This window comes from Caballeronia sp. NCF2 (assembly GCF_023631205.1).
Lineage (GTDB): Bacteria > Pseudomonadota > Gammaproteobacteria > Burkholderiales > Burkholderiaceae > Caballeronia > Caballeronia zhejiangensis.
The window spans coordinates 57672-107974 of the sequence record NZ_JALQDN010000048.1; the positions used below are offsets into that span (position 1 = coordinate 57672).

General features: G+C 63.6%; 49 protein-coding genes (1 of these 49 only partly in view). 35 read left to right on the forward strand and 14 right to left on the reverse strand.

Annotated features, from left to right (window positions below; translation table 11 throughout):
* A protein-coding gene (locus NCS02_RS15775; RefSeq protein ID WP_250519883.1) for an acetyl/propionyl/methylcrotonyl-CoA carboxylase subunit alpha crosses the window boundary here: on the forward strand, positions 1-1188 show its 3' portion. It extends 816 nt beyond the left edge of the window; the window shows 1188 of its 2004 coding nt (coding positions 817-2004); its start codon lies off the left edge, out of view; the stop codon is at positions 1186-1188.
* On the opposite strand, the gene NCS02_RS15780 is transcribed toward NCS02_RS15775, so the two are convergent.
* Positions 1178-1672 (reverse strand): OmpA family protein, encoded by a 495-nt coding sequence (locus tag NCS02_RS15780; RefSeq protein WP_250519884.1) that lies wholly within the window; start codon positions 1670-1672, stop codon positions 1178-1180. The two genes, NCS02_RS15775 and NCS02_RS15780, sit on opposite strands and share 11 nt — an antisense overlap.
* A 174-nt stretch (positions 1673-1846) precedes the next feature.
* Here NCS02_RS15780 and NCS02_RS15785 point away from each other — a divergent pair, with 174 nt between their 5' ends.
* On the forward strand, positions 1847-2935 hold the full coding sequence (locus NCS02_RS15785; RefSeq protein WP_033536337.1) for an AI-2E family transporter: 1089 nt from the start codon (positions 1847-1849) through the stop codon (positions 2933-2935).
* Between the two features lie 48 nt (positions 2936-2983).
* Here the strand turns inward: NCS02_RS15785 and NCS02_RS15790 are convergent, their stop codons facing one another.
* From NCS02_RS15790 to pcaH, 3 genes are all read right to left on the reverse strand, one after another.
* A complete protein-coding gene (locus tag NCS02_RS15790) occupies positions 2984-3289 on the reverse strand; it encodes a DUF2288 domain-containing protein (protein WP_008353766.1) in 306 nt (101 codons plus the stop codon).
* A gap of 87 nt (positions 3290-3376) precedes the next feature.
* The gene (gene pcaG, locus NCS02_RS15795; RefSeq protein WP_008353765.1) at positions 3377-3985 is read right to left on the reverse strand and encodes a protocatechuate 3,4-dioxygenase subunit alpha; all 609 of its coding nucleotides are present in this window, start codon (positions 3983-3985) and stop codon (positions 3377-3379) included.
* A gap of 6 nt (positions 3986-3991) precedes the next feature.
* Positions 3992-4693 (reverse strand): protocatechuate 3,4-dioxygenase subunit beta, encoded by a 702-nt coding sequence (gene pcaH, locus NCS02_RS15800; RefSeq protein ID WP_250502862.1) that lies wholly within the window; start codon positions 4691-4693, stop codon positions 3992-3994.
* A 115-nt stretch (positions 4694-4808) separates the two neighbouring features.
* Here pcaH and pcaQ point away from each other — a divergent pair, with 115 nt between their 5' ends.
* Both pcaQ and NCS02_RS15810 read left to right on the forward strand, forming a co-directional pair.
* On the forward strand, positions 4809-5747 hold the full coding sequence (pcaQ, locus tag NCS02_RS15805; RefSeq protein WP_034471860.1) for a pca operon transcription factor PcaQ: 939 nt from the start codon (positions 4809-4811) through the stop codon (positions 5745-5747).
* Between the two features lie 53 nt (positions 5748-5800).
* A complete protein-coding gene (locus NCS02_RS15810; RefSeq protein ID WP_235366236.1) occupies positions 5801-6319 on the forward strand; it encodes a response regulator transcription factor in 519 nt (172 codons plus the stop codon).
* A 7-nt stretch (positions 6320-6326) separates the two neighbouring features.
* Here NCS02_RS15810 and NCS02_RS15815 read toward each other — a convergent pair whose 3' ends face one another.
* Positions 6327-7040 (reverse strand): lysophospholipid acyltransferase family protein, encoded by a 714-nt coding sequence (locus NCS02_RS15815; RefSeq protein WP_008353761.1) that lies wholly within the window; start codon positions 7038-7040, stop codon positions 6327-6329.
* A gap of 153 nt (positions 7041-7193) precedes the next feature.
* Here NCS02_RS15815 and pip point away from each other — a divergent pair, with 153 nt between their 5' ends.
* Complete coding sequence (gene pip / locus NCS02_RS15820; RefSeq protein WP_008353760.1) at positions 7194-8183, forward strand: prolyl aminopeptidase; 990 nt, start codon at positions 7194-7196, stop codon at positions 8181-8183.
* 12 nt (positions 8184-8195) lie between these two features.
* Here pip and NCS02_RS15825 read toward each other — a convergent pair whose 3' ends face one another.
* Positions 8196-9416: an EAL domain-containing protein gene (locus NCS02_RS15825; RefSeq protein ID WP_144403698.1), complete on the reverse strand. Its 1221-nt coding sequence runs from the start codon at positions 9414-9416 to the stop codon at positions 8196-8198.
* Between the two features lie 325 nt (positions 9417-9741).
* On the opposite strand from NCS02_RS15825, the gene NCS02_RS15830 reads away from it, so the two are divergent.
* From NCS02_RS15830 to NCS02_RS15840, 3 genes are all read left to right on the forward strand, one after another.
* Entirely contained in the window at positions 9742-10164 is a 423-nt protein-coding gene (locus NCS02_RS15830; protein WP_008353757.1) for a hypothetical protein, read from the forward strand.
* Positions 10165-10718: 554 nt separating this feature from the next.
* Positions 10719-11495, forward strand: coding sequence for an N-acyl amino acid synthase FeeM domain-containing protein (locus NCS02_RS15835; RefSeq protein ID WP_175979147.1), 777 nt, complete (start codon positions 10719-10721; stop codon positions 11493-11495).
* 154 nt (positions 11496-11649) lie between these two features.
* Positions 11650-14619: a putative bifunctional diguanylate cyclase/phosphodiesterase gene (locus tag NCS02_RS15840; protein WP_008353755.1), complete on the forward strand. Its 2970-nt coding sequence runs from the start codon at positions 11650-11652 to the stop codon at positions 14617-14619.
* A gap of 10 nt (positions 14620-14629) precedes the next feature.
* Here the strand turns inward: NCS02_RS15840 and NCS02_RS15845 are convergent, their stop codons facing one another.
* Entirely contained in the window at positions 14630-14839 is a 210-nt protein-coding gene (locus NCS02_RS15845; RefSeq protein ID WP_008353754.1) for a hypothetical protein, read from the reverse strand.
* A 172-nt stretch (positions 14840-15011) separates the two neighbouring features.
* Between NCS02_RS15845 and NCS02_RS15850 the strand changes: the two genes are divergently transcribed.
* Complete coding sequence (locus NCS02_RS15850; RefSeq protein WP_175979148.1) at positions 15012-16235, forward strand: ROK family transcriptional regulator; 1224 nt, start codon at positions 15012-15014, stop codon at positions 16233-16235.
* A 1-nt stretch (position 16236) separates the two neighbouring features.
* On the opposite strand, the gene NCS02_RS15855 is transcribed toward NCS02_RS15850, so the two are convergent.
* Positions 16237-16860: a LysE family translocator gene (locus NCS02_RS15855; protein WP_008353752.1), complete on the reverse strand. Its 624-nt coding sequence runs from the start codon at positions 16858-16860 to the stop codon at positions 16237-16239.
* Between the two features lie 129 nt (positions 16861-16989).
* Between NCS02_RS15855 and NCS02_RS15860 the strand changes: the two genes are divergently transcribed.
* The 3 genes from NCS02_RS15860 (at position 16990) to hutI (ending at position 20503) form a co-directional block, all read left to right on the forward strand.
* The gene (locus NCS02_RS15860; protein ID WP_008353751.1) at positions 16990-17454 is read left to right on the forward strand and encodes an Lrp/AsnC family transcriptional regulator; all 465 of its coding nucleotides are present in this window, start codon (positions 16990-16992) and stop codon (positions 17452-17454) included.
* Positions 17455-17609: 155 nt separating this feature from the next.
* Positions 17610-19286 carry a urocanate hydratase gene (hutU, locus tag NCS02_RS15865; protein WP_250502864.1) on the forward strand — a complete coding sequence of 559 codons (1677 nt, stop codon included), beginning with the start codon at positions 17610-17612 and terminating at the stop codon, positions 19284-19286.
* Positions 19283-20503 (forward strand): imidazolonepropionase, encoded by a 1221-nt coding sequence (gene hutI, locus NCS02_RS15870; RefSeq protein WP_250502865.1) that lies wholly within the window; start codon positions 19283-19285, stop codon positions 20501-20503. Before hutU ends, hutI begins: the two co-directional genes overlap by 4 nt.
* A gap of 65 nt (positions 20504-20568) precedes the next feature.
* Here the strand turns inward: hutI and NCS02_RS15875 are convergent, their stop codons facing one another.
* Entirely contained in the window at positions 20569-20820 is a 252-nt protein-coding gene (locus tag NCS02_RS15875) for a GlsB/YeaQ/YmgE family stress response membrane protein (protein ID WP_008353746.1), read from the reverse strand.
* A 204-nt stretch (positions 20821-21024) separates the two neighbouring features.
* Between NCS02_RS15875 and NCS02_RS15880 the strand changes: the two genes are divergently transcribed.
* Entirely contained in the window at positions 21025-21513 is a 489-nt protein-coding gene (locus NCS02_RS15880; RefSeq protein WP_175979152.1) for a hypothetical protein, read from the forward strand.
* Between the two features lie 97 nt (positions 21514-21610).
* Here NCS02_RS15880 and NCS02_RS15885 read toward each other — a convergent pair whose 3' ends face one another.
* Together NCS02_RS15885 and NCS02_RS15890 are read right to left on the reverse strand one after the other, a co-directional pair.
* Positions 21611-23425, reverse strand: a complete 1815-nt coding sequence (locus tag NCS02_RS15885) for an OmpA family protein (protein WP_250519885.1) — start codon at positions 23423-23425, stop codon at positions 21611-21613.
* Positions 23426-23565: 140 nt separating this feature from the next.
* On the reverse strand, positions 23566-23802 hold the full coding sequence (locus tag NCS02_RS15890; protein WP_008353743.1) for a hypothetical protein: 237 nt from the start codon (positions 23800-23802) through the stop codon (positions 23566-23568).
* A gap of 150 nt (positions 23803-23952) precedes the next feature.
* Between NCS02_RS15890 and NCS02_RS15895 the strand changes: the two genes are divergently transcribed.
* On the forward strand, positions 23953-24249 hold the full coding sequence (locus NCS02_RS15895; protein ID WP_008353742.1) for a YciI-like protein: 297 nt from the start codon (positions 23953-23955) through the stop codon (positions 24247-24249).
* A 13-nt stretch (positions 24250-24262) separates the two neighbouring features.
* Here NCS02_RS15895 and NCS02_RS15900 read toward each other — a convergent pair whose 3' ends face one another.
* Complete coding sequence (locus NCS02_RS15900) at positions 24263-25255, reverse strand: LysR family transcriptional regulator (protein ID WP_033536340.1); 993 nt, start codon at positions 25253-25255, stop codon at positions 24263-24265.
* 187 nt (positions 25256-25442) lie between these two features.
* A complete protein-coding gene (locus NCS02_RS15905) occupies positions 25443-26708 on the reverse strand; it encodes a mechanosensitive ion channel family protein (protein WP_250502868.1) in 1266 nt (421 codons plus the stop codon).
* Between the two features lie 218 nt (positions 26709-26926).
* Here NCS02_RS15905 and NCS02_RS15910 point away from each other — a divergent pair, with 218 nt between their 5' ends.
* The 17 genes from NCS02_RS15910 (at position 26927) to NCS02_RS15990 (ending at position 43199) form a co-directional block, all read left to right on the forward strand.
* Positions 26927-27901: a MurR/RpiR family transcriptional regulator gene (locus NCS02_RS15910; protein ID WP_250502869.1), complete on the forward strand. Its 975-nt coding sequence runs from the start codon at positions 26927-26929 to the stop codon at positions 27899-27901.
* Positions 27898-28872 carry an isoaspartyl peptidase/L-asparaginase family protein gene (locus NCS02_RS15915; protein WP_250502870.1) on the forward strand — a complete coding sequence of 325 codons (975 nt, stop codon included), beginning with the start codon at positions 27898-27900 and terminating at the stop codon, positions 28870-28872. Before NCS02_RS15910 ends, NCS02_RS15915 begins: the two co-directional genes overlap by 4 nt.
* Entirely contained in the window at positions 28869-30761 is a 1893-nt protein-coding gene (locus NCS02_RS15920; RefSeq protein WP_250502871.1) for a dipeptide ABC transporter ATP-binding protein, read from the forward strand. The genes NCS02_RS15915 and NCS02_RS15920 overlap by 4 nt, the downstream gene beginning before the upstream one ends.
* Before the next feature lie 49 nt (positions 30762-30810).
* The gene (gsiB, locus tag NCS02_RS15925) at positions 30811-32361 is read left to right on the forward strand and encodes a glutathione ABC transporter substrate-binding protein GsiB (RefSeq protein ID WP_008353735.1); all 1551 of its coding nucleotides are present in this window, start codon (positions 30811-30813) and stop codon (positions 32359-32361) included.
* A gap of 46 nt (positions 32362-32407) precedes the next feature.
* Positions 32408-33328 (forward strand): glutathione ABC transporter permease GsiC, encoded by a 921-nt coding sequence (gene gsiC / locus NCS02_RS15930; RefSeq protein ID WP_250523227.1) that lies wholly within the window; start codon positions 32408-32410, stop codon positions 33326-33328.
* A 7-nt stretch (positions 33329-33335) separates the two neighbouring features.
* Positions 33336-34226: a glutathione ABC transporter permease GsiD gene (gsiD, locus tag NCS02_RS15935; RefSeq protein ID WP_175979156.1), complete on the forward strand. Its 891-nt coding sequence runs from the start codon at positions 33336-33338 to the stop codon at positions 34224-34226.
* Positions 34223-35233 (forward strand): DmpA family aminopeptidase, encoded by a 1011-nt coding sequence (locus NCS02_RS15940; RefSeq protein ID WP_250502872.1) that lies wholly within the window; start codon positions 34223-34225, stop codon positions 35231-35233. Before gsiD ends, NCS02_RS15940 begins: the two co-directional genes overlap by 4 nt.
* Positions 35230-36048, forward strand: coding sequence for a M55 family metallopeptidase (locus tag NCS02_RS15945; protein WP_250435600.1), 819 nt, complete (start codon positions 35230-35232; stop codon positions 36046-36048). Before NCS02_RS15940 ends, NCS02_RS15945 begins: the two co-directional genes overlap by 4 nt.
* Positions 36049-36105: 57 nt before the next feature.
* Positions 36106-36354, forward strand: coding sequence for a hypothetical protein (locus tag NCS02_RS15950; RefSeq protein ID WP_033536342.1), 249 nt, complete (start codon positions 36106-36108; stop codon positions 36352-36354).
* Between the two features lie 33 nt (positions 36355-36387).
* Positions 36388-36765, forward strand: a complete 378-nt coding sequence (gene crcB, locus NCS02_RS15955; protein ID WP_008353729.1) for a fluoride efflux transporter CrcB — start codon at positions 36388-36390, stop codon at positions 36763-36765.
* A 168-nt stretch (positions 36766-36933) separates the two neighbouring features.
* Complete coding sequence (locus NCS02_RS15960) at positions 36934-37413, forward strand: GNAT family N-acetyltransferase (protein WP_008353727.1); 480 nt, start codon at positions 36934-36936, stop codon at positions 37411-37413.
* 122 nt (positions 37414-37535) lie between these two features.
* Complete coding sequence (hutH, locus tag NCS02_RS15965) at positions 37536-39065, forward strand: histidine ammonia-lyase (RefSeq protein ID WP_008353726.1); 1530 nt, start codon at positions 37536-37538, stop codon at positions 39063-39065.
* The gene (hutC, locus tag NCS02_RS15970) at positions 39062-39757 is read left to right on the forward strand and encodes a histidine utilization transcriptional repressor HutC (RefSeq protein WP_008353725.1); all 696 of its coding nucleotides are present in this window, start codon (positions 39062-39064) and stop codon (positions 39755-39757) included. Before hutH ends, hutC begins: the two co-directional genes overlap by 4 nt.
* Before the next feature lie 2 nt (positions 39758-39759).
* Positions 39760-40332 carry a HutD/Ves family protein gene (locus NCS02_RS15975; protein WP_250502873.1) on the forward strand — a complete coding sequence of 191 codons (573 nt, stop codon included), beginning with the start codon at positions 39760-39762 and terminating at the stop codon, positions 40330-40332.
* A gap of 31 nt (positions 40333-40363) precedes the next feature.
* Entirely contained in the window at positions 40364-41743 is a 1380-nt protein-coding gene (locus tag NCS02_RS15980; protein WP_175979160.1) for a formimidoylglutamate deiminase, read from the forward strand.
* 8 nt (positions 41744-41751) lie between these two features.
* On the forward strand, positions 41752-42558 hold the full coding sequence (hutG, locus tag NCS02_RS15985) for an N-formylglutamate deformylase (protein ID WP_250502874.1): 807 nt from the start codon (positions 41752-41754) through the stop codon (positions 42556-42558).
* A 317-nt stretch (positions 42559-42875) separates the two neighbouring features.
* Entirely contained in the window at positions 42876-43199 is a 324-nt protein-coding gene (locus NCS02_RS15990) for a DUF4148 domain-containing protein (RefSeq protein WP_033536343.1), read from the forward strand.
* Positions 43200-43405: 206 nt separating this feature from the next.
* Here the strand turns inward: NCS02_RS15990 and NCS02_RS15995 are convergent, their stop codons facing one another.
* On the reverse strand, positions 43406-44128 hold the full coding sequence (locus NCS02_RS15995) for a TetR/AcrR family transcriptional regulator (RefSeq protein ID WP_250440483.1): 723 nt from the start codon (positions 44126-44128) through the stop codon (positions 43406-43408).
* A gap of 381 nt (positions 44129-44509) precedes the next feature.
* Between NCS02_RS15995 and NCS02_RS16000 the strand changes: the two genes are divergently transcribed.
* The 4 genes from NCS02_RS16000 to NCS02_RS16015 all read left to right on the forward strand — a co-directional run bounded on the left by NCS02_RS16000 (position 44510) and on the right by NCS02_RS16015 (position 50081).
* The gene (locus tag NCS02_RS16000; protein ID WP_008353719.1) at positions 44510-45790 is read left to right on the forward strand and encodes a Zn-dependent hydrolase; all 1281 of its coding nucleotides are present in this window, start codon (positions 44510-44512) and stop codon (positions 45788-45790) included.
* An 87-nt stretch (positions 45791-45877) separates the two neighbouring features.
* The gene (locus NCS02_RS16005; protein WP_250502875.1) at positions 45878-47212 is read left to right on the forward strand and encodes an NAD(P)-dependent oxidoreductase; all 1335 of its coding nucleotides are present in this window, start codon (positions 45878-45880) and stop codon (positions 47210-47212) included.
* 21 nt (positions 47213-47233) lie between these two features.
* Complete coding sequence (preA, locus tag NCS02_RS16010; protein WP_250519886.1) at positions 47234-48520, forward strand: NAD-dependent dihydropyrimidine dehydrogenase subunit PreA; 1287 nt, start codon at positions 47234-47236, stop codon at positions 48518-48520.
* Positions 48521-48593: 73 nt separating this feature from the next.
* Complete coding sequence (locus NCS02_RS16015) at positions 48594-50081, forward strand: NCS1 family nucleobase:cation symporter-1 (protein WP_175979164.1); 1488 nt, start codon at positions 48594-48596, stop codon at positions 50079-50081.
* Positions 50082-50303 lie beyond the last annotated feature (222 nt).

The window sequence follows — 50303 nt, forward strand, 5'->3', positions numbered from 1 at the left end:
ACGGTCGAATTCATCATGACGCAGGACGGCCAGTTCTACTTCATGGAGATGAACACGCGCCTGCAGGTCGAGCATCCGGTGACAGAGATGGTCACGGGCCTCGATCTCGTCGAGTGGCAACTGCGCGTGGCGGCGGGCGAGCCGCTGCCGTTGAAGCAAAACGAGCTGAAGGTGCATGGCCACGCGATCGAGGCGCGCATCTACGCGGAGAATCCGTCGCGCGGCTTTCTGCCGTCGACGGGCACGCTCAAGCACGTGCGCATGCCGCACGCGGTTGAGTTTTCGATCGATGGCGACGTGCGCGTCGATAGCGGCGTGCGTCAGGGCGATGCCATCACGCCGTTCTACGATCCGATGATCGCGAAGCTGATCGTGCATGGGCGCGACCGTCGCGACGCGCTCGCCCGCATGGCGCGCGCGCTGGCGGAATGCGAGATCGTCGGCTTGTCGACGAACGTCGAGTTCCTGCAGCGCATCGTGAAGAGCGAGCCGTTCGCGTCGGCTGATCTCGATACGGGCCTGATCGAGCGTCATCACGATGCGCTCTTCGCGCCGACGCACGTCTCGCGCAAGAAGGGGCTCGCGCTCGCATGCGCCGCGCTGCTCACGCGCGAGGGCGGCGAGGCGCACGGACATTCGCCGTGGGATGCGCTGTCGCACTGGCGCATGGCGGGCGGCTACAGCCAGGATTTGAACTGGCGCGCGCTCGATACCGACGAAACGCTCAAGGTCGTGTTCACGAAGAACGGCGAGAAGCGCCTGCGTCTCGACGATGCCAGCGCGCGCTTCGACTGGTCGCATAGCGGCGAGACATCGTTCGCGGTGCAACTCGACGATGCGCTGATCAAAGGCCATGTCTTCACCGACGGCGACGTCTTCCACGTCTTCCACGAAGGCGCGGCGTTCCAGTTCGAATGGCAGAACCTGATGGCGCACGCGGGCGATGCCGAGCACGAAGGCCGTCTCACCGCGCCGATGCCCGGCAAGGTGATCGCGGTGCTCGTGGAAACGGGCGCATCCGTGACGAAGGGCGCGCCGCTGATGGTGATGGAAGCGATGAAGATGGAGCACACGATCGTGGCTCCGGCGACGGGCAAGATCGGCGAGATTCTGTTCGAGGTCGGCGATCAGGTCGCCGACGGCTCGCAATTGCTCGTGCTGGAAGTCGAGCAGGCCGCTAGCGCTTGACCTTGGCGGGCGCGCCGAGCAGCGTCTCTTCGCTCTCGGCGCGCACGAGAATTTCCACGCGGCGATTCAGTGCGCGCCCTTCACGGGTGTCGTTCGTCGCGATGGGCCGCAGATACGCCATGCCCTTCGTCGTGATGCGTTCGGCGGGCACGCCGCGCGCCGCCGACAGTGCGCGGTTATAGGCGAGCGAGCCTTCGTTGTCGGTATGGCCTTCGATCAGCACGGGCCGCATGCTGCGCTTCAACACTTGCGCCGCGCGATCGAGCATCGGCGAATCGCTGCGGCGAAGCGTCGATTCATCGGTATCGAAGAGCGGCGTGTTCGGCAAGCGCATCTCCACGCCTCCCTTGACCGGCAACATCGTGATGCCGTATTGCGCGTTCAACCGGTCTTCCTTCGACCGATTGAGCCCGCTTGAACATCCGGCGAGCAGCGCGAGCGACACACATGCGCCCACCGTTGCGCGCGAAGCCATTGCCTTCATTGCATAGTCCTGCATCGAAATCGAGTCTCGATTATAGGGAGCGCGAAAGGTGCCTTCTGTAAATAACGTTGCCTGACTGCGCGCATCGAGTGGAATGATTCGTGCGTGATTACAATGCTGGCGAGCTTTCATGTTTCGCCGGTCATCGATCTCACGAACAGAGCCTCATCATCCATGCCGATCCAGCCGCGCAACGACCCGACCCCGGACTCATCCGAGCGCACGCGAAAGATGCAGCGCACCGCTTCCGCCGCGCTCTATGCCGTGCTCGTTCTGGTCGCGCTCTATACGGCGCGTACCTTCATTCCGGCGGTCGTCTGGGCGAGCGTGATCGCGATTGCGCTGTGGCCGGCTTTCGGCTGGCTCGAACGCCGGCCCATGTTCAGACGGCATCACAACGTGCTTGCTGTCGGGCTGACCGCGGCCATCGGCCTGCTTTTCGTCGTGCCGTTTTTCATCGTCGCGGCGCAGACGGTGAGCGAAGCGCGCGACATGCTCCACTGGTTCCACGAAGTGCTGCGCACCGGCCTTCCGATGCCCGCGTTCATCGAGCATCTGCCGATGGGTTCGCAACAAGTCGCGCGCTGGTGGCAGGAGAATCTCGCGACGCCGCTCGAAGCATCGCCCGCAGTGAAGAACCTGCATAGCGCGACGGTCGTCGCGATGACGCGGCACTTCGGCGGGCGCGTCGTGCATGGTTTCGTCATCTTCGGCTTCATGCTGATGACGCTCTTCTTCGTGTTTCTGGCGGGTTCGAAGCTCGGCGAGCAACTGCTCGCGGGTTCGCGCCGCGCGTTCGGCCCGGATGGCGCCGCGATCGTTCGCCGGATGGCCGAATCGGTGCGCAGCACGGTCGTGGGGCTCGTGGTCGTCGGCTTGGGGGAGGGCGCGCTGCTCGGCGTCGCCTATGCGGTGACGGGCGTGCCGCATGCGACGCTGCTGGGCATGCTGACGGCCGTCGCGGCGATGCTGCCGTTCTGCGCGCCGATCGTCTTTCTCGGCTCGGCGCTATGGCTGCTCGCGCAAGGCTCGACCATCGCGGCGGCGTGCGTCGCCGTGTTCGGGCTGATCGTGGTGTTCGTGGCGGAGCACTTCGTGCGGCCGGTGCTGATCGGCGGATCGGCGCGGCTGCCGTTTCTGCTCGTGCTGTTCGGCATTCTCGGCGGCGCGGAGACGTTCGGGCTGATCGGCCTTTTCATCGGCCCGGCGCTGATGACGATTCTCGTCGTGCTGTGGACGGATTACGTCGACAACCGCAGTTAGCGCTTCAGCGCTTACTGCGGTGTCGCGAGGCAGCGCGACTGCATCCGTTCACCCGCGTTCCTGGACGCACACCCACGGCGACAGCACCACCGCCCACAATTGCGGATCGCGCGCGGCGACATCGGCGGCGGTCTCGGCCTGCATGCGTTCGACGAGTCCCGCCGAAAGCCATTGCGTGACCTGCTGCTTGTCGTCGTTGGCGATGGCTTCCGCGACGCTTACGAGATCGAGATCGCCCTTCACCCAGATGAGCTTGCCTTGCGCGAAAAAGCGCTCAAGCTCGGACCAGCCGATCTGGGCGGTTTCGGCGAGAAGCTTGACGTAGAGCGGGCTGGGCGTGGGAGCGTCGGACATGGAAAGAGTGCGGAGAAAAACGAAAGGCGTCCGACACTATAGCGCAGTGCCGGACGCCCTCGTTTCAAACGACTGCTGCGAGAAACTTTACAGATCGAAGAAAACCGTTTCGTTCGGGCCGCGCAGATGGATGTCGAAGCGATAGATCGTGCCCGACGAACCCGGCTTGGCCGACGCGCCCGCTTCGCGCTTCGCGACCAGCGTATGACGGCGCTCCGCCGGCACGCTCTGCAGCACGGTGTCCTTCGCGTTGGCTTCGGTTTCGTCCTCGAAGTAGATGCGCGTGTAGGTGTGCAGCAGCATGCCGCGCATCAGCACGATGACATCGAGGTGCGGCGCGGAATCGTCGGCGGTTGCGCCCGGCTTCACCGTATCGAAGATGAAGCGCAGCTTCGGATCCGTGCCCGTGCCGCAGCGCGCGAAACCGCGAAAGCCCGACTCCCGCGCTTCCTGCGCGCTCTGCACGTAGCGGCCGTTCGCATCGGCTTGGGCGATTTCGATCAGCGCGTCGTTGACGGGCTTGCCTTCCGCGTCGAACACGTTGCCGACGACGGCGATATGCTCGCCCGGCACTTCACGATCCGCCGCCGATGCGGTGAAGAGGCTCTTCAGATCGAAGTTGTACTGCTCGGGAACGAGGCCGTAAGCGAAGTACGGTCCGACGGTCTGCGAAGGGGTCTGTTTCAGCGTGGTCATGTTCGGTTACTCCGTCGGCGTTTGGTCCGGGCCGCGCAGCACGATGTCGAATTCGTAGCCGAGCGCGTAGTTTTCCTGCGTCGTGTCCATCGAAAAGGCCGAAACCAGACGCTTGCGAGCGTGCTCGGGAATGCCTTGGTAGATCGGATCGAGATCGAGCAGCGGATCGCCGGGGAAATACATCTGCGTGACGAGGCGCGAGCCGAAATATTCGCCGAAGAGCGAGAAGTGGATGTGCTGCGGACGCCACGCGTTCGGGTGGTTGCCCCACGGATACGCGCCCGGCTTGATCGTCATGAAGCGATAGCGGCCTTCGTCGTCGGTCAGGCAGCGGCCCGCGCCGAGGAAGTTCGGATCGAGCGGCGCATCGTGCTGGTCCGCCTTGTGCACGTAGCGGCCGGCGGCGTTCGCCTGCCACACTTCCACGAGCGTGTTGCGCACCGGACGGCCGCCTTCGTCGAGCACACGGCCCGTCACGATGATCCGCTCGCCGAGCGGTTCGCCGTTTTTCGCGGCGTTACGGGTGAGGTCGTTGTCGAGCACGCCCAAGTCTTCAGCACCGTAGACCGGCACGCGGCGGTTGCGCAGATTTTCCTTCAGCGGAATGAGCGGCAAACCGGGGCTGCGCAGGACCGACGACCGGTAACCCGGCGACAGATACGCGGGATGGGATTCCCAGTCACGCGGTGTGAGGATGGGGGAGGTCATGTCGACTGTCTCCTGTATTTGTGGAAGTTGAATAGGATGTTTCTGACGGCTACTTTATAGAACGACACAAGTTATGGAAAATGATGTTTCGTGCCATCTTGCATAACGGATCGTCATGGATACCGATTTCACCAACACCCGCGTCAAGTTCCGGCATCTCCAGTGTTTTCTGGCCGTCACGCAACTCGGCAGCGTGCAGCGCGCCGCCGATAGTCTGTCGATCACGCAGCCCGCCGTTTCCAAAACGATCGGCGAGCTCGAATCCATTCTAGGCGTGCGGCTGTTCGAGCGTGGGCGGCGCGGCGCGGTGCCTACGCGCGAGGGCCGGCTCTTCGCGCCGCACGCGAGCGCGTGCGTGGCGTCGCTGCGCGAGGGCGTCGACATGCTTCTGCGGGAACGTGGCGACGTGCCGGGATCCATTTCGATAGGCGTTCTGCCGACGGTCGCGCCGGTGCTGCTTTCGCCCGCGCTGACATCGTTCCGGCAGCAGTGGCCGGCGGTGTCGCTGTCCGTCTGGACCGATTCCAACGCGCTCTTGCTGGAAAAGCTGAAGGCGGGCGACGTCGATCTCGTCGTCGGACGCTTGTCCGAGCCGGAAGCGATGCACGGGCTGTCCTTCGAGCAGATTTATCGCGAGCCGCTCGCGGTGGTCGTGCGCCGCGAGCATCCGCTGACGCTCGAAACGCCGCTCACGCCCGCGCTGCTCGCGCGCTTCGTGATCGTCGTGCCGCCTTTCGGCACGCTGATCCGTCAATCGGCGGAAAGCGTGCTGACGGCGTTCGGCGCGCACGCGCTGACGGCGCTCGTCGAAACGTTGTCGGTGTCGCTTGGGCGCGCGCTCGCGATGAACAACGACGCCGTGTGGTTCGTGCCGGCCGGCGCGGTCGAGCAGGACATCGGCCTCGGACTGCTCGCCGCGCTGCCGATGCCCTTCGCGGGCACCGACGAGCCCATCGGCCTGATCCGCCGCAACGACGCCGCGCGCACGCCGGTGGAAGAGGCGCTCGTCGACGCACTGCGCGACGCCGGCCGCTCGCGCGCCGGGAGCAAATGACCGCCGACGCCGGGCGGCGCGCAAGTTGCTGAAGCAGCATTTACCGCGCAGATTTGGCGCGAAAGAAATACTATGACAAAAAGCTGCAGATAAGCGGTGACGGCAACCATCGGCCTTGGCGGCAGTCACTACCGATGTTGCCGGCAGCCTTTGTCCTGCACCTCCCGCCGCACAAACGCGCCGCACTCGAACAAGTTCGCAAGATGAAGACTGTACTGCTCGTCGACGACGACCCCGCCACCATCGAAGCCTGGACCCTCTCTATGCAAGGCGAGGATTGCAATGTCTTATGCGCGTTCGACGGCAACAAGGCGTTGTCGATACTCGGCGAACAGAGCGTGGACATCGTCGTATCGGACTGGATGATGCCGGGCTTGGGCGGCGCGCTGCTCTGCCAGACGATGAAGAACGACGCGTCGCTCGCGCACATTCCTTTCCTGATGATTTCGGGGCATCCGAACCCGCCGGCGTTCGTCAGCTACGACGGCTATTTGCGCAAGCCCGTCGACGTGGGGACGCTGATCGCCGCGGTGAACCGCTTGTGCGCCGCAAAGAAACGTCCGCCGTATTGAGCGCCGTCTAGCGCAACACGGCGAGCGCATCGTCCATTTGCGACTGCGCGAGGCGGTTCAATTCCTGCGGAATCTGGCAGTCGAGCGGCAGGCAGGGCGTGACGATCACGCGGATATGCCCGCCGCGATCCGGCCACCCTTTCGCCGGCCAGACCTTGCCCGCGTCGTGGACGACAGGTACGACCGGCACCTTCGTCGCGCACGCGAGACGCACGCCGCCCGACGCCAGCTTGAGCGGCGCATCGTGCGCGACGCGCGTGCCTTCCGGAAAGATCACGACGGAATCGCCCTTTTTGAGCCGCGCGGCGCATTCGCGCGTCACGGCCGTATGCGCCTGACGGATCGAGCCGCGGTCGAGGCTCACCATGTCGAGCCCGCGCAGCACCCAGCCGAAAAACGGAATGTTCATGAGTTCGTGCTTGAACACGAAGCTGATGCGTCGCGGAAAGAGCGCCATGAACGAAAGCGTTTCCCACGTCGATTCGTGACGCGACAGGATGATGCACGGCCCGTCGGGCAGATGCTCCAGACCTTCGATCGAGCACGTCACGCCGGTGATGACGCGCATCATCACGACCATCGCGCGGCACCAGAGCTTCGCGAGCCGGTAACGTCCGTTGCGGCCGACGAACGGAAAGAGCGGCAGGATCAGAATCGACCAGACGATGCCGCTGCCCAGCAGATAGGTTGCAAAGAGCCACTTGACGAGGGTGCGTCGCATCGGGATTCGTGAATGACTGTGGGATGAACGGCGGGAATCCGCAAGCATAGCGTATCGGGTGAAACGCCCCGGATCGGCGTTTCGCGTCATGCGGCGTCATCGAAGCGATGCAACAATGGACCCCGACGAAACACACAGCAAGGAAACAGCGCAATGGAAAATCAGACGCCGGTGCAGTTCGACGAAGGCATGCTCGACGTGGGCGACGGTCATTCGATCTACTGGCGCGCGCAGGGCCCGCGCGACGCGCCGGTGATGCTCGTCGTGCACGGCGGCCCCGGCGGCGCGATGAACGTCAAATGGGCCGAGGTGCTGGAGCAGGACAAATGGCGCGTCGTGTTCTTCGATCAGCGCGGCTGCGGCAAGTCCACGCCGTTCGGCAAGCTGGAAGCGAACGGCATCGATGCGCTCGTCGGCGATATGGAAAAGCTGCGCGTCGCGTTACAGATCGAGCAATGGGCGATTTTCGGCGGCTCGTGGGGCACGACGCTCGGGCTCGCGTATGGCGTCGCGCATCCCGAGCGCTGCACGGGCTTTCTGCTGCGCGGCATCTTTCTCGCGCGGCGCGAGGACATCGACTGGTTTCTATGGGACGTGCGGCGCGTGTTTCCGGAAGCGCATCGCGCGTTCCTCGATGCCATCGAGGCGGCGTGCGGCCAGCGTCCCGCGAACGGGCAGGACATTTTGCGGATGACCGAAGCGCCGCTCGCGCGCTTCGACGAAGCCGGCACGCGGCTCGCGCGCGCGTGGACGCAGTACGAGACGACGCTTTCCGTCGTCAACAAGCCCGAGAAGGAACCGGCCGAGGAAGAGAAACGTCCGAGCGCGGAAGCGAACGCGGCGGCGATCTCGATGGCGTTGCTCGAACGGCACTACATGGCGAACGAGCTGCCGCCGATCCCGCTCTTGCCGCTCATCGCGCGGATTGCGCATCTGCCTTGCCGGATCGTGCATGGCCGCTTCGATATGGTGTGTCCGGCCGATCAGGCGCTCGACCTCGCGGCTCACTGGCCGGGCGCGGAACTGACCGTCGTGAATGCGGCGGGACACTGGACTTTCGAGCCCGGCAATGTCGCGGCGCTGCGCGCGGGCGCGGCGGCGCTGGCCGATGCGATCGCGCGGACGAAGCGCGCGACCGCCTGAGACGCTGAAGAGTCAGAGAATCGCGGGCGCCGCTTCGCTCAGGCGACGCCAGTCGAGATCGACGCCGATCACGACCGGTTTGGCGTTGCGCTGCGTCGCGATCGTCAGCGTCACACATAGCGACGTGCCCGTCACCGAGAGATACGGCGTGCTCGCGACGACCTGCTGCGGCTTCGCGTGGGCATCGACGAAATACGGACGATTGTCCCAGCGGCCCGTCGACGGATCGGCGATCGGCGCGAACCGCGCGGTCGGCGATCTCGCGGCCGCGCCCGCCAGGCCGGGCATGAACTCGCGGCCGCCCTGATCGAGGAAAAAGCAACTCAGCGTGCACGGCTGCGCGAGCAGGTCGGCGCAAGAGGCTTCGGCCGTCGCGCCCGACGCGAAACGCCGCGCCGCCTGCGTGAGTCCCGCGCGATAGGGCAGCAGAAGCAGATCGCCCGCGAGGCGCTCGGTGCGGCGCATCTGCGCGAGCGTGTCGAACACGTCTTCGAAAAGCGGCGTGACCGCGCCGCGCTCGGCGAGCCGCACCGACGGCATGCCGAGCAGATAGCCCTGGACGAAATCGACGTTCGAGCGCGCCGCCAGCATCAGATCCTTGTGCGTCTCGATGCCTTCGGCGACCACGAACATGCCCGACTCGTGCAGCAGATCGACGAGCTTCGGCAGCAACGCGTCGCGCATGTGAGCGCTTTTCGCCCGCACGAGACTGCGATCGAGCTTGACGATGTCCGGCCGCAGCGTCAGCAGCCGGTCGATGTTGGAATGCCCCGCACCGAAATCGTCGACCGCGACGAGAAAGCCTTGCGCGCGAAAGGAACGCGTCGCGCGCGCGATTTCCGCGACGTCCGTGCCGCCGGATTCGAGCACTTCGATCACCAGTTGCTCGGGCGCGAGACCGGATGCGCGCGTGGCCGCCGCGAGCCGCGCGGCATAGCCGGGATCGGTGAAGGTCGCCGGATTGATGTTGACGAAGAGCCAGTGCGCGGCGGGCAGCATCGGCGCCGCGTTGCGCAGATGCGTGAGATGGCTCATGCGGTCGAGCTCGGTCAGCTTGCCCGCGACGATCGCGCGCGCGAAGAGATCGAACGGTCCGACTAGCGCGCGGTCTTCGGCTTCGCCGCGCAACAGCGCCTCGTAGCCCACCTCGCGCTGGTGCGGCAGGCTGTAGATCGGTTGCAGATGCGTGCGCAGCGTGATGCCGTCGACGATCTCCGTATGTCCGGTCAGCACGTTCAGGGACGCTGTCGCGGCGGCCGCACGGCGGTGCCCGGAGACGGCATGCGGGAAGCGAGCGCCGGCGGACGAACGCACAAAGGAGCAGTCAGGTCGATGAACGGCACGGCAGTCACGCGTTTCGGTGGGGATGAGCGCAATATCGGCTGGTCGCGTGCAAACTTGAGCGCGATCCGTCCATGCGTCGAGCGGGCTTTGTCGTCTCCGGTTTGCCGCCGACGCCCGCGCGACCTATCTTTGTTGGTGCGATGCTACGATCCGCGTGCAACTTAAGCCGGGCCGTGCCCGTCGAAAGTCGCAACGAACCCCTTGAGAGAGATAGATGGCGCAACAGAAAACCAACCCCAAACTCGAGCAGGCGCTGACGCGCGGCGATCTCGCGATCCGCCAGGCCAACTCGGGCCGCGCCACCGCGGTGCTGCGCGCGCTCGGCAAGATGATCGTCGAGGCGTCGGCGACGATCGGCGTCGAGGCGCACGTCGTCATCCACGACGGCGACAAGATCTACGATCCGGCCGACGGCGTCTGGCCGCAGCAATTGCTCGTGTCGCTCGACGGTCCGGTCGAGGATAACGATCCGGACGAAATCCGCACCATCACGCTGCTCGCCGACACGCCCGCGACGATTTTCCGCTGCGAGTGGCAACGCGCCGACGGCAATATCGGGCGGCAGGAAGGCCGTCCGCTCGCGATGGTCGCGTTCATTACCGACGTGGATATCCCCTGGCTAGACGAAGAGGACTGATTTTTTAATTCGCTTCAGCGCGTTTCATACTGCCGACACGATTATGTCGTGATAGAGCGGGCGTCCTTTCGGAAGGACGCCCGCTTTTTTTCGTCCTCCCCGACCGCCTTTCGGCAATCCCAAACTTTGCATTTTTTTGGTTTCGCAGAATCTGCGAAGAAAAATGTAAGCAAACGTTACCGAACCCCTTTTATTAAATGTTTTCCAGCGTTTACGCGATGCTCCGCGACTGTTCGCCGAACGCTATTCTCCTGAATGCCTCTCGCGTCGGCCGGTGGCTGCTTACCCTCGCTCTTTCACCCTCATCGGGCGCGCATATACCTTTCTGGCATATGCATATTTCGGTTTGCGGCTGCGGCCGACGATTGGCTTTTTCGCCGATTAGAAGCTTTCTTCCACTGAATTAGCCCAAAAGTTGCTGAGAAACAGCGGCAAGCGCGCACCCCCTTTTTCGACTTCGTGAGAGGCTCGACCCGCCCGTGTAAGGAACCCTCCAATAAACGTCCTCAACACGCGGCACCTTTCCAATCGCCAAGAAAAAATGGGGTTTACAAATGGAACGTCTGAACCTTGCCAACAATGCCGCCGCTAACCAGACCGAATCGGCGGTACGCCCGACTCTCACGGTCGTCCCCGCGCTTCAGAAAACGGAGCGCATGCCGTTTACTATCCGTATCGTCGAAGACGATGGCGGACTGCAGAAAGCCGTGAGCATCAGACGTTCGGCCTACGGGCGGCATCTGCCCGAATTCGCCGAAAAGATGACGATCGAGCCGTCGGACCGCGATCGCGGCACGGCGGTGCTTCTCGCGGAATCGAAACTCGACGGCGCACCGCTCGGGACGATGCGTATTCAGACCAATGCGTACGGCCCGCTCGCCGTCGAGCAGTCGGTGCGTCTGCCGGATCATCTGGCGACGAGCCGCCTCGCGGAAGCGACGCGTCTCGGCGTCGCGGGCGGCATGGTGGGGCGGGTGGTGAAAGTGGCGCTGTGCAAGGCGCTCTGGATGTTCTGCGAACTGCACGGGATCGACTACATGGTGATCACGGCGCGCACGCCGCTGGATCGGGAGTATGAGGCGATGCTCTTCAAGGATGTTTTCGGCGTCAACGAATTCCTGCCGATGTCGCATGTCGGCGGGCTGCCGCATCGCGTGCTCGCGAAGGACGTCGCAGCCGCGCGCCAGCGCTGGGAAGAAGCCCGTCATCCGCTCTTCAATTACATGGTGAACACGCATCACCCGGACATCGATTTGCATTCTGTAGATTTATCTTTTGACTGGGAACCGGTACGATGCCCAGACGCTCCGTTGATGGCTTACGGCAGGTAAAAGAAACGGACGATCGTATTTAGGACGGTAATAGCGAATAACCGGACCAAGAGCGGTCCGGTTGGCCAAAAGCGGCGGCGCGCGGGGCTTCGGCCTCCGCCGCTGTCTGCGCCGGCGCATTTCGCGCTGGGCGCAAACGGGGGTTTTTCCAAGAATGGCGTCGGTTATTCCAGCTTCCTTATCGAGATTCAGACGCACGGGCTCGTGGATCGACGACGCGCTGTACGCGGTCGCCGTTTACGCCGTGCCTTTTCTGATTTTGCTCGGTACGATCGCCACGCTCTATTTCCTTCCGCGTCAATACGAAACGCGCGGCGCGGTTCCGCTCCAACTGCGCGTCGTCGCCGATAAAGCCGCGATCATGAATCCCGGCGACGCGCTCGTGGCGCTTCGAGGCGTCACGCCGGTATCGCGCTACAGCACGCGTCTTTCGGAAAAGCCGGTCTGGTTCAGTTTCACCACGCCAAGCATGAGCGCGCATTCATCGACGGTCGTCGAATTGCCGTCGCGTCACGCGCAAACGCTTGCCTGCTGGAACGCGGACACGCTTGCGCCGCTCGGCGAGGCGAGCCGCGAATCCGTCAGCGGCCAGATGCGCGCGGTTAAAGCCGGTTTCTCGATTCACGTCGGGCGATTGAAAGAACCGGAAAACATTCTCTGCCGGGGCACATTTTCCGGACCCGCGCAAATCAACGCATTTACATGGGAATGGCAAGGCCTCCGTAATTCGGCGCTCGATTTTCAGGAAAGCTCCGGATTGATCGCCGGCGGTTTGCTGACGCTCGCGGTATTCGTCTTCGTGACGGCGCTCATCAATCACGAATGGACCTATGTGATTTTCGCGGTATGGCTCGTCGGCAATCTGCGCCTCTGCGCAAATGCGATGGGCTGGGACATGCAATGGCTCGGCCGCGTATTGCCGACCGAATACATTCAGCCATTGCGGCAAATCACCTTCGCGGCCTATTACCTGTTGACGGCCGCGCTCTTTCAACAGCTTTTCCGGCGCGAGTTGCGCGTGGTCGGTTATCGCTGGCTGCTGCGCGTCATTCAGTACGTCGGCATTGTGCTGCTCGCCGCCGCGATCGCGTTGCCGTATGAGCTTTTCATTCCGACGCTCTGGGTCATCGCTGGTTTCGGCATTTGCGTGCTGTTGTTCTTCCTCGCGCGGCTCGTGTGGATGGCGCGTTCGCGCACCGTGCTGTGGTATGTCGCGTCGCTCGCGATCGTGCTTTTCTCCACGTTCTCGGAAGTGCTCGGCGCGGCCTTCGGGCTGAAGGTGCTCGTCGGCGGCGTCAATACGGTGATGGCCGCGCTGTCGTCGAGCATGATGGCGGCGTTCGCGATCGCCGAGCAGATGCGCGCGGAACGCGATTTCCGCCGCCAGGCGCAGATGGAACTGCGCAACACCTACGAAGTCACGCCGATCGGCCTCTTCACGCTCGATTCCGACGGTCACTTCGTGCGCGCCAATCCGGCGTTGCGCGCGATGCTCGATCTGCAAAAGGCCGACTACAAGGTGCGGCACTGGAACGACTACTTCGAAGCCGGCGCGTGGGGCGCGCTGCAGGCGCTCGCGTCGAAGGGCAGCGACGGCGAACTCGAAATGGGCGGCTCGCCCGAACGCGGCACCGCCGAGCGCCGCTATCTGTTGAAGGCAATCCGCTCGAACGGCTGGATCGAAGGCTCGCTGCAGGACACGACCGAACGGTCGAAGGCCGTCGAGCGCCTGCGCTTTCTCGCCGAGCACGATTCGCTGACGGGCTCGCTCAACCGGCGCGGCGTCGAGAAGGCGATTGCCGCGCAAAGCGAAGAGACGCTGCCGTGGGCACTGGCCTATGTCGATCTCGACCGCTTCAAGCTCGTCAACGATCTCTTCGGCCATCGCAGCGGCGACGAAGTGCTGCGCCAGGTCGCGGCCCGCACGCGCGCGCACTTCGCGCGCAGTTATCCGGTCGGACGCATCGGCGGCGACGAGTTCGTCTGCGTGATGCACGACACGTCGATCGAAGACGCCATCGCGCAATGCCGCGAACTCATCTCCATTTTGTCGGATGCGCCGTATCAGGTCGGCAATCGCGCGTTTCAGGTGAAGGCGTCGATCGGTCTCGTCGAATGCTCGCAGGGCGTGCGCGTGCAGGACGCGCTTTCACACGCGGATCGCGCGTGCCGGGAAGCGAAAAAGGTCGCGCACACGCATCTCGTCACGTACCGCAAGGGCGCGGCGGCGTTCGAGGAGCGCGCGGAGGAACTGAAGCTCGTCGAGACGCTCGGGCGCAATCGCCTGCCGCCGGGACTTTTCCTCGTGATGCAGCCGATCATGTCGCTCACCAAGCCGACCGAATCGCTCAACTTCGAAGTGCTGCTGCGCATGCGCGCGCCCGATGGCGCAACGCTGCCTGCAGGCAAGGTGATCGTCGCGGCGGAGGAATCGGGCAACATTGCGGCGATCGATCGCTGGGTCATCTCGACGCTGCTGGACTGGATCGAAGCGCATCGGCATCAGCTCGGCAACACGCAGTTCATTTGCGTGAATCTTTCAGGCGGTTCGCTGAACGACGAACAGTTCATGGAGGATATCTTCGCGCTCTTCGCGCGGCATCAGTCGATCGTGCATTACCTGTGCCTCGAAATCACGGAAAGCGTCGCGCTGCACGATCTGGAGAACACGCAGCGTTTCATCGCGCGCGTGCACGACATGGGCGGCAAGATCGCGCTCGACGACTTCGGCGCCGGCTACACGTCGTTCAAATATCTGAAGGCGCTATCCGCCGATGCGCTCAAGATCGACGGCGAATTCGTGCGCTCGATGTGCGCGCATCCGGCCGATATCGCCATCGTCGAGGCGATCGTCGCGCTGGCGCGCAATCTCGGCATGCGCAGCGTCGCGGAGTGGGTCGAGGACATCGATACCTTGCGCGCGCTGCAGGAGATCGGCGTGGACTATGTGCAGGGTTTCCTCGTCGCGCGGCCGCAGGACAGCTCGGCGATTCTCGCGGCGAGCTCGGCTGCGAGCTTCGTCAAGGATCCGGAAGTCATCGGTTTCGTCGAAAGCCTGTCGGAGCCGGTGCAGGCGACCGTCTTCGACTACGAATGGCACGCGCGCGCCTCGGGCACGCACTGAGCGGCGCGCGTCAAGCCGTCTTCATCTCGTTCAAAATCTTCGCCGCCGCGATGGGAATGCGCGTGTCTTCCCATTGCGCGAGCCATTGAATCTCCTTGCGCGTGAAATAGCCGGGATGGTTGCGCAGCGCGAACTGCAAAGAATCGACGATGTGATCGCGAATGATTTGCGGCGCGTTTTCGTCGTTGACGATCGCGTGAAGGGCTTCCAGGGTGCTCATGTTTTCGATAAGACGAGGTTGATCGGCGATGACGCTCTCCCGAACATAACCGACTAAAAATCCGGAAAAAATTCGGCGCGGATGTTTAAATAAAAGGACTCGAATTAATCCAGCGGGGACAAACACATGAATCGCTCAGGGCGCGCACGCTCGCGCCACGAGGCACGCGCCGATGTCTGAGCGGCCCGCGCACAAAGCTTCAATGCACTCCATCGGCTCGAATCAACTGGGCATGCGCCAGTTCAACGAGCGCATCGTCTTGCAGGCAATCCGCCTGCATGGCGCGCTGCCGAAGGCCGATGTCGCGCGCATGACGCGCCTGTCGATGCAGACGGTTTCGCTGATCGTCGATCATCTGATCGAAGACGGCCTGCTCGCTAAAGAGCCGCGTTCGCGCGTGCGCGGGCGCATCGGGCAACCGTCGGTGCCGATTTCGCTGCGCGCGGACGGCGCGTTTTCCATCGGCGTGAAAGTGGGGCGGCGCAGCCTCGACGTGCTGTCGATGGACTTCGCCGGCAACGTGCGCACGCGCGAAACGCTGGAGTATCCGTATCCGGATCCGCATACGCTGTTTCCCGCGCTGGAAGAGCGGCTCGCGCGCGTCACCGCCGCGCTCGGCGACGACGCGCGCAAGATCGCGGGCATCGGTGTCGCGGCGCCGTTGTGGATCGGCGGCTGGCGCGATTTCTTCGACACGCCGCCCGACGCGCTCGCGGCGTGGGACGACATCGACATCCGCGCGCGCATCGAAGCGATGACCGCGCTGCCGGTCGAATTCGCGAAGGACACGACCGCCGCGTGCGCCGCCGAACTCGTGATGGGCCAGGGGCGCGGGCTGCGCGATTTCCTGTATGTGTTCATCGGGACGTTCATCGGCGGCGGGCTTGTCATCGATGGCCGATTGCACGCGGGACCGGGCGGGAATGCGGGCGCGATCGGATCGCTGCCGCTCGTCGGCGGAGGCAAAGGCAAGCGCGCCGGGCAGTTGCTCAACACGGCGTCGGTGTACGTGCTGGAAAAGGCGCTCGCCGCGGCGGGCGCGCCGGCCGCCGCGGCGCACGATGAGCGCGCGTGGTCGCCGGAGTGGCGCGCGCTGTCGGAAGCGTGGATGCGCGAGACGTGTCCCGCGATCGCGACGGGCATCGCGTCGTCGGCTGCATTGCTCGATCTCGAAGCCGTGGTGATCGACGGTGAAATCGACCGGAATCTGCTGCGCGAAGTCATTGGCCGCACCGATGCGGCGCTCGGCAACTTCGACTGGCAAGGCATGACGCGGCCGCGTCTCGTCGAAGGGCAGATCGGCCCCGACGCCCGCGCGATGGGCGGCGCGATCCTGCCGCTTTACGCGCACTTCGCGCCGAAGCACGAGCTCTTTCTTAAGCCGCTCGACGTCTGAATCATTCGAGCGAAAGGCGCGCCGCGAATGCGAGCAGCGCCGCGGAGAACGTCCAGCGCTGCACCGTCTGCGCTTTCGGATGACGGCGCAGCCAGCCGGAAATACGCACCGCGCCCGCCGCGAGCGTCAGGTCGAACGCGACGCCGACAACGACCAGCACGACGCCCAATTCCACCACTTGCGACCAGACCGGCCCCGTCTCCGGCCGCACGAATTGCGGCAGCAGCACGGAGCAGAACAGCAGCGCCTTCGGATTGAGGATGCTGCTCAGAATGCCTTTCGCGTAGGCAGAGCGCAGCGTGGATGCAGTGTGTCCGGATGCGGCTTCGAGTCCGAAAGCGGGCGAGCGGAAGATCTGGATCGCCACGTACGAGAGATATAGGCCACCCGCGATACGCACGCCGTCGTAAAGCCACGGCGCGCTGCGCAAAAGCGCTGCAACGCCGAGCGCCGACAGCGTGACGTGCGTCGCGCGTGCCGTGGCGAGACCGGCGGCGACGGCGAGTCCGTGGCGGAATCCGCGCGTGCCGCTCGTCTGCAGCACGAGCGCCATGTCCGGTCCGGGCAGCGCGTAGACGACCGCGAGCGCGCCGATGAAAACCCAAAGCAAGTGTGCCGAAACCATGATGCGCTCCTGTTCAGAAGGCTTTATCGTGCCACTTCGGAAAGAGCGATTTATGGTATTTTGAGGCGACTTTGCGAGTCGCGTTGCAGCTTTCCTCTAAAATTAGAAGAGTTTAAAGGGGATAGCATGATGACCGAAATCGACCGCATCGATCGCGCGATGCTTGCTGCGCTCCAACACGACGGCCGCATGCCCGTCGCGAAATTGGCCGAGCGCGTCGGCCTGAGCGAAACGCCGTGCGCGCGCCGTCTCAGGCGTCTCGAAAGCGAGGGATTCATCGACGGCTATCGCGCCGTGCTGTCGCGCAAGGCGCTGGAACTGGGCGTCGTCGCGTTCGCGCAGGTGCGCTTCAGCGTGCACGACCGCGCGCTCTCGGATCGCTTCGAGCGCGAAATTCAGGGCATTGCCCGCATCGTGTCGTGCCACAACATTTCAGGGACGGCGGATTATCTGCTTCAGATCATCGCGCGCGATCTCGACGAATACGGCATCTTCATGCGCGACGTGCTGCGGACTTTGCCTGGCGTCACCGCCGTGGAATCGATGCTCTCGCTGCGTGAAGTCAAACGCGACAGCGGGCTTCCCCTGCCGTGAAGATTGTCTAGACAAGGAGCGACATCGCTCGAATGGGAAGCCTCGGGATTCCCCTAATACAACGTAAGTTGTATATACAAGAAGATGAAGTGAACTCGACGCGGGTTGTCGTTCGCGTCTGTCCACACTCACTTCTTGATGCGCAGGAGCAATCCGTGACTTCGACTTCCCGTTTTCGCGACACCGAGATCCGCGCGCCGCGCGGCACGCAACTCAGCGCAAAGAGCTGGCTGACCGAAGCGCCGCTGCGCATGTTGATGAACAATCTCGATCCCGAAGTGGCCGAGAATCCGAAGGAACTGGTCGTGTACGGCGGCATCGGCCGGGCGGCGCGCGACTGGGCGTGCTACGACAAGATCGTCGAAACGCTGAAGCGTCTGGAAGCGGACGAGACGCTGCTCGTCCAGTCGGGCAAGCCAGTCGGCGTGTTCAAGACGCACGAAAACGCGCCGCGCGTGCTGATCGCGAATTCGAACCTCGTGCCGCACTGGGCGAACTGGGAGCACTTCAACGAGCTCGACGCGAAAGGTCTCGCGATGTACGGCCAGATGACCGCTGGAAGCTGGATCTATATCGGCAGTCAGGGCATCGTGCAGGGCACGTATGAAACCTTCGTCGAGGCCGGGCGACAGCATTACGGCGGCGATCTCAAAGGCCGCTGGGTGCTTACCGCCGGTCTCGGCGGCATGGGCGGCGCGCAGCCGCTCGCGGCGACGCTCGCGCTCGCGTGTTCGCTGAACATCGAATGTCAGCAGAGCCGCATCGATTTCCGTCTGAAGACGCGTTACGTCGACGAACAGGCGACCGATCTCGACGACGCCCTCGCGCGCATCCGGCGCTACACGTCCGAAGGCCGCGCGATCTCCATCGCACTGTGCGCGAACGCGGCGGACGTGCTGCCCGAACTCGTGCGTCGCGGCGTTCGGCCGGACTTGGTCACCGATCAGACCAGCGCGCACGATCCGCTCAATGGCTATCTGCCGAAAGGCTGGACGTGGGCGCAATATCGCGATCGCGCGCAAAGCGATCCGGCGGCGACCGTGAGGGCCGCGAAGCAATCGATGGCGGAGCACGTCCGCGCGATGCTCGCGTTCCGCGAACAGGGCGTGCCGACCTTCGACTACGGCAACAACATCCGCCAGATGGCCAAGGAAGAGGGCGTCGAGAACGCGTTCGACTTCCCGGGCTTCGTGCCGGCGTATATCCGGCCGCTCTTCTGCCGCGGCGTCGGGCCGTTCCGCTGGGCCGCGCTCTCGGGCAATCCCGAGGACATCTACAAGACCGATGCGAAGGTGAAGGAGATCATCGCCGATGACGCGCATCTGCATCGCTGGCTCGACATGGCGCGTGAGCGGATCAGTTTTCAGGGCTTGCCGGCGCGCATCTGCTGGGTCGGCCTCGGGCTGCGCGCGAAGCTCGGCCTGGCGTTCAACGAGATGGTGCGCAACGGCGAATTGTCGGCGCCGGTCGTGATCGGCCGCGACCATCTCGATTCCGGCTCCGTCGCGAGCCCGAATCGCGAAACCGAAGCGATGCAGGACGGCTCGGACGCCGTGTCCGACTGGCCGCTGCTCAACGCGCTGCTGAACACGGCGAGCGGCGCGACGTGGGTGTCGATCCACCACGGCGGCGGCGTCGGCATGGGCTTTTCGCAGCACGCGGGCGTCGTGATCGTCTGCGACGGGAGTCGTGAAGCCGATGCACGCATCGCGCGCGTGCTGCGCAACGATCCGGCGACGGGCGTCATGCGCCATGCCGATGCCGGTTACGACATCGCGATCGAATGCGCGCGCGATCAAGGCCTCGATCTGCCGATGATCGACAAGCGATGAAAAAGCTCTGGCAACACTGCCACGCCGCGACGATGGCCGGCGGCAAGTATTCGGTCATCGACGACGCGGCGATCCTGACCGATGGCGCGCGCATCGAGTGGATCGGACCGCGCGCGGCCGCGCCGGATATCGGCGAATGCGAACGTGTCGAACTCGATGGCGCGTGGGTGACGCCGGGTCTGATCGACTGTCACACGCATCTGGTTTTCGGCGGCGATCGCAGCGGCGAATTCGAGGAGCGGCTCGAAGGCGTGAGCTACGCGGAGCTCGCGGCGCGCGGCGGCGGCATCGCGAGTACGGTGCGCGCGACGCGCGAAGCCAGCGAAGACGCGCTGTTCAAAGCGGCGAAAACGCGCGCGCTCGGCCTGCTGCGCGAAGGCGTGACCACGCTCGAAGTGAAGTCGGGCTACGGGCTCGATCTCGCGAACGAGCGGAAGATGCTCGCCGTCGCGCGTCGTCTCGGCGAAGCGCTGCCGCTGACCGTGCGCGCGACCTGCCTCGCCGCGCACGCGTTGCCACCCGAGTACGCGAATCGCGCGGATGACTATATCGCCCATATCTGCGATGAGATGCTGCCAGCGCTCGTCGAAGAAGGCCTGGTCGATGCCGTCGATGCGTTTTGCGAGCACATCGCGTTCTCCACGGAGCAAGTCGAGCGCGTGTTCCGATGCGCGCGCGATCTCGGCGTGCCAGTCAAAGCGCACGCCGAGCAGTTGTCGTCCTTGCATGGATCGTCGCTGGCGGCGCGGTATCGGGCGTTGTCGGCGGATCATCTCGAATACATGACCGAGGACGACGCCATCGCGATGGCGCAATCCGGCACCGTCGCCGTGCTTTTGCCGGGCGCGTTTTACATGTTGCGTGAAACGCAGTTGCCGCCCATCGACGCACTGCGGCGGCATCGTGTGCCGATCGCGCTCGCGAGCGATCTGAATCCGGGAACGTCGCCCGCGCTTTCGCTGCGCATGATGCTCAACATGGCCTGCACGCTCTTTCGCCTGACGCCCGAAGAAGCGCTCGCCGGCGTGACCTTGCATGCGGCAAAGGCGCTCGGCTTGCACGCGACGCACGGATCGCTCGAAGCGGGCAAGACCGCCGATTTCGTCGCCTGGCGCATCGGCAGGCCGGCCGAGCTTTCGTACTGGCTCGGCGGCGCGCTCCCGAACCGCGTCGTGCGGGGCGGTGCGGAGGTCGATATCGAGCGCATCGCCCGATGAAATAAACGCCTCGTCCGAACCGGAACGAGGCGTTTCACCAAGAAAAGAAACGATGAGGCGCGGCGTTACGTGCGCTTGCGGATCATTCCCCAGACGACGAGCAGGATGATTGCGCCGATCACCGAGGCGATCCAACCCGCCGGTTGTCCCGGCTGATACCAGCCGAGCGCCCGGCCGACGTACCCCGCGATCAGCGATCCGGCGATGCCGAGGACGATGGTCATGATCCAGCCCATGCTGTCGTCGCCCGGCTTCAGTGCGCGTGCGATGAGACCGACGACGAGTCCGACGATCAAAGTACCGATAAATGCAAGCATGCGGTCGCTCCTTGACTAAGTTTTACGGCGTTTTGATTGCGTTTGCGGAAGGATTCCGGACGATCCGGTACATCCAAAGTAGCACGGCGCAATGCGTTTGGGTATGACACTGGCCGTTCGGCTAACCCGTGGAGCACGAACGATGCCGCGTCCCGCCCCAAGGTAAAATTCGTCGCATTGCCTCTCTGCATGCGTTGCTACGATATGACCGATTCCGAATTCCCCTCCACCGACGAAGCCATCCACGAAGACCGCCTCTGGCGCGACGACGGCTGGACCGCGCGCGTCATCAAGAACGAGGACGACGACGGCTGGGCCGTCGAGATGATTCAGGCGGGCGAGGCGGAACCCGCGCTCGTCGGCCCGTGGACAATGGGCCGCGACAAGAAAAATCCGAAGCCGCTCGATGCAGGCGCGTTCCGCACGCTCGTCAAGACGGCGTCGGAAGTCTTGCGTCGCCATGAACAGCAACGTCATGCGATGTTGAACAAGAACGTCACCATCGACGTGCGGGGTGAGGACATCACCGTCACGCTGGAGATCGTTCCGGATGAAGACGATCCCTACGCCAATCTCAAAGCCTTCGATGCGTACGGCGCGCAGCTCGCGTTCGCGCGTGTGTCGCCGGCGTTCAAGCTCAGCAAGGCGAGCGCCGAACGCTGGGCCGAGAACGATTTCGCCAAGCCGAACTGAATCGGCTGCAGAGCGCGCATGGCGCGGGCACAAATAGAAACGCCGTCGCGCTTTCGTGCGACGGCGTTTGAAGAAATCTTGCGAGTCGAAGCGGCGCTCAGCCCTTTCTGACGACGAACTCGATTCGGCGATTCGCGAAACGTCCGCTGGCAGTATCGTTGTCGGCGATCGGATTGGCGTCGCCGTAGCCTGCTGCCGTGAGCGATTGCGGCGGCACGCCGTTACGCACGAGGAAGCCTCGGACCGCCTGAGCGCGTTCCTTTGACACTTCCAGCTTGGCCGCCGCTCCGCCCTGGGCATCCGAATAACCCGCGATTTCGAGATTCACCATCGAACCCTTGGCCGCGCAGTTCTTGAGCAGTTGCGCCGTCTCGCCGAGCGTGGCGTAGGCGCTTTCCGGCACCTGCGCACTCGAACGCTCGAAATTAACAACCTGAAGGTCGAGCACGCGCGTCAGCTTGTCGCCGGAGCAAGGCGTGTCCGTGGCGAGCAGGCTCTTTAGCGCGCTGCGAAAGGATCGTGTCGCCGTGGCGACCGCGCCGTCCACGTCGAACGCCGCGACCTGGAACATGCCGCCGAGCGAGCTTCTCATCCTATCGACCCAGCCGAGCTTCGCGTTTGCGGCCGCGCCGCTCAGTTCCACCTTCGAGCCGGTGATCTTGGCTTCCGCGCCGGGCACGGCCATAAGCGGGAAGAAGTCGCTCAGACGCGAAAGCCAGGCTGCCGGGCGTGTTTCGGCAACGACGGAAACATCGGCCGTGTAGGCTTTGCCGAAGCGAGCCCTCAATGCGTCGATGAGATGCTTCTTCTCTGCTTCGGTGCCGACCGTCGCCTCGATCGCCGGGATGCCCGCCGAGTTGACGCTGAACAGCAACTGCGCGTCTTTCCATGAAGCCGGCGCGGCTTTCATTGCCGAGGCCGATTGCGGTGCCGCCGCCGTGTTGGCCGACGCATCGATGGATGACACGGCCGGCGTTTCATCGCTGACCGGCGAGACCGATGGCGTCGCGGAGGAAGCCTGCGTCGACGCATCGGCGACCGGCTGCGTGGCTGGCGCGGCGCTCAGATCGACGCTTTCGCCATGCGTGAAGCCACGGTAATAGACGAGCGCGAGGATGACGGCCAACACAGCGAAAAGCAGCCAGATCCACTTGTTCGAACGCTTCTCCGCCGGCTTGCGAACCGGTGCGCGCATCGGCGGCGGCGAGGGGGGCAAGGACGGCGCGGGCTTGGGCGCCGGGGCGCTTTGCGTGACGGCTTTCACGACGGGTTCGGGCGCAAGCGCTACCGCGACGTCGCCGTCGATGCGCGGTTCGAGGCTCGATGCGACGGTATCGAGGCGCGGCGTGATGCAACTGGTGAAGCCTTCGGTGTTGCCAACGCCGATGGCCGTCGCGACCGCGTTCGACATCGACGAATTGATCTCGCCGACCTGATCGCGCAGAAGCTTGGGCACCTGCGGCAGTCCCCACTGTGCAAGCAGGAAGTGGCGTTTCATGACGCCGAACAGCACGGCCGCCACGATGCCCGCGAGCGCCGACGTCGCTTGCGTCGGAACGCCGGTTTCTGCCGAGACGGCGTCGGTCAGGGCATCGACACGCTGGCCCGTCGCGAGCGCGGCAAGCGAGTGCCCGGTGGTTTCGAGCTGCTTGAGCCCGCCGGTGGTGGCGATCAGCTTTGAGAACTGTTCCGCGATGTAGGCGTTGGTCTCCGGCTGCATGATGACGGCGTAGACCGACTGCGAGCCGGGCACGAGCGTCGCCCGGTCCATGAGCGAGGCGACGAGTCCGGGCGCGATGCGCGCCGCGAGTTGCCGGACCATTTGCCCAGGTATGCCGAACTGCTGCGACAACTGCTCCGCGATGTTTTCCGAGATCGCGGCGTTGACCGCCTGGACCAGATTGATGCTCATCGACTGAATTTCCTTTCTACATGAGCGCTTAACGCAAGCGCAGAAGCGCAGCGGATTCTATATGCACAGTTATCCTAAAAAGAATCGTGCAAACTTCTTTACAAAAACGGTGCTTCGATGCGACTTGCCTTACGCTTTTTTTAGCGTGCAAGCGGGCTCATTTGCGAGAAAAATTTGAGAATCCGCTTGCAGGCGATGCCAAGCCACGACGGTTCGGCGGGCGCGGTTTCCGCGCTTTTCACGGAAAGCGCGACGAGCGACAGCATGGAATGAGACTGGATGAGCGTGCGATACGAAGCGTCGAGCGGCGACGTCCACGCGCACGAGCGGCAATCGTGCTTCGCGCACATATTGCAGGGAGGTTGATCGCGGTTCATGGCAGAGTCCTTTACAAGTATCCGCACATGATCTTCGATACGGGATCGCAAGGCGATCAGAGCCTTCCGATTGAACTCTTGGTTTTATTTTCGGAAATAGGACAAACTAGCTTGATAAATCCGGCACTGTTCGCACCAAAGGAGATGGCGATGCACTATCTGTTGATTTACGAACTTCGGTCTGACTATCTGGAGCGCCGCGCGCAGTTTCGCGATGAACATCTGGCGCTCGCGTGGGCGGCGGTCGAACGGGGCGAAATCGTGCTCGCCGGGGCGCTCGATGCACCCACCGATCGCGCGATGCTGCTGTTTCACAGCGAATCGCCCGCCGCCGCCGAAGATTTCGCGAAGAACGATCCTTACGTGACGAACGGGCTGGTGGAGCGTTGGGAAGTGCGCAAGTGGAACACGGTCGTGGGCGCGAACGCAGCCACGCCCGTGCGATAGCGCGACGCGAAGATCACGCGTCGGCGGTTTCTTCCTCCGGCCGGTCCCGCCGCGAGGAACCGCGCCGCTGCGCCGAGCGATACAGGCTCGTCAACGTATCGTCGATCTGTTGCGAACGCTCGAAGAGCGTCGCGAGCCAGTCGACGAACGCGGATACGCGCGGCGTCGCCTGACGGCTCTTCAGGAACGCCACCGACACCTTGAGCGGCGGCGATTTCCATTGCGGCAGCACTTCGCGCAACTGTCCCGAGCGCAGATAAGGCTGCGCCGCGATCCGCAGCGGCTGAATGAGCCCGAGCCCTTCGACGCCGCACGCGAGGTACGCGTGCTCGTCCGCGACCTGAACGAAACCGCGCATCTTCATCGTGACGGCTTCGCCGTCGACAGCGAAATCGAAATCGGCCGGGCGCCCGCTTTTCTCCGCAAGACAGTTCACCGCGACGTGCTGCGCGAGCTCGTCGAGCGTTTCCGGCGTGCCGTGCTTCTCCAGATACGCGGGACTCGCGCACGTCACCTGTTCGAGCATGCCGAGCCGGCGCGCGATCAATCCGGAATCGGGCAATTCGCCGAGCTGCACGCTGCAATCGACGCCTTCGCCGACGAGATCCACATTGCGATTGCCGATGCCGATCGACAGTTCGATCTGCGGATAGCGCGCGTGGAACTCCGGCAGCGCGGGCACGACGATCGACGTCGCGACGGTATCCGGCATTTCGACGCGCAGCCGTCCGCGCAGGCGCTCTTCGCCCGCGCCGAAACCGGATTCGAGCTCGTCGATATCGGCGAGAATTTGCGCGCAGCGCTCGTAATAAGCGGCGCCGTCGACGGTGAGATTCAGGCGCCGCGTCGTGCGTGCGAGCAATTGCACGCCGACTAGCGCTTCGAGTTGTTGCACGGTCGTCGAAACACTCGCGCGCGGCATGCCGAGCGACTCGGCGGCGCGCGTGAAACTGTTCGTATCGACGACACGCGTAAAGACACGCATGGCATGGACGCGATCGATCACGTTGAGTTTTCCTTTTATGACGATTGAATGGCGATGCGCGAGAAAAAACGACTTCACCGCGGCTACGAAACCGCGGAAAAAAGGCGCATCGGCGATGGTTGAATCGTACGGACGGGAAGCGTCAACGTGAATACACAAAAATGGCGGATTCTTGCCTGATTCTTTTCGACGGCGAATCCTGCGCGCGTCACAGCATCGGCATTTCGCCGCGCAGGCGGCCCGCGACGCCCGAGAAGTCGCTGCCCGACGGCGCCTGATAAAGCCGCAGGCCCATCTCGGGAAGGATCGAGAGCAGATGATCGAAGACGTCGCCCTGAATGCGCTCGTATTGCGTCCACGCGGTCGTCGCGGTGAAGCAATAAACCTCGACAGGGATGCCGTCCGATTGCGGCTCCATCATTCGCACCATGATCGCCATGTCCTGGCGAATCTCCGGATGGCGCTGCAAAAACGCAAGCCCGTACGCGCGGAACGTGCCGATGTTCGTGAGCCGCCGCCGGTTCGCGGGCTCGTTCGCGAGTTCGCCGAGAGTGCGGTTGGTTTGCTCCACCTCGGTCTGCTTCTGTTCCAGATAATCGTGCAGCAGGCGAAAGCGTTTCAGGCGCGCAGTCTCTTCCTCGGTGAGAAAGCGCACGCATTGCGCGTCGATACGCATCGTCCGCTTGATGCGCCGCCCGCCCGATTCGAACATGTGCCGATAGTTGCGATAGCTCTCCGAAAAGAGCTTGTAGGTCGGCACCGTGGTCACGGTGTTGTCCCAGTTCTGCACCTTGACGGTGTGCAGCGCGATGTCCTTCACGAAGCCATCGGCGGCGGCTTGCGGCATTTCGATCCAGTCGCCGATGCGCAGCATGTCGTTCGACGTCAGTTGCGTGCTCGCGACGAGCGACAGCAAGGTGTCCTTGAACACGAGCAGCAGCACGGCCGAGAGCGCGCCGAGACCGGAGAGCATCCAGAGCGGCGAACGGTCGATCAGTATCGACAGGACGAGCACGCCGCATACGAGCGCGAGTCCGAGCTTGCCGATCTGGATGTAGCCTTTGATCGAGCGTGTCTGCGCTTCCTTGCTTTCCGCATAAACGTCCTGCCACGCGGACAGGGCGCTGCCCGCGGCGAAGAACATGCAGATCCACGCGCCGCCGTGCGCGACGCGGCCGATGATCGTCGCCCAGTGACCGATGCGCGGCACTTCGTCGATGCCGAGCGCGACCGTCGCGAACGGCACCGCATACCAGAGCCGGTGATAAGCGCGATGCTTGATGAACGCGCGGTCCCACTTCTGATGCCCCGCGAGCACGAGCAGGCGATGCGCGACATGGAGCACGATGCGGGCCACGACCCATTGCACGAAGAGCGCGATCATTGCGAGCGCGACGAGACCCGCGACCGTTTGCGCCCACGGATGAATGGCGAGCAGATGCGGCAGCGGATCGGGCAGGAAATCGAAATTCATAGGGATCGTGGAGGACTGAAGACGCGCGATCTTGCATCGCGACGCGCTCCGTATTGTGCATGATCGTGCGCGTTCGAGGCATCGGATGCGGCCGAGTTGCGGGCCGTGGCGCCCCTTATCGAAAACCCGAGTTCGATGAAAATGAATTTTTTTTGGCCGCATTTTCGAGTAAATATACTTTCATCGCGTTCAATCGCCATGAGGGCGCAGCGCATTTCATGTCCCGTTCACTATCGGTCCGTGCGCCGGCGAGCGCCGACGATCTGATCTCCGCGCGCATCGCGGCGGCCATGCCGACGCTCACGCCGATCCATCGGCGCATGGGGGCGTTCGTGCTCGCGAATCTGTTCCGCTCGGCGACGATGCGTATCGACGAGCTGGCGGGCGCGGTGGGCGCGTCGGTGGCGACGGCGAACCGTTTTGCGCGCGCGCTCGGCTTCTCCGGCTATCCCGCGTTTCGCGAGGCGCTCGTGCGCGGCTTCGAGGCGACCATCGCGCCGGTCGAGCGCTTGCGCACCGCGCTCGAATCGCCGGCGAGCGGTGCCGAAGTATTCGATGCATCGCTTGCACAGGCGGCGGCGAATCTGCGTCTTGCTCAAACATCCGTCGATGGCGCGAGGGCCGAAGCGATCGTCGATACGATTCTCGCCGCGCCGCGCGTCTTCGTGATCGGCTACGGCGCGAGCGCGTTTCTCGCCGGCCTGATGGAGCACGGTCTCACGCCGTATTGCGCGAACGTGCAATCGCTCGCGCTGATGGGCGGGCCGTCGCACGCGGCGCGCAGGCTTTTCACGGCTTCGCGCGGCGATGTGCTCGTCGCGATCGCGTTCCCGCGCTATGTCGACGACACCATCACGCTTGCGCGGCTCGCGCGCGATCACGGGTTGCGCGTGGTCGCGTTGACGGACAGCGCCGCGTCGCCGCTCGCGCAGGTCGCCGATCTCGTGCTCGCGATCCGCGCCGAACGCAGGCTCGCGGCGAATTGCGATACCGCCGTGCTCGCCGTCATCGAAGCGCTGTGCGATGCGGTCGCGCATCGGGCGAAGCGTTCGGTGGAGGCGGCATCGGGATTGACCGAATTCGTGTTGCCGTGGCTCGTCGCCCCGGCGCTCGCCAAAGATGCGCACGCCGCTCATACGACGCGCCGCACGACCGCGAAACGACACACTCACAGGGAACCGCGCGACTCATGAAGGTCACACCAGTCATTGCGATTCACGGCGGCGCGGGCACGCTCCTGCGCAGCGCGATAAACGCCGAAACGGAAGGGCGCTATCTCGCCGCGCTCACCGATATTCTCAGCGCGGCTCAGCGCGTGCTCGCCGATGGCGGCAGCGCGCTCGACGCCGTCACCGAAGCCGTGCGTCTGCTCGAAGACTGTCCGCTCTTCAACGCGGGGCACGGCGCGGTGTTCACGGCGGCCGGCACGCACGAACTCGACGCCTCCGTGATGGACGGCGCGACGCTCGAAGCGGGCGCGATCAGTTGCGTGACGCGCGTGAAGAACCCGGTGCTCGCCGCGCGCCGCGTGCTCGACGCGAGCGATCACGTCATGTTTACGGGCGCCGGCGCGGAAGCCTTCGCGCAGTCGCAGGGTCTCGAATTCGTCGATCCGTCGTACTTCTACACGGAAGCGCGCTTTAAGCAATGGCAGAAGGCGCGTGGCACGTCCGGCACCATGCTCGATCACGATGCGATGACGAAATTCGCCTTCGATAACGGCCCGGACGATCCTATCGATCCCGACAAGAAGTTCGGCACGGTCGGCGCGGTCGCGCTCGATTCGAACGGTCATCTCGCGGCGGCGACGTCGACGGGCGGCATCACGAACAAGCAGGCGGGTCGCGTCGGCGATGCGCCCCTGATCGGCGCGGGCTGCTATGCGAACGACGCGACGTGCGCGGTTTCGACCACGGGCACGGGCGAGATGTTCATCCGCATGCTCGCGGCGTATGACGTGTCGGCGCAGATGGAATATCGCGGCGTGTCGCTGGAAGAAGCATCGAACGATGTCGTGATGAACAAGCTGCCGCGCATCGAAGGACGCGGCGGACTCGTCGCCGTCGATGCGAAAGGCAACGTCGTGTTGCCGTTCAACACGCAAGGCATGTATCGCGGATTCGCGCGCGTGGGCGAAGCGCCCGTCACGGCGATCTATCGATGATGACGCTGCCCGAAGCGTGCGTCATCGACGTACACGGCCTGTCCGTGAATTTTCGCTCGCGCTCGCGCACCATCGAAGCGGTGCGCAACATCTCGTTTAGCGTCGACCGCGGCGAGACGCTTGCGATCGTCGGCGAATCGGGCTCGGGCAAGTCGGTCACGTCGCTCGCGCTCATGCGTCTCGTCGAGCATGGCGGCGGACAGATCGTGTCGGGCAGCATCGCGTTTCGCCGGCGCAACGGGCAAGTGCTCGATCTCGCGAAAGCATCGTCGGCGACGATGCGCGGCGTGCGCGGCGCGGACATCGCGATGATCTTCCAGGAGCCGATGACATCGCTCAATCCCGTGTTCACGGTCGGCGACCAGATCGCGGAAGCGATCGCGTTGCATCAAGGCAAGAGCCGTTCCGATGCGCGCGCCGAGGCATTGCGTCTGCTCGATCTCGTGCGGATTCCCGAGGCGAGGCGCGTGTTCGCGCGCTATCCGCATCAGTTGTCGGGCGGCATGCGCCAGCGCGTGATGATCGCGATGGCGCTCTCGTGCAAGCCCGCGCTCTTGATCGCCGATGAGCCGACGACCGCGCTCGACGTGACGATTCAGGCGCAGATCCTGCAACTCGTGCGCGGCTTGCAGCACGAGATGAACATGGGCGTGATCTTCATCACGCACGACATGGGCGTGGTCGCGGAAGTGGCCGATCGCGTGCTCGTCATGTATCGCGGCGAGAAGGTGGAAGAGGCGCCATCGGACGCGCTGTTTCATGCGCCGAAGCATCCGTACACGAAAGCGCTGCTCGCCGCCGTGCCGACGCTCGGCGCGATGCGCGGCACCGATCGTCCCGCTAAATTCCCGATCCTCGAAGTCGAGTCCGCCGACATCGCGCCCGACGATGCGAGCGCGTTGCGTCCGTCGGAAGCGGTCGAGAGGGAGAAGCAACCCGCCGTCGATGAAGCCATTGAACCGATACTGCGCGTGCGCGATCTGGTCACGCGCTTTCCGGTGAAGAGCGGCCTCTTTGGCCGAACGACGGCGGCAGTGCACGCGGTCGAACGCGTGAGCTTCGACTTGCGGCCTGGCGAAACGCTTGCGCTCGTCGGCGAATCGGGTTGCGGCAAATCGACGACGGGACGTTCGCTGCTCAGGCTCGTCGAGAGCCAGAGCGGGTCCATCGAATTCGATGGACGCGATATCAGCAAGCTCGAAGGTCACGCGTTGCAGGCGCTCAGGCGCAATATCCAGTTCATTTTTCAGGACCCGTTCGCGTCGCTCAATCCGCGTCTGACCGTGGGCTTTTCGGTGATGGAACCGCTGCTCGTGCATGGCGTCGCGAGCGGAAGAGAAGCACAGGCGCGGGTCGACTGGCTGCTCGACAAAGTGGGCTTGCCGCCCGAAGCCGCGCAACGTTATCCGCATGAATTCTCGGGCGGTCAGAGGCAGCGCATCGCGATTGCGCGCGCGCTCGCGTTGAACCCGAAAGTCGTGATCGCCGATGAATCCGTGTCCGCGCTCGATGTCTCCGTGCGCGCGCAGATCGTCAATCTGATGCTGGATTTGCAGCGCGAACTGGGCGTCGCGTATCTCTTCATTTCGCACGACATGGCGGTCGTGGAGCGCGTGAGTCATCGCGTGGCGGTGATGTATCTCGGGCAGATCGTCGAGATCGGGCCGCGCGCGGCGGTGTTCGAAGCGCCGCGTCATCCGTACACGCGCAAGCTGATGAGCGCGGTGCCGGTCGCCGATCCGTCGCGTCGGCACGCGAAGCGCATGCTCGCCGCCGACGAGATTCCAAGCGCGATCCGCAAGCTCGGCGATGAGCCGATCGTCGCAAAACTGGTTGCTGTCGGACCTGATCACTTTGTCGCCGAGCATCACGTTGGCGGCGCTTACTAAAAGCAATTCGAAGAGCACCTCGAAAAGCACTTCAACAAGGAGTCCAACGATGCCGTCCTTCAAATTGCGGGCGATGCTCGCAGCAAGCGCGTTCGCCACATTGACCGTTCTCGCGCCGGTCGCTGCGCACGCGCAAAGCACCGCCGTGATGGCCGTCGCCTCGACCTTCACGACGATGGATCCGTACGACGCCAACGACACGCTCTCGCAAGCCGTGGCGAAGTCGTTCTACGAAGGCTTGTTCGGTTTCGACAAGGACATGAAGATTCGCAACGTGCTCGCGACGAGCTACGAGGCGAGCCCCGACGCGAAGGTGTACACGATCCATCTGCGCAAGGACGTGAAGTTCCAGGACGGCACCGACTTCAACGCCGATGCGGTGAAGGCCGTCTTCGACCGCGTGACGAATCCGGACAACAAGCTGAAGCGCTACAACCTCTTCAACAAGATCGAGAAGACCGAAGTGGTCGATCCGTACACGGTGAAGATCACGCTGAAGATTCCGTTCTCGGCGTTCATCAACGTGCTCGCGCACCCGTCGGCGGTGATGATCTCGCCGACCGCGCTGCAGAAATACGGCAAGGACATCGCGTTCCATCCGGTCGGCACGGGGCCGTTCGAGTTCGTCGAATGGAAGCAGACCGACGACCTGAAAGTGAAGAAGTTCGCGGGCTACTGGCGCAAGGGATTGCCGAAGATCGACATGATCGACTGGAAGCCCGTGGTCGATAACAACACGCGCGCCGCGCTCATGCAAACGGGCGAAGCGGACTTCGCGTTCTCGATTCCGTTCGAGCAGGCCGCGACGCTCAAGTCGAGTCCGAAGGTCGATCTGATCGCGGCGCCTTCGATCATTCAGCGCTACGTCAGCATGAATACGCTGCAGAAGCCCTTCGACAATCCGAAGGTGCGCGAGGCGATGAACTACGCGATCAACAAGGAAGCGCTCGTCAAGGTCGCGTTCGCGGGTTATGCCGTGCCGTCCGAAGGCGTCGTGCCGCCGGGCGTCGACTACGCGACGCCGAAGCTCGGACCGTGGAAATACGATCCCGCGAAGGCGCGCGAGCTGTTGAAGGAAGCCGGTTATCCGAACGGCTTCGAAACCGTGTTGTGGTCCGGCTATAACCACACGACCGCGCAGAAGATCATCCAGTTCGTGCAGCAGCAACTCGCGCAAGTGGGCGTGAAGGCATCGGTCGAAGCGCTCGAAGCGGGGCAGCGCGTGCAGCGCATCGAGAGCGCGCCCGATCCGAAGACCGCGCCGGTACGCATGCTCTACATCGGCTGGTCGTCGTCGACGGGCGAAGCGGACTGGGCGATCTCGCCGCTCCTGAGCGGCGGCTCGTTCCCGCCGAAGCTCTTCAACACGGCGTACTACAAGAACGATCAAGTCGATGACGATCTGCAAAAAGCGCTCGCGACGACCGATCGCAACGAGAAAGCGAAGCTCTACGCCGATGCGCAAAAACGCATCTGGGCCGATGCACCGTGGATCTTCCTCGTCACGGAAAAGGTCGTGTATGCGCGCAGCAAGCGTCTGTCGGGCGCATACGTGATGCCGGACGGCTCGTTCAACTTCGACGAAATCGCAATCAAGTGATGGACGACGGCCGGGCTTCATCGCCCGGCCTTATCTGACGAACACGATGCTCAACTTCATCGCCAAACGCCTGTTCGGATTGCTGCCGACACTCTTCATCGTCGCAGTGCTGGTGTTCTTCTTCGTGCACATGCTGCCGGGCGATCCCGCGCGTCTCGCAGCAGGCGCGGAAGCCGACGAAGCCACGGTCGCGCTCGTGCGCGCCGATCTCGGCCTCGACAAGCCGCTGCCGCAACAGCTCGCGAGCTTCTTCGGCAAGGTCGTGCATTTCGATTTCGGCATGTCCACGCGCAGCAAGCGGCCTGTGTCGACGGAAATTGCCGAGCGCTTCATGCCGACCTTGTGGCTCACGCTCGCGAGCATGGTATGGGCCGTGATCTTCGGCATGACCATCGGCATCGTGTCGGCGGTGTGGCGCAATCGCTGGCCCGATCGACTGGGCATGACGCTCGCGGTGTCGGGCATCTCGTTTCCGGCCTTCGCGCTCGGCATGCTGCTGATGGAAATCTTCTCGGTGAAGCTCGGCTGGCTGCCCATCGTCGATGACGGAACGTGGAAAGGCTACGTGCTGCCATCGATCACGCTGGGCGCGGCGGTGGCCGCCGTCATGGCGCGCTTCACGCGCGCGTCGTTCGTTGAAGTGCTCGGCGAGGACTTCGTGCGTACCGCGCGCGCCAAGGGCGTGCATGAGCCGATGGTCATCGTGAAGCACTGCCTGCGCAACGCGATGATTCCCGTCGTCACGATGATGGGCCTGCAATTCGGCTTTCTGCTCGGCGGCTCGATCGTCGTCGAGAAGGTGTTCAACTGGCCGGGCCTTGGCCGCCTGCTGGTCGATGCCGTCGAGATGCGCGACTATCCCGTGATTCAGGCAGAGGTGCTGCTGTTCTCGCTGGAGTTCATCGTGATCAATCTGATCGTGGACGTGCTGTACGCGATCATCAATCCGACCATTCGCTTCAAGTGAGGACGCGATGAGCGTGACAGCCGAAAGCGCGGCAACCGCGCCGCAAGAGATCCGCACGCCGTGGACCGAGTTCTGGCGCAAGTTCAGGCGGCAACACATCGCGATGATCGCGGCCGTGTTCGTGCTGCTGCTGATCGTGATCGCGATCATCGCGCCGTACATCGCGCCGTATGACCCGGAAAACTACTTCGACTACGACGCCCTCAACGCCGGTCCTTCGGCTGCGCACTGGTTCGGCGTCGATGCTCTGGGCCGCGACATTCTGAGCCGCATACTCGTCGGCAGCCGCATATCGTTGACGGCGGGATTGCTCTCGGTCGTGCTCGGCGCGGTGATCGGCACGTTCTTCGGCTTGCTCGCGGGCTACTACGAAGGATGGTGGGACCGCATCGTGATGCGTATCGCGGACGTGCTCTTCGCGTTTCCCGGCATTCTGCTCGCGATCGGCGTCGTCGCGATTCTCGGTAACGGCATGGTGAATGTCGTGTGCGCGGTCGCGATCTTCAGCATTCCCGCGTTCGCGCGGCTCGTGCGCGGCAATACGCTCGCGCTGAAGCATCTCACGTATATCGAGGCGGCCAAGAGCATCGGCGCCTCGGACTGGACGATACTCGCGCGGCACATTCTGCCCGGCACGATTTCATCGGTGGTCGTGTACTTCACGATGCGGATCGGCACGTCGATCATCACGGCCGCGAGCCTGTCGTTTCTCGGACTCGGCGCGCAGCCGCCGACGCCCGAGTGGGGCGCGATGCTCAACGAAGCGCGCGCCGACATGGCGATGGCGCCGCATGTCGCCATCTTCCCGAGTCTCGCGATCTTCTTCACGGTGCTCGCGTTCAATCTGCTCGGCGACGGCCTGCGCGACGCGCTCGATCCGAAGCTCGACCGGCCATGATGCACATCGGCTCGCTCGTCGCGGGGCCGCGCGGCACGATCGCGGATGTCGCGGGTGTGACGGTCGGTCATTGCACGCTTGCGCAAGGCGCGGTGCAGACCGGCGTCACGGTGATTCGTCCGCATGACGGCGACGTGTATCGCGACAAGGTGCCCGCTGCGGCGTGCGTCATCAACGGGTTCGGCAAGAGCGTCGGGCTCGTTCAGATCGACGAGCTTGGCGTGATCGAAACGCCGATCGCGCTGACCAACACGTTCGGCGTCGGCACGCTCGCCAATGCGCAGATTCGCGCGGCCATTGCTGCGAATCCGCGCATCGGACGCGAAGACCCGAGCGTGAATCCGCTCGTGTTCGAATGCAACGATGGCTATCTCAACGACATGCAGGCGCTCGCGATTCACGAAGCGCACTACACGAGCGCACTCGATGCGTGCAGTGTCGAGTTCGAGCGCGGCGCGGTCGGCGCCGGGCGGGGCATGTCGTGCTTCGAACTGAAGGGCGGCATGGGTTCGGCTTCGCGTGTGGTGCATATCGGCGGCGACGCTTATACGACGGGCGCGCTCGTGCTCGCCAATTTCGGCAAGCTGCAGCAATTGATTGTCGAAGGCGAAGCGCTCGGTCGCAAACTCCAATCGAGCGTCGATGAGAAGCCCGAGCAAGGATCGATCATCATGTTGATCGCCACCGATGCGCCGCTCGATGCACGTCAGCTGCGCCGTCTCGCGATGCGCGCCGCCGCCGGTCTCGCACGCACCGGATCGGTCTTCGGACACGGCAGCGGCGACATCTCGCTCGCCTTCACGACCGCGTACACCGTGCCGCACGATGCAGACTTCATCGCGATGCCGCCGCTCATCAACGACGCGCGTCTCGATCCGCTGTTTCAAGCCGCCGCCGATGCCACCGAACAGGCGATCCTCGATGCGCTTTACAGCGCGGAAACGGTCGCCGGGCGCAACGGTCATCGGCGCATCTCACTCAAGGACGCATTGAGAACACGACCATGAAAGTGCTGATCTCGGTGGATATCGAAGGCATCGCGGGCGTGTTTCATCCGGAGCAGACGCGCGCCGGCAACACGGAATACGAACAGGCGCGCCGCTGGATGTCGCGCGAAGCCGATGCGGCCGCGCAAGGTGCATTCGATGGCGGCGCGACGCAAGTCTGGATCAACGATTCGCATGGCGGCTTTCGCAATCTGATGCCCGATCTCATCGATCAACGCGCGCGGCTCGTGCTCGGCAAGCCGCGCACGCTCGGCATGATGGCGGGACTGGAAGCATCGCCGGAAATCGTGTTCATGATTGGCTATCACGCGCGCGCGCAAAGCCGCGGCATTCTCGCGCATACGATCAACAGCGCGGCCTTTGCGCGCGTCATGCTCGACGGCGAGGAAGTGGGCGAGGCCGGACTCTATGGGCGGCTTGCCGAGGAACGCGGCGCACGCGTCGCGCTGCTGACCGGCGACGACGTGTTCGGCGCCGAAACGCTGCCCGCATTCCCAGGCGCGCGCTTTCTCTGCGTGAAGACGGCGCACGGCTATTCGAGCGGTGTCACCGAAACGCCCGCCGCAGCGTGCGAGGCGATCCGGCTCGCCGCGCGCGAAACGATCGAAACGTCTTCCGGACATGCCCGCCGTCCGGCGATCACGGAACACCGCTGCGAGTTGCGCGCGCAAACGAGCGCATTCGCCGATCTCTTCTGCCAATGGCCGACGCTCGAACGCATCGATGCCGTGACGCTCGCTTTCGATGCGCCTTCGATGGAGCATGTCGTGCGGATACTCAATTGCCTTTCGGCAATGTCTTTCATGATACGGTGAGTGGTTGAACCAGGCGCTTCGAGTATCGTTAGAATGGCGTCTTTCGCGAGACCGCTCATGGTTTCGACTTGCTTGCAGACGACGCTCATGCATACCGTGAAGCTTGAACATAACGACGACGAAGTCCTCGATCCCGCCGATCCGCAACTTGTCGTGCGCGGCTCGCTCTTCATCGACGGTCACGATGCCGGTTGCTGGGAAGAGCGGCGCGACGGCACATGGGCGGCGCATGTGCGGCACAAGGGCGGCTGGATCGTCGAGACGAGCCGTGGCGCGCTGATCGAGCGGCTCGCCCGCGGGGCATAACGCAGTTTTCTTCGAACTGATTTAACACATTTCATGTATCTGTCGATCATCGCCGTGGGGCTCGGCGGCGGGCTGGGTTCGTTGCTCAGATGGGTCCTCGGCTTGCGCCTGAATGCGATTTTTCCGAATCTGCCGCTCGGCACCTTTGCGGCGAACGTCATTGCGGGCTACATCATCGGCGTAGCGGTCGCTTTTTTCGCGCGCTTTCCCGATATTTCGGTGGAATGGCGCCTGTTCATCATCACCGGATTGATGGGCGGCCTGTCCACGTTTTCCACGTTCTCGGCCGAAGTGGTCGCGCATCTGCAGCAAGGGCGGCTCGGCTGGGCGCTCGGGGAGATCGCGATTCACGTTGGCGCGTCGCTCGTGATGACCGCGCTCGGCATCGCGACGGTGGCCGTCGCTTCCTGAAGGACCCGATCGGCGGCGCGGCATCGGCATCCGTCTTTTTATCGATTTGAACGTTTGCGCGCGCCGATTCCGCTCATTCCCGTAAAGTTTTTTTTCCCGCGTTTTGAACGCTAGACCCTCGCTGCTTCGGCAGCGGTTTTTTCTTTTGACAGTAACGAAGGTGATGAAATGCCAGGCCTGCCGCTCATCGAAGTCAGACCGTATCGTGCGAGCGATCTCGACGGTGTAATCGATCTGTTCCAACGCGCCGTTCGCGAAACGGCATCGGCCGACTATAACGAAGCGCAGATCGCAGCCTGGTCGCAAGCCGATCGCGACGAATGGGAACTCGCGCGCTTGAGCCGCCCGACTTGGGTCGGACTTGTCGACGGCGAACTCGCGGGCTTCGCCGATCTCGAGAAGAACGGTCTCATCGACATGATGTTCGTCGATCCGATACATCAGCGCAAAAGCGTGGCGACGTCGCTGCTCGCGCGCATCGAGGCCGAAGCGGAGGTGCTCGGCCTGACGACGCTGCATACCTATTCGAGCGTCACGGGGCGGCCTTTCTTCGAATATTGCGGTTTCACGATGCTGCTGGCGCGCGCCGTCGTCGTGCGGCAGCAGCGCTTTGTCCAGTTCGTGATGGAGAAGGTGCTGGATCTGTGAAATCTGTATAGACAACACGCGTCGATCTTCCGGGACGAGCCTAGTGAAATCCCGGATAACCCCTTGTTTCGTCCTTTCTGCGCGATTAGACTTGAGTCTAACTTGTATAGACAGGACGAACCATGATCACGCTTACGCCCGGAAAACTGACGCTGCCGCAACTGCGCCGCATCGCGCGAGGCTCGGACCCGCTTCTGCTCGATCCGGCCAGCTTCGACGCGATCGATGCCAGCGCGCGCGCAGTCGCCGCGATCGCCGCGAAGGGCGATCCGGCTTACGGCATCAATACGGGCTTCGGGCGGCTCGCCAATACGCACATTCCGGCCGATCAGCTGGAATTGCTGCAAAAGAATCTCGTGCTGTCGCATGCGGTGGGCGTGGGCGAGCCGATGTCGCGTCCGGTCGTGCGGCTTTTGATGGCGCTCAAGCTGTCGAGTCTCGGGCGCGGCCATTCGGGCATCCGCCGCGAAGTCATCGACGCGCTCATCACGCTCTTCAACGCCGACGTCCTGCCGATCATCCCGATCAAGGGTTCGGTCGGCGCATCGGGCGACCTCGCGCCGCTCGCGCATATGTCGACGGTGCTGCTCGGCATCGGCGAAGTCACGATTCGCGGTGAGCGCGCCAGTGCGCTCGACGGTCTGGCGGTCGCGGGCCTCAAGCCGCTCACGCTGCAGGCGAAGGAAGGTCTCGCGCTGCTGAACGGCACGCAGGCGTCGGCGGCGCTCGCGCTTTACAACCTTTTCGCAATCGAAGATCTGTTTCGCACCGCGCTCGTCGCGGGCGCGCTGTCCGTCGATGCAGCCGCCGGCTCGGTCGTTCCGTTCGATGCGCGCATCCATGAACTGCGCGGTCATCGCGGGCAGATGGAAGCCGCATCGGCGTATCGCACGCTGCTGAAGGGCTCCGGCATCAATCTGTCGCACGCGGATTGCGACAAGGTGCAGGACCCGTACAGCCTGCGCTGCCAGCCGCAGGTGATGGGCGCGTGCCTCGACCAGATGCGCCACGCGGCGGATGTCCTGCTGATCGAATCGAACGCCGTCTCCGACAACCCGCTGATCTTCCCCGATACGGGCGAAGTGCTCTCGGGCGGTAACTTCCACGCGGAGCCGGTCGCGTTCGCCGCCGACAATCTCGCGCTCGCCGCAGCCGAAATCGGCGCGCTCGCGGAACGCCGCATCGCGCTTTTGATCGACGCGACGCTCTCGGGCCTGCCGCCGTTCCTGGTGCGCGATGGCGGCGTCAACTCCGGCTTCATGATCGCGCACGTGACGGCGGCCGCGCTCGCATCGGAGAACAAGACGCTCGCGCATCCGGCGTCGGTCGATTCGCTGCCGACGTCCGCGAATCAGGAAGATCACGTCTCGATGGCGACGTTCGCCGCGCGCAAGCTCGGCGACATCGCCAGCAACACCGCGAACATCCTCGCGATCGAACTGCTCGCGGCGGCGCAAGGCGTCGATCTGCGCGCGCCGCATCAGACGAGCGCGCCGCTCGCCGAAGTGATGAAGACGCTGCGCGCGCACGTGCCGCACTACGACCTCGACCATTACTTCGCGCCCGACATCGCCGCGATCGCGACGCTCGTGCAGCAAGGCGCGATCGCGCGGCACAGCCCGTTCTCGTTCGCGTCGGAACAAGCTGAATGAGCACGCCCGCGTATCAGGAGATCAAGGACTACATTCTCCAGCGCATTCATATCGGCGAGTGGAAGGAGGGCGACCAGGTGCCTTCCGAAAACGAGCTTGCGCGCGAATTCAAGGTCGCGCGCATGACCGTGAACCGCGCGCTGCGCGAACTGACCGCCGAACAGGTGCTGACGCGCGTGCAGGGCGCGGGCACCTTCGTCGCGCAGCCGAAATACGCGTCGACGCTCGTCGAGATTCGCAGCATTTCGGATGAAATCGTCGCGCGCGGTCACACGTATCGCGCGCAGGTGCTGCATTTGGGCGCGTCGATCGTCGATGAAGCGCTCGCCGCCGAAATGCATCTCGCGCTCGGCAGCCCGGTGTTTCATTCGCGCGTGCTGCATTTCGAAAACGACGAGCCGGTACAGATGGAAGAACGTTACGTGAATCCCGCGCTGGCGCCGGAATACGCGCGCCAGGATTTCACGACGATCACGCCGAACCAGTATCTGATGACCGCCGCGCCGCTGCAGCGCGTCGAGTATCGGATCGAGGCATCGGTGCCGTCGGCGGAAATTCGGCTCGCGCTCGCGATGGCCGAGCACGAGCCGTGTCTGCTGCTGCATCGGCGCACGTGGTCGCGCGATGCGGTGGCGTCGGTTGCGAATCTCTGGCATCCCGGCGACCGCTACCAATTCACCGGACACTTCTGAACGTGACGATCATTCGTGCCGATTCGCTGACGCCCACGCCGTGGAAGAACGGCGGCGGCATCACGCGCGAGATCGCGGCGGGGCCGCAGGGCGTGTCGCTCGATGCGTTCGCGTGGCGTCTGTCGCTCGCCGACGTCGCATCCGACGGCGCGTTCTCGAAGTTCGAGGGCGTCGATCGCGTGCTCGTGCTGCTCGACGGCGCGGGCATGCGTCTGACGGAAGCGCACGGCGACGTGCATGTTCTCGATGCGCCGCTCGCAATCGCGCGCTTTGCCGGCGAGACGCCGATTCACGCCACGCTCCTCGCCGGCCCGACGCGCGATTTCAACTTGATGGTGCGCCGCGATCGCGCGCGCGCAACGGTGAACGCCGGGCGCGCGTCATGCTCGCTCGCGTTCGAACACGACGTGACGTTTCTGTTCTGCGTGCAAGGGCGGCTCGACATCAAGTTCGCCGACGACACATGCCATACGCTCGAAGCAGGCGACACCTCGCGCATCGATGGCGCGAGCGCGCTCGAATGCGCTGTGCGGGATGGCGCATCGTGGCTGCATATCGGCATCGACATGATGTAGGCGCGCATCGACATAACAACGGAGACAAGCGATGAACGCATTCTTCGCGGAGCACGCGCGCCTCGCCGATGGCTGGCGTCGCGACGTGCTGCTCGAATGGGACGACGCCGGCACGCTCGTGCGCGTCACGCCGGACAGCGCGGCGCCCGCGGGCGTCGAGCGCGCGAAAGGACCGATCCTGCCCGGCATGCCGAATCTGCACTCGCACGCGTTCCAGCGTGCGATGGCGGGCCTCACCGAGTATCGCGCGAGCGTCGCCGATACGTTCTGGAGCTGGCGCGATCTCATGTATCGCTTCGCCGCGCGGATCGGCCCGGAATCGATCGCGGATATCGCGCACTGGCTTTACATCGAGATGCTGAAGGCGGGCTACACGTCGGTGTGCGAGTTTCACTACGTGCATCACGCGCCCGATGGCGCGCCGTACGCGAATCGCGCGGAACTCGCGGAGCGCGTCGTCGATGCGGCGGAGCGCGCGGGCATCGGCATGACGATGCTGCCGGTGCTCTACGAATACAGCGGCTTCGGCAAGAGCGCGCCGCGCGACGATCAGCGGCGCTTTCTCAATACGCCCGATTCGCTGCTCGGGCTCATCGACGCACTCGCGCGCTCGCGGCCCGAAAACGGCGCGCGGCGTTACGGCGTCGCGCCGCATTCGTTGCGCGCGGTGTCGGGCGAATCGCTCGCGGCGCTCATCGAGGGAATCGATGCGCGCTTTGAGCGCGCGCCGGTGCATATCCATATCGCCGAACAGATGGCCGAAGTGGACGCCTGCGTCGCGGCTACGGGGCATCGTCCGGTGGACTGGCTGCTCGAACATTTCAACGTCGATGAGCGCTGGTGCCTCGTGCACGCGACGCACGTCGATGCCCACGAATGCGCGCGTCTCGCGGCGAGCGGCGCGGTCGCGGGTCTGTGTCTCACGACCGAAGCGAATCTCGGCGACGGCGTGTTCCCGTCGCGCGATTATCTCGACGCGGGCGGGCGCATCGGCGTCGGGTCCGACAGTCATGTCGGCGTCGACTGGCGCTCGGAGCTGCGTCTGCTGGAATACGGGCAGCGCCTTTGCCGCCAGCAACGCAACGTGCTGGCGTCGCCGACGCAAAGCCGTCCGGCCGATCGTCTTTTCGATGCCGCGCTCGATGGCGGCGCGCACGCGACGGGACGCGCTGTCGGTGCGCTCGCGCAAGGCTTGCGCGCCGACTGGCTCGTGCTCGACGACGCGCATCCGGGCATCGGCGGACATGCGAGCGACGCGTGGATGTCGAGCGCGGTGTTTTGCGAGCATGGCGAGACGCCGATCCGCGATGTGTTCGTCTCCGGCCGCAAGGTGATCAACGCGCGCCGTCACGCCGACGAAGACGAAGCGCTCGCGCGTTATCGCGCCGCCTTGCGCGGCTTGCTGGATTGAGGTCTCACATGAACGGCTCTTCGATCTTCACGCTGGAACGCGGCAACGCGCCGCTCCTGATTTCGATTCCGCACCGCGGCACGCAGATTCCCTGCGCGCTCGCCGACGAGATGACGCCCGTCGCCAAGCTCACCGAGGATTGCGATTGGCATCTCGAACGCCTCTATGCGTTTGCGCGCGATCTGGGCGCATCGATCCTGACGCCGCACTACGCGCGCTATGTCGTCGATCTGAACCGCCCGCCCGACGACGCGAATCTCTATCCCGGCCGCGACACGACGGGGCTCTGTCCGGTCGATACCTTCGACAAGGCGCCGCTCTACAAGCCGGGCCACGAGCCGTCGCGCGATCAGATCGATGCGCGCCGCGCGATGTACTGGCAGCCGTATCACGATGCGCTCGCCGGCGAGCTCGATGCGCTGCGGCGGACGCACGGCCGCGTGCTGCTATGGGAAGCGCATTCGATCCGCTCGGTCGTGCCGCGCTTTTTCGATGGCCGCCTGACCGATTTCAACTTCGGCACGGCGGATGGCGCGTCGGCGGCGCCGGGGCTGGCGGAACGGCTTGCGAGCATCGTCGAGCGCGACGGCCGGTACACGACGGTGGCCAACGGGCGCTTCAAGGGCGGCTATATCACCCGGCGTTACGGGCGGCCCGAAGAGGGCGTTCACGCGGTTCAACTGGAGCTTACGCAGGTCAGCTACATGGAAGAAACGCCGCCATTCGCTTACGACGAAGCCAAGGCGAACGCGATCGAACCGCTGTTGCGCGAGCTCGTATCGGCCGCGCTTGCCTATGTGACCGCGGCTTTCTGACTGTCAGCCGGATGACGAATTGCTGGCGTCGGCGTAATGGCCGGATTCGCAGCGATCTCGCGTGCGCGCGGCGGACGCGAAAATTACGCTGTAAAAACAGTAACTTAAGCAGGGTCCGCCACGCGATCCCGCGCACGCCGCGCAACACGGAGCGAAACGCATTGTTGCGATCCGGACAATTATGTTTCCTTGAAATTGGGGTTTCCCCTAAGTCTGCGGCCTCCTACACTGTCTTCAAGCGAAACGAAATCAGAAAACGCTTAAAAGGCTTCCGATTCGGTTTCGATTTCAAACAAGACTACTGGAGGTTCATCATGATCAAGGCATTCGTTCCCGCACTCGTCGTCGCTGCTGCTTTGGCTGCCCCGACTTTCGCTTCGGCACAAAGCAATGCGCCGGTGACTCGCGCTCAAGTCCGCGCTGAACTGGTTCAACTGGAAAAGGCTGGCTACAACCCGTCGGAAGACCGCGTGAACTATCCGCAGAATCTGCAGGCCGCTCAAGCACGCGTGAACGCTGAAAATGGCGCGAACGCTTATGGTCCTTCGACCGCTGGCACTTCGCAATCGGGCGTAGCTGCTCCGGCCGCACGCGCCAACGTGTCGATGTCGGATCGCAACTCGGTCTACTTCGGTCACTAATCGAAGGTTGATGCAGCAGGGCAGTAGATGTGCTGAGCAGTAGCGGTTGAAGTAGCAGCAAGCATCAGAAAGTGCAGTACTTGCGAGAATGCAGTAGTAGTGCGTAGTAAAGCAGTACAGCAGCAAGAAGCAAGAAGCAAGAAGCAAGAAGCAAGAAGCAAGAAGCAAGCAGTGAACGCCGGCCGCCATCGAGCGGCCGGCGTTTTTTATTGCGCGTCGTCTTTCTCTTCGATGCGCGGCGACACCGCCCCGCACGCGCGAATCACGAGTCGCACGACTTCTTCCGTCTGTTCATCGAAGGCCTTGCGTGTGAGCGCGCGCTTGCCTTTCAACGCGCGTATCTGCGCATCGAAGTCGGCATAGTGCTGCGTGATCGCCCAGATCATGAACATGAACGTGTCCGGCTCGACCGGCGCGAGCAAGCCGCGCGCGATCCAGCTTTCGATGACGATGACGCGTGTATCGAGCCAGGGCTTCACGCGTTCGTTGAGAATGTCCTGCATGTGATGCGCGCCGTGGATGATCTCGCTCGCCCACACCTTCGAGCCGAGCGGCCTGCGTCGCGACAGGTCCATCTTTGCGCGCACATAGCCGCCGATCGCTTCCACGGGATCGTCGCTGCATTCGAAGGTGTCCGCCGCGCGATGCCAGTCCTCGAACAGATCTTCTAGCACGCGCCGATAGAGCGCGAGCTTTGTCGGAAAGTAGTAATGCAGGTTGGCCTTCGGCAAGCCGGCGCGTTCAGCGATCATCGCCGTGCTCGCGCCTTCGAGTCCTTTCTCCGCGAACACTTCCTCGGCGCAAGCGAGAAGCTGCGCTTCGTTGCTCTCGCGGATTTGCGCCTTGCTACGCCGTGAAGGCGGCGCAGTGTCTTCGTTTCCGGCGATGCCGTTCGCCGCGTCGTCGTATCTCATCGTCGAGTTCTTCATCGTCGAATTCTTCGGCCGTGTGCCGCATCGTGCCTGATTCGCGTCATTCGTGCCATTCGCATGTTTGGCGCTGCATCGCGTCGAAAAAGCCATTGCAACCAATAGCTGCCGATGCTGCATCGCAATGGCACGCTTATCGCTTTATTTGCTCGGTGTTTGCCCGCACACGAAAGACGTTGATTTGCTTATTTTAATCGGCTACAACCTGTCCAACTGGACAGGATTGAAGAGCGCTCGATTTATCGAAGAGGCGTGTCGTTCGCATCATTCATCGCATAAGAAAAACGTGCACCGGGCGCGTGCAGCATCGCACCGCAAACGTCCGGCATGCACGAAACGAAGTCACTCACATACGAAGTCCGATCGTAAGGAGCGAGGCGAATGAACGTCGTAACGGATGCAATCAGAGAAGCTGGTCTCGATACGTCCATCAAGGTGAACGGTCAGCGTCTATGGGACAGCCTGATGACGATGGCCAAAATCGGCGCGACACCGAAGGGCGGTGTCTGCCGTCTCGCGCTGACCGATCTCGATCGCGAAGGGCGCGATCTCATCGTGAGCTGGGCGAAGGCAGCGGGCTGCACGGTGAGCGTCGATCAGATGGGCAACGTGTTCATGCGCCGCGCAGGACGCAATCTCGACGCGCTGCCGGTGGTTACTGGCTCGCACGCGGATTCACAGCCTACGGGCGGGCGCTTCGACGGCATCTACGGCGTGCTTGGCGGACTCGAAGTGATCCGCTCGCTCAACGATCGCGGCATCGAAACCGAGCATCCGATCGAAGTCGTCATCTGGACCAACGAGGAAGGCTCGCGCTTCGCACCGGCGATGGTTGCGTCGGGCGTGTTCGCGGGCGTGTTCTCGCTCGATTACGGTCTGTCGCGCAAGGACGTCGATGGCAAGACGATCGGCGAAGAACTCGAGCGCATCGGTTATGCGGGCGATGTGCCGTGCGGCGGCCGCAAGCTGCACGCGGCGTTCGAGCTGCATATCGAGCAAGGGCCGATACTCGAGGCCGAAGACAAGACGATCGGCGTCGTCACCGATGCGCAAGGTCAGCGCTGGTACGAGATCACGCTGACGGGCCAGGAAGCCCACGCAGGCCCGACCCCGATGCCGCGCCGCAAGGATGCGCTCCTCGGCGCATCGCGCGTGGTCGATCTCGTGAACCGCATCGGCCTCGACAACGCGCCGCTCGGGTGCGCGACGGTCGGCATGATGCAAGTGCATCCGAACTCGCGCAACGTGATTCCGGGCCGCGTGTTCTTCACCGTCGATTTCCGTCATCCCGACGATGCCGTGCTCGCGCGCATGGATGCCGCGTTGCGCGAGGGCGTGGCACGCATCGCGGGAGAGATCGGTCTGGAGACCGCGCTCGAACAGATCTTCTACTACGAGCCCGTCAAGTTCGACGCCGCGTGCGTCGCTTCCGTGCGGGCGGCGGCGCAGCGCTTCGGCTATTCGCATCGCGACATGGTGTCGGGCGCGGGCCACGATGCGTGCTATCTCGCGCAGGTCGCGCCGACGTCGATGGTGTTCGTGCCGTGCGTCGATGGCATCAGCCACAACGAGATCGAAGACGCGACGCAGGAATGGATCGAGGCAGGCGCGAACGTGCTGCTGCACGCAATGCTGGAGCGCGCGTCGGAACCGGCTTCATAAGCGACGTTTTCTGTTGTTACGTTCAGCACTGTCCGCGTCGATCGAACGCGGACGGCGGGCACTCGTACGTCCTCACAAGGAACGCGCATGACCATGAAACCGACCGGCGATATCGCGAGCCATCGCCTCACGCAGGAACAGCTCGCATGCGAATTCGCGGATGTCGCGCCGCTTCTCGACGCCACCGCCGCCGCTGCCGCCGCGAGCCGCTGCCACTACTGCTACGACGCGCCGTGCGTCCAGGCATGTCCGACGAGCATCGACATTCCAGGCTTCATCCGCAAGATCGGCAACGGCAATCTGAAGGGCGCGGCCGTCGATATCCTGTCGGCAAATCCGCTCGGCGGAATGTGCGCGCGCGTGTGCCCGACGGAGATTCTTTGCGAGGGTAGTTGCGTACGCAACCATCAGGGCGACGAGCCGGTGAAGATCGGCGCGTTGCAGCGTCATGCGACCGATTGGGCGATGGCCAGAGGCGTCGCGTTATTCGAACGCGCGCCGGAAACCGGGCGCCGCATTGCGATCGTCGGTGCGGGACCGGCGGGACTCGCGTGTGCGTATCGGCTTGCGCTTGCGGGGCATCGCGCGGTGATCTTCGATGCGCGCGAGAAGCCAGGCGGACTCAACGAATACGGCATTGCTGCGTACAAGACCGTCGAGGATTATGCGCAGCGCGAAATCGAATGGCTGTATTCGATCGGCGGCATCGAGATCAACATAGGTCGGTCGCTCGGCCGCGACTTCACGCTCGACGGGTTGCGCAAGCAATACGACGCAGTGTTCATCGCGTTCGGCCTTGCTGGCGTGCGCGAGCTGGCGCTCGAAGGCGAAGCGCTCGAAGGCGTGATGAACGCGGTCGATTTCATCGAGCAAGTGCGCGAGGCAGATGATCTCGCGAGCGTGCCGGTCGGGCGGCGCGTCGTCGTGATCGGCGGCGGCAACACCGCGGTCGATGCGTGCGTTCAAAGCCGCAAACTTGGCGCGACGAACGTGACGATGGCGTATCGGCGGGGCGTCGAGAACATGAGCGCGACGTGGGCCGAACGTGAGTTCGCGCAGACGAACGGCGTGAGCATCGTCACGCACGCGAATCCGGTGCGATTGGTCGGCGATAACGGGCAGGTGACGGGCGTCGAGTTCGAACGCGGCGGCGAGCGCTTCGTGATCGAAGCGGACATGGTGCTGAAGGCGATCGGGCAAACGCTTGTTCCCGTCGGAATCGATCGCGAGTTATTGACGCTCGATGGCGGGCGCATCGTCACCGACGAGAACCGTCAGACGACGCTCGCGAAAGTCTGGGCCGGCGGCGATTGCGCGACCCATGAAGGACTCGATCTCACCGTGCAGGCCGTACAGGACGGCAAGCTGGCGGCCGCGTCCATCGACGCGTCGTTCGAACTGACTGCGATCAAAGCCGCCTGAGCCAAGAGGAGAACCACGAACATGGCCGATCTGACTTGCAACATCGCCGGCATCACGTCGCCGAATCCTTTCTGGCTCGCGTCCGCGCCGCCGACCGACAAAGCCTACAACGTCAACCGCGCTTTCGAAGCGGGCTGGGGCGGCGTCGTGTGGAAGACGCTCGGGCTCGATCCGCACGTCGTGAACGTGAGTTCGCGTTACGGCGCGGTGCAATGGAACGGACAAAGAATCGCAGGACTGAATAACATCGAACTGATTACGGACAGACCGCTCGACGTGAACTTGCGCGAGATCGAACAGGTGAAGCGCGACTGGCCCGACCGCGCGCTTATCGTCTCGTTGATGGTTCCGTGCAACGAGAAGGACTGGAAGTGGATTCTCACGCAAGTGGAAGACACGGGCGCAGATGCGGTGGAACTGAACTTCGGTTGTCCGCATGGCATGAGCGAACGCGGCATGGGCGCGGCCGTCGGACAAGTGCCTGAATACGTCGAGATGGTGACGCGCTGGGTGAAGGAAGGCACGAAGCTGCCGTGCCTCGTGAAGCTCACGCCGAACATCAGCGATATTCGCATGGGTTCGCGCGCCGCGTTCAAAGGCGGCGCCGATGGCGTGTCGCTCATCAACACGATCAACTCGATCGTTGCGGTCGATCTCGATCAGATGGCGCCGATGCCGACCGTCGACGGCAAGGGCACGCACGGCGGCTATTGTGGTCCCGCCGTGAAGCCGATCGCGCTGAACATGGTCGCCGAAATCGCGCGCGATCCGCAGACGCCGAATCTGCCTATCTCCGGCATCGGCGGCATTTCATCGTGGCGCGATGCGGCGGAATTCATGGTGCTTGGCGCGGGCAGCGTGCAGGTGTGCACGGCCGCGATGCACCACGGCTTTCGCATCGTGTCCGATCTCGCCGATGGCCTCTCGAACTGGATGGACGAGAAAGGCTACGCAACGCTCGATGACATTCGCGGGCGCGCCGTGCCGAACGTCACGGACTGGAAGCATCTCAATCTCAAGTACGACATCAAGGCGCGCATCGATCAGGACAAGTGCATCCAGTGCGGGCTGTGTCATATCGCTTGCGAGGACACATCGCATCAGGCGATCCTGAAGGAGAAGGACGGCAAGCGTCATTTCGAAGTGGTCGATTCGGAATGCGTCGGCTGCAATCTGTGCATGCACGTTTGTCCTGTCGAGCAGTGCATCACGATGGAACGCGTCGATGCGGGCGAATATGCGAACTGGACTACGCATCCGAACAATCCCGCGCGCATCGATGCGGAAGAACCCGCGAAAGCGGCATGAACATAGACATAACGTAGCGCTCGTCGTCGTTGAATCCCCATGATCAACCGCACACTCAACCGGAGTGCATCCGATGAATCAGACAGCGCATGACGTCGAGACGAGCAGCTTGTATAACGATGACCTCGCACCGACCGGCCCCGCACAGCGCACGTGGAAGTGGTATCACTTCGCGGCGCTGTGGGTCGGCATGGTGATGAACATTGCGTCATACATGCTGGCCGCGGGTCTCACGGACCAGGGCATGTCGCCGTGGCAGGCGGTGTTGACGGTTCTGCTCGGCAACATGATCGTGCTCGTGCCGATGTTGCTGATCGGCCATGCGGGCGCGAAGCACGGCATTCCGTATGCGGTACTCGTGCGCTCGTCGTTCGGCACGCAAGGCGCGAAGTTGCCGGCGCTGCTGCGTGCGATCGTCGCGTGCGGTTGGTACGGCATTCAGACGTGGCTGGGCGGCAGCGCCATCTATACGCTCTTGAATATCCTGACGGGAAACGCATTGCATGGCGCGGCGCTGCCGCTCATCGATATCTCGCTCGGACAACTTGCGTGCTTTCTCGTGTTCTGGGCCTTGCAGCTCTACTTCATCTGGCACGGCACCGATTCGATTCGCTGGCTCGAAAGCTGGTCTGCGCCGATCAAGGTTGTGATGTGCATCGCGCTCGTGTGGTGGGCGACGAGCAAGGCGGGCGGCATCGGTTCCATGCTTTCGGCGCCGTCGCAGTTCGTCGCGGGCGGCAAGAAGGAGGGGCTTTTCTGGGCTACGTTCTGGCCGGGGCTCACGGCGATGGTCGGCTTCTGGGCGACGCTCGCGCTGAACATTCCCGACTTCACGCGCTTCGCGCGCACGCAACGCGATCAGGTGATCGGGCAATCGATCGGCCTGCCTGTGCCGATGGCGCTGCTCTCGGTGATCTCGGTTGTCGTCACGTCGGCGACGGTCGTGATCTACGGCAAGGCGATCTGGGATCCGATCGATCTCACGAGCCGCATGACGGGCATCGGTGTGGGCGTGGCACTGATCATCCTCACGCTCGATACGATGTGCTGCAATCTGGCGGCCAATCTCGTTGGACCGGCTTACGATTTTTCGAGCCTTTGGCCGAAGGGGATTTCGTATCGCGCGGGCGGCATGATTACGGCGACGATAGCCATCGTCATGATGCCTTGGAAGATTCTCGCGACTACGCAGGGTTACATCTTCACGTGGCTCGTGGGCTATTCGGCGCTGCTCGGTCCGGTCGCGGGCATTCTGATGGTCGATTACTTTTTGATTCGCGGCACGCGGCTCGATCAGCGCGAACTCTTCGATGAAGACGGTGAGTATTCGTATAGCGGCGGATGGAATGTGGCGGCGGTGGTGGCGCTTTTGGTCGGCGTGCTGCCGAATCTGCCGGGTTTTTTGCACACTGCGTTTCCGGGTTCCTTTCCTAACGTGCCCGCGTTTTTCAATACGCTCTATACGTATGCGTGGTTCGTTGGTCTCGTGCTGGCTGCCGTTGTGTATGGATCGTGGATGAAGTTGCGCGGTGGCGCGCGGGCCAGGGTTTTGAGTGCTTGAGTTTTTTGCTTTCGCTTTCGCTTTTGCTTTCGCTTTTGCTTTCGCTTCGCCGGATCCCGTTTTCTTGGTGGTCTATGAGCGTTGCCCCTGTGCGGGGCGGCAGTCACTTTCTTTGCTGCTGCAAAGAAAGCAACTGTATTGAGCGTCAAGGGTTGAGTTGGTAAGGATCATGGTTTTGGGGGATTCCAAGTTGTGCCGTCGCGCATCATGGCGTTGAGCTGG

What these genes read in the sequence shown, in the direction of transcription:
- NCS02_RS15780 (WP_250519884.1), bottom strand. Translation starts at nt 1,672, where the DNA reads ATGAAGGCAATGGCTTCGCGCGCAACGGTGGGCGCATGTGTGTCGCTC.
- NCS02_RS15785 (WP_033536337.1), top strand. Translation starts at nt 1,847, where the DNA reads ATGCCGATCCAGCCGCGCAACGACCCGACCCCGGACTCATCCGAGCGC.
- NCS02_RS15790 (WP_008353766.1), bottom strand. Translation starts at nt 3,289, where the DNA reads ATGTCCGACGCTCCCACGCCCAGCCCGCTCTACGTCAAGCTTCTCGCC.
- pcaG (WP_008353765.1), bottom strand. Translation starts at nt 3,985, where the DNA reads ATGACCACGCTGAAACAGACCCCTTCGCAGACCGTCGGACCGTACTTC.
- pcaH (WP_250502862.1), bottom strand. Translation starts at nt 4,693, where the DNA reads ATGACCTCCCCCATCCTCACACCGCGTGACTGGGAATCCCATCCCGCG.
- pcaQ (WP_034471860.1), top strand. Translation starts at nt 4,809, where the DNA reads ATGGATACCGATTTCACCAACACCCGCGTCAAGTTCCGGCATCTCCAG.
- NCS02_RS15815 (WP_008353761.1), bottom strand. Translation starts at nt 7,040, where the DNA reads ATGCGACGCACCCTCGTCAAGTGGCTCTTTGCAACCTATCTGCTGGGC.
- pip (WP_008353760.1), top strand. Translation starts at nt 7,194, where the DNA reads ATGGAAAATCAGACGCCGGTGCAGTTCGACGAAGGCATGCTCGACGTG.
- NCS02_RS15830 (WP_008353757.1), top strand. Translation starts at nt 9,742, where the DNA reads ATGGCGCAACAGAAAACCAACCCCAAACTCGAGCAGGCGCTGACGCGC.
- NCS02_RS15835 (WP_175979147.1), top strand. Translation starts at nt 10,719, where the DNA reads ATGGAACGTCTGAACCTTGCCAACAATGCCGCCGCTAACCAGACCGAA.
- NCS02_RS15840 (WP_008353755.1), top strand. Translation starts at nt 11,650, where the DNA reads ATGGCGTCGGTTATTCCAGCTTCCTTATCGAGATTCAGACGCACGGGC.
- NCS02_RS15845 (WP_008353754.1), bottom strand. Translation starts at nt 14,839, where the DNA reads ATGAGCACCCTGGAAGCCCTTCACGCGATCGTCAACGACGAAAACGCG.
- NCS02_RS15850 (WP_175979148.1), top strand. Translation starts at nt 15,012, where the DNA reads ATGTCTGAGCGGCCCGCGCACAAAGCTTCAATGCACTCCATCGGCTCG.
- NCS02_RS15855 (WP_008353752.1), bottom strand. Translation starts at nt 16,860, where the DNA reads ATGGTTTCGGCACACTTGCTTTGGGTTTTCATCGGCGCGCTCGCGGTC.
- NCS02_RS15860 (WP_008353751.1), top strand. Translation starts at nt 16,990, where the DNA reads ATGACCGAAATCGACCGCATCGATCGCGCGATGCTTGCTGCGCTCCAA.
- hutI (WP_250502865.1), top strand. Translation starts at nt 19,283, where the DNA reads ATGAAAAAGCTCTGGCAACACTGCCACGCCGCGACGATGGCCGGCGGC.
- NCS02_RS15875 (WP_008353746.1), bottom strand. Translation starts at nt 20,820, where the DNA reads ATGCTTGCATTTATCGGTACTTTGATCGTCGGACTCGTCGTCGGTCTC.
- NCS02_RS15880 (WP_175979152.1), top strand. Translation starts at nt 21,025, where the DNA reads ATGACCGATTCCGAATTCCCCTCCACCGACGAAGCCATCCACGAAGAC.
- NCS02_RS15885 (WP_250519885.1), bottom strand. Translation starts at nt 23,425, where the DNA reads ATGAGCATCAATCTGGTCCAGGCGGTCAACGCCGCGATCTCGGAAAAC.
- NCS02_RS15890 (WP_008353743.1), bottom strand. Translation starts at nt 23,802, where the DNA reads ATGAACCGCGATCAACCTCCCTGCAATATGTGCGCGAAGCACGATTGC.
- NCS02_RS15895 (WP_008353742.1), top strand. Translation starts at nt 23,953, where the DNA reads ATGCACTATCTGTTGATTTACGAACTTCGGTCTGACTATCTGGAGCGC.
- NCS02_RS15905 (WP_250502868.1), bottom strand. Translation starts at nt 26,708, where the DNA reads ATGAATTTCGATTTCCTGCCCGATCCGCTGCCGCATCTGCTCGCCATT.
- NCS02_RS15910 (WP_250502869.1), top strand. Translation starts at nt 26,927, where the DNA reads ATGTCCCGTTCACTATCGGTCCGTGCGCCGGCGAGCGCCGACGATCTG.
- NCS02_RS15915 (WP_250502870.1), top strand. Translation starts at nt 27,898, where the DNA reads ATGAAGGTCACACCAGTCATTGCGATTCACGGCGGCGCGGGCACGCTC.
- NCS02_RS15920 (WP_250502871.1), top strand. Translation starts at nt 28,869, where the DNA reads ATGATGACGCTGCCCGAAGCGTGCGTCATCGACGTACACGGCCTGTCC.
- gsiB (WP_008353735.1), top strand. Translation starts at nt 30,811, where the DNA reads ATGCCGTCCTTCAAATTGCGGGCGATGCTCGCAGCAAGCGCGTTCGCC.
- gsiC (WP_250523227.1), top strand. Translation starts at nt 32,408, where the DNA reads ATGCTCAACTTCATCGCCAAACGCCTGTTCGGATTGCTGCCGACACTC.
- gsiD (WP_175979156.1), top strand. Translation starts at nt 33,336, where the DNA reads ATGAGCGTGACAGCCGAAAGCGCGGCAACCGCGCCGCAAGAGATCCGC.
- NCS02_RS15940 (WP_250502872.1), top strand. Translation starts at nt 34,223, where the DNA reads ATGATGCACATCGGCTCGCTCGTCGCGGGGCCGCGCGGCACGATCGCG.
- NCS02_RS15945 (WP_250435600.1), top strand. Translation starts at nt 35,230, where the DNA reads ATGAAAGTGCTGATCTCGGTGGATATCGAAGGCATCGCGGGCGTGTTT.
- NCS02_RS15950 (WP_033536342.1), top strand. Translation starts at nt 36,106, where the DNA reads ATGGTTTCGACTTGCTTGCAGACGACGCTCATGCATACCGTGAAGCTT.
- crcB (WP_008353729.1), top strand. Translation starts at nt 36,388, where the DNA reads ATGTATCTGTCGATCATCGCCGTGGGGCTCGGCGGCGGGCTGGGTTCG.
- NCS02_RS15960 (WP_008353727.1), top strand. Translation starts at nt 36,934, where the DNA reads ATGCCAGGCCTGCCGCTCATCGAAGTCAGACCGTATCGTGCGAGCGAT.
- hutH (WP_008353726.1), top strand. Translation starts at nt 37,536, where the DNA reads ATGATCACGCTTACGCCCGGAAAACTGACGCTGCCGCAACTGCGCCGC.
- hutC (WP_008353725.1), top strand. Translation starts at nt 39,062, where the DNA reads ATGAGCACGCCCGCGTATCAGGAGATCAAGGACTACATTCTCCAGCGC.
- NCS02_RS15980 (WP_175979160.1), top strand. Translation starts at nt 40,364, where the DNA reads ATGAACGCATTCTTCGCGGAGCACGCGCGCCTCGCCGATGGCTGGCGT.
- hutG (WP_250502874.1), top strand. Translation starts at nt 41,752, where the DNA reads ATGAACGGCTCTTCGATCTTCACGCTGGAACGCGGCAACGCGCCGCTC.
- NCS02_RS15995 (WP_250440483.1), bottom strand. Translation starts at nt 44,128, where the DNA reads ATGAAGAACTCGACGATGAGATACGACGACGCGGCGAACGGCATCGCC.
- NCS02_RS16000 (WP_008353719.1), top strand. Translation starts at nt 44,510, where the DNA reads ATGAACGTCGTAACGGATGCAATCAGAGAAGCTGGTCTCGATACGTCC.
- NCS02_RS16005 (WP_250502875.1), top strand. Translation starts at nt 45,878, where the DNA reads ATGACCATGAAACCGACCGGCGATATCGCGAGCCATCGCCTCACGCAG.
- preA (WP_250519886.1), top strand. Translation starts at nt 47,234, where the DNA reads ATGGCCGATCTGACTTGCAACATCGCCGGCATCACGTCGCCGAATCCT.
- NCS02_RS16015 (WP_175979164.1), top strand. Translation starts at nt 48,594, where the DNA reads ATGAATCAGACAGCGCATGACGTCGAGACGAGCAGCTTGTATAACGAT.